We start from the raw sequence: 57397 nt of genomic DNA, 5'->3' as shown, positions 1-57397 counted from the left end.
ATCTTGTCGCGGCCCTCGTAACTGGTCACCTTGATCGGCCCGCACAGGCGGCAGCGCGCCTCCACCATCTTGCCCTTCGACACGACCAGCCCGACGTGCCCCGGCCGATCCGGTCCCGTGCCCGGCCCCGAGTCGAAGAACACCAGGTCGCCCGGCTGCTCGTCGCCCTGCTGGATCTTCACCCCGAACGGCCACTGCCCGAACGTGGTGCGCGGGATCGACAGCCCCGCGTGCCGGTACGCGGCGTAGATGATGCCCGAGCAGTCGAACGCGTCCGGCCCGGTGCCGCCCCAGAGGTACGGCTTGCCGCGCTGGTCCAGCGCGAAGCCGAGAATCTTGGCCACCACGTCGCTGGGCGCGGCCTCGACCAGCGGCTCGTCACACGCGTCGTCAGCCTCCGGCGGCACCTCGACCTCCCCGGACTCGGCGTACTTGCGGGCGATCTCCTCGACCTGGTCGACGTACCACCAGGCGCGGTTGTAGACGAACAGCGCCCGCCGCACGTTCTCCGGGGCGCCGTTGCGCTTGAGCATCTTGGCCGCCCCGAGGATCGCGTCGGCCGGGTTGTAGACGTCGCCGACGCCGTCACCGTCGCCGTCGGAGGCGTAGCCGTTGAACCGCGACGACACCGGGATCCTGGCCTTGCCGCCCCACGTGCTGATCAGGAACTGCATCGGCCCGGCCGCCCCGGCGTAGTTGGTGCCGCTCTTCACCCCCGGCAGGGTGGACCGGCCATGATCGGTCTCACGCTTGCCCACGGCGGCCAGGATCGTCCACTGGACCCCTAACTTCTCCCCGTGCTCCTTGTACAGCTTCAGGTATTCGGACGGGATGTCCGCGGCGGCCGAGTCGGACGCCTCCTGCACGCCGGCGCCGTCGTCGGTGCAGTCGGGCAGTTCGCCGCCGGAGCCGATGATCGAGGGGATCGAGGTCATCAGCATCGGCGAGATGATGGCCAGGAGCAGCACGAGCACCCCGGCGACGACGGCCGCGACGACGGCCCGGGTCCGGTTCACCCCTGGGTGTCCCCCTCCTGGCCCTCGCTCGCCGGCTGGAGGTCGAACACACGCCAGTCGGAGCCGAGCTGGCTGACCGTGACCGCGTAGTCCCCTGACAGTTGCCGGGTGCCGCTCTTCGCGGTGATCTGCTGCGTTCCGGAGACCACGAACACGATGGACGCCTTCTCGATCTGCCTGATTTCCCGGAGTTTCGCCGTGGCCGTGGAGACCACCTGGTCGGCGCGGTTCTGCTCCACGGTGCCGGGCGAGGTGAGGGTACGGGCGAGCACGTTGCCCAGGTCGGCCGTGGTGTAGCGGCGCACCCGGGCCGCGTACGCGGCCGGATCCTCGTCATGGCGGAACGTCGCGTACTCGGCCGTGAACCGCTCGGCCAGATCGGCGGCGGCGGCCAGTTGCTCCTTCGACATGGGCAGGTAGGCGTAGACGTCGAACGGCGCGCCGCTGGCGGTCGCCAGCGGCGTGGCCGGGATGACGGGCGAGGTGGTGATACGGGGCGCGGCCCGCTCCTCGGCGGCGGGCTCGCGGGAGTCCGGCCACATGGTCAGGTAGAGGCCGACGGCGGCGACCACCACCACGATGGCGGCGAAGACCAGCCCTCGCCTGTCACCCGGCTGCGCCACGGTCTAGTCCTTGTCGGGGTTGGTGGGGTTGAGCCAGAAGGGCACCTCGGGCTCGCTCCTGCGCGAGCTGCTGCCCCACAGCGGCGGCGGCTCGGAGCCGCGCCGGTCGGAGTCGGAGCGGTCGAAGAACCCGCCTCCCGAGCCGCCCCCGAAGACGCGGCCGTCGGGGTTGCGGCCGAAGACGCCGCCGGAGGACCCGTTGTCGCTCCACCGGGAGCGCCCGGACCGCGACCCGCCGGACCGCGACCCGCCGCCGAACAACGACCCACCGGAACCGGAACCGCCACCGGACCCGCCGAACCGCGACCGACCCGACCCGGAACCGCCCGATCCGCCCGATCCGCCCGATCCGCCGAACAACGACCCGCCGCCGGACCGCGACCGGCCCGATCCGGAACCCCCGGACCGTGAGCCACCGGACCCGCCAGAGCCACCCGACCCGCCGAAGCGCGAGCGCGAACCGCTCGACGAGGCCCCGCCGCGCGGCGCCCAGCCACCACCGGCACCGCCGAACCAACCGCCCCCGCCGGACGCACCAGAGCCGGCGGACCCACCGGCGCCACCGCCTCCGGACCCGCCGGAAACCCGGGGGCCGCCCGAGCCGGAGCCGCCCGAGCCCCGGGGACCACCGGCCGCCCGGGCTCCGCCCGCACCGGCGCCCGACCGCACGGGACCGCGCCCGGGGGCGCCGCCCCGCCCGTTCGCCCCGTTCAGGTTGAGCGGCGGCGCGTCGCCCTTGCGCGCCTCGGGCACGCCCCTGCCGACGCCCTTGGCGCCCTGCTGCTCCTTGTCCAGCGGCGCGGGCACGCGCACGCCCGAGGCGCCCTCGCCCTCCTCGCCCCTGGCCCGCCCCTGGGCGACCCCGGCGGCGGCCGCGCCGGCCACCCCTCCGGACGCCGCGGCCGTGATGAGCGGCTCGGCCTTGCGCACTCCCCAGCGCCCGATCCGCGCCGACGCCACCGGCGGCAGCACGTTCGCCGAGCGCTCCAAGGTCCGCGAACTGGCCGCCTCGCCGAGCATCCGGGTGGCGAGCGTGTGCCCGTTGATCGAGGCGAACAGGTGCTGGAACGGTCTGCGGTAGAAGAACACCGCGATCGTCAGCAACGCCATGAACAGGATCTGCAGCCCCCACGGCATCGCCGTCGAGATGATCAGCGCGTACCCGTACACGAGCACCCCGAGCACGAGCGCCAGCACGGCCTGCCGGAGCAGCGTGCCGACGAGCATCTCCACCCAGCGCATGGCGATGATCCGCCCGCTGCCCGGATGCACGCCGATGAGCAGGAACACCGGCCCGAGTATCAGCAACAGCAGGAAGCCCACCTTCAGCACCAGCAGCGACACCGCCACCAGGAAGATGAGCACCCCGGCCACCATGGCGGCGATCAGCGCCCCGATGGCCACGCCCAGCCGGCTCGTCCAGTCACGGCCGGAGAAGATGAAGTAGCGCGAGTCGTTTCTCAGCTTGTCGGCGACCTCGGCGTACTTCGCCTGGTGGGCGCCCACGTCGGGAGCCGGGTTCTCGGCCGTCGCGGCCGGGATGGACTGGGTCTCCAGCATGACCCGGCCGAAGTCGCGCACGATCGGCTGGTTGGGGTCGGCGGTGCCGAACATGCCCATCAGCCACGGCTTGCACACCAGCGTGGACCAGAGGGCGTCGGCGTTCTGGTCGACGCCGGGCGTGCCGTTCTGCCCGAAGCCGCCGGCCCGCACCTGGGGGTTGGTCTCGCCGGGCGGCGGGAGGCAGGACGCGCCGCCCGCGCCGGGCAGGCCGGAGAAGGCGGAGTTGACCACTTCGCCGGTCTTGTCCGTGACGACCTTGCCCAGCCCGGTGAAGTCCTGCGGCCGGCTGAGGAACCAGGTCGCGACCGTGACCGCGAGCACCATCCAGATCACGCCCTCGGCGGTGGTGGTGGCCCGCTTGCGGATCAGCCCGTACCAGGCGAGCCAGATCGCGCCGAGGATGACGACCGGCTGGAGATACGGCCAGTACATGGCCTGCGACAGGTTCGTGACGATGTCGTCGACCACGTCCTTGATCGCCTGGAGCGGTCCCTCGGTGGCCGCGGCCTGGTACGTCGTGATGGTCAGCCGGTCGATGGCCTTGGCCCACAGGAAGATCGTGTTGGCCCAGGAGTTGCCGAGTACGGCGGCGATGTCGGAGCAGCCCAGCTCGTGCGTGTGCCAGAACTGCCCGGACATGCCGAACTGGCCGTAGTTGGTGACGGGCTGCGCCGCGCCGCCCTCGGGGACCGGTGGCTGGATCATGCCGTCGACGCCGCTGCCGATCACCTCGGGCGCGAGCTCGCCCGACAGGTCGCAGGGCGCGGCCGCGGCCGGCGACGTGGCGCCGATCACGACGGGCACCACGACGAAGCCGAGCAGCACCGTCACCACGGCGAGCGCCCACCGCCTGGGTAGCCGGATCTTCATGACCGCACCTCCTGCGCCCTGCCGATGCCCCCCTGAAGATCATCATGCCCGTCGCCGTCGGGTTTGTCGTGCGTCGGGTTCGTGTCGAGCCAACGGAGAAGCTCCTCCGAGATGAGGTCCACCCCGATGCGGCCCGCCCTGCCGTCCAGATCGCGGAACACGCACTCCCCGTTGCCCAGCGAGCGGAGCACGGCCTTGTGCTCCTCCAGGGGCTCCACCCCGAGCAGTGACATCACGTGGTCGACCTCCACCCGTTCGGTCGACCGGAAGGCGAACACGGACGACAGGCAGTTCGTCACCTGCTCGTTGAGCAGGTCGCCCGCGTTCTGGCTGACGAGCACCAGCGCGGTGTTGCGGGAGCGGCCCATCCGGCTGACCTCGGGCACCAGCTTCGCGCCCTCCGGCGTGGAGGTGATCGCCCACGCCTCGTCCAGGAAGATGGCCTTGGGCGCGCGCCGGTCGAGCCCGTTCATCAGCCGCCTGGCGAACTGGGACACCAGGTAGAGCAGCGCCACCGAGAGCCGCTGCTCGTAGGAGTAGTCGTCCCTGGTCGTGGCCACGTCCGGCAGGGTCAGCCCGCCGAGCGTGAACACGGTGGTCCAGCCCTCGCTGTCGATCTGGTCACCGCCTGACGGGTCGAAGCAGAGCCTGGCCAGATGCATCTCCGACATCGAGCGCAGCACCGCGCCGAGGTTCTTCGACGCGGCGTCCTCGGCCCGCTCCAGGTGGTCGACGACCTTGCCGAGCGACGGGTCCGGCTGGTTGGACACCGCCGCCACCGCCTGGATCATGGCCGACTCGCGCTCCTCCGACATGCGCGGCAGCAGCAGCCTGAGCGTCTCGGTGGCCATCGTCTTCTTGGCCGCGATGTCGTCACCGAACGAGAACGGGTCGAGCAGGCCGGGCGCGGCCGCCCCGAGCGGGATGATCCGCGCCTTGCGGCCCCGCTTGTCGAGCAGCCGCACCAGCGACTCGGCGTCGCCCTTCGGGTCGATCACCGCCACCGTGACGCCGCGCAGCGCCATCTGGTAGATCATCAGCAGCGCGAGCGTGGTCTTGCCGCCGCCCGGCTCGCCGGTGATCGCGATCGCCGTGGGCCGGTTGCGGCTCGCGGCCAGCAGCGGGTCGAAGTGGACGATGCTGCGGGCCCGGCCGACGGTCTCGCCGATGTAGGGGCCCAGCCAGCCCTCGCCGTCGTGTTCGAGCCGGTCGCCGAGATCGACGGTCGCCGTGGCCATGCCGCCCGCGATCGTCCGCAGCGGCTGCCGCTGGGCATAGGCGTTGATCTTGACCCGCTCGCCCGGCAGCGACTCGCAGAACAGCGAGAACTGGTCGCCCGTCGAGTTCACCACGTCGATGCCCATGTCGCGGTAGTGCTCGACGACCGCCTCCACCCGCTGCACGCAGATGTCCTCGGTCGGGGCCGACACGATCAGCCGGTGCCACCCGTACACGAACGGCAGCCGCTCCTTGGTGATGCCGTGCTCCAGCATCCGGGCCGCGTCGATCTGCTCCGCCAGCGCCAGCGGCGCCTCCGCGCCGGCCTCGCGGATGTGGATGTCCATGTCACGGGCGTGCGCCAGCTTGCGCGCCACGTCGCGGGACGCCTTCACCGGCGGGATCAGCCGCATCCGGGACGAGATCTCCACCGGGAACGGCAACTGGTCGGCGAAGTGCATCCACGGCTCGCCGTCGGGGAACGGCATCAGGTCGGGGAACCGCGCGAACGACAGGTGGGCCACGTACGAGTCGCCCTGCGGCTGCACGACGCGCAGCAGCGACCGGCCGTTGTGGATCTCCCCCTCGACCAGCGCCTCGATCTCGCCCTTGCCCCAGCGCCGCTTCGGGCTGGCCGACGGCGGCCCGTCGGCGAGCCCGCCCGCCGCCGCGTGCTGGAACAACCACGCCACCTCCGTGGAGGTGGCGTGCCTGGCGTAGAGGGCGCTGGAGGCGAGTGCCCGCCCGAGCCGTTCGGCCTGTTCGGTCCAGCGCGTGATCTCGCCGTCCGGCACGTGGTCGTCATCCAGGCCCAGCACCTTCTCCGTACGCTGGTAGAACCCGAGAAGCTGGGCCAGCGCGCCCGCGCCGAGCTGCTTGCCCCGCGCCCCCAGCCGGACCCCGAGATAGACCTCCTTGGTCCAGAAGTCCTTGGCCCAGACGTGGCGGTACATCTCCTCCAGGTAGTCGCGCCACCCAGGCCCCTCGTCGGAGGTGCCGTTGAGCGCCATCGCCCACTCGGCCGCCGGGTAGGCCCGATGCGCCACCCGCAGGTGCACCTCGGCGTCGGGCATCCTGATCGCGGCCAGCGCGATCGTGATGTTGGTGGCCAGCGCCTCGCGCTCCTCCGGCGTGACGAACTCGTAGCTGACCGTCGGAAGGCGGAAGTACGCCCACGCGCACGTGTCCGTGAGCAGGATGCGGTCGTCGAAGAAGCGGACGGCCAGGCGCTGCTGCGCACGGGACGCCCTGCTCATGCCGCCCCCTCAGCGCATGAACGGGCCAGACCTGCTCGGATGTTCACTTAACGCTCACCGATTCTCGTGCCCGGGGGGTCACTCGCCAACTCCTCTTCGCTAGGTCGGATCCTCTGTGCCGCGAAGCCTGCGACCACGACCCCCGCGAGCGCCAGGTACGCCCTCCTGCCGGCCGTGCGCAACCGCCCGGGATCCACGACCTCCACCCCGCCGGGGGCCAGGTCGTCCTCCCAGGGCACCCTGACGATGGCCCGGCACCTGCCGCTGGCCACCGCCTCCGCCTGCTCGACGTCCGGCATCGAACGCCTGCTCACCCCGTTGACCACCATGACCGCGCGCCGCCTCAGGTCGGCGCAGCCATGGCCGTCGAGCCACTCGTACGTCATCCCGACCGCCTCGGGCGCCTCCTCGCTGGCGGGCACCACGAGCACGAGCTGGTCCGCGTACGGGAGCACGCGTGCGGCCAGCGCGGCGGCCGGGTCGATCACGGTCAGCTTGTAGTGCCGGTCGAGCAGGGCCAGGGCGTCGCCCAGCCGGTCGTCCGAGAAGAGACTGCGGTCGGCCAGCCGCTGCTCGGCCTCCGCGTCGCCGTCGGCGCCCACCACCTCCAGGCCCGAGGAGGTGCGGGTGGTGTAGCCGCGCATCCTCAGGTAGCCGCCGACCTGGGGCAGCCCGGCCAGCAGCGACGTCAGCGTCTCGGGCGTCTCCGGCTCGATCCTGCTGCTCAGCGTGCTCGCGCCACTGCTGGCGTCGACGGCCACCACGCGGTCGTCGCGGTAGTGGGCCAGCGTGTGACCCAGCATCAGCGCCGTGGTGCTCTGACCCGCGCCGCCCGTGCAGCCGAGCACCACGATCCGGCGGCTGCCGCTGAACACGCTCCTGGCCCGCGCCTCGTCGATCTCGGACCCGTCGCCGCGCACCCCGTTCCCGCCGACCACGACCCGCGCGACCCGCCGCCACCCGCCGGAGTCCCGCCCCACGACGGACTCGACCCGCCGCACCTTGGCCTCGCCCGCCCGAGGCCCCGGCACGATCACCCCATCAGCACCCTCGACATCCCGCCTACCCCCATCACCCCGTACGTCCCGCACCCCACCATCGCGCAGCTCCCGCCCACCTTCAGCTTCATCAGCGCGCTTCCCAGAAGACGCGTCCCGCTCATCCCCGGTCCCAAGCTGCGCATCCCGCCGGTCGCCAGCCCGCGACCCACGCTCCGCGTCGCGCGAGTCTCCCTCGCGCGTCCCACGCACATCCCGCCCGCCCTCAGCCCGGACCCCGCGCTCCACATCCCGCAAGTCACCGTCACGCATCCCGGAGGGCGCGTCCCGCAAGTCTTCGGCACCCGCCCCCGCGAGTGCATCCCGCCGGTCACCAGCCCGCGTCCCGAGGCGTCCCTCCCGCGCATCCTCACCGCGTGTCCCGCGCTCCGCGTCCCGCGAATCGGGCGCACCCGCCCCCGCGCGTGCATCCCGCCGGTCACCAGCCCGCGTCCCGAGATGTGCCTCCCGCCCATCCCCACCGCGCGTCCCGCGCTCCGCGTCCCCCGAGTCGCCAACACCCGTCCCCGCGCGTGCATCCCGCCGATCGCCAGCCCGCGTCCCGGGAGCTGCCTCCTGTCCGCTCCCAGCACGCGTCCCGCGCTGCGCGTCGTCGGCGTACGTCTTTTGCCCGCGAGCGGTGTCCGTGTCCTGCCCTGCTTCGGACCGCGTCTCCGGGTCAGGGACGGGATGCTCGCCGGCGGCCTGAGCCTCTGGGCGATCGGCAGGCTCGGGGTCGGTGGACACCGCTCGAAGCCCGCGGCGCCGCACCGACGTGTCCACCACGAGGCGTATCTCGCCCGCACCCTCCTGGCTTACGGACAAGTCCTGCTCTTCGACGGCCCCGGTCTCTTCGCGCGCACGCTCGGACCGCGCCGTCGCGCCGTCCCCCTCGTGCTCGGCAGGCCCGGGAGCGCTCTCCGCACCCTCGCCCTCCCCGATCTCGTGGGAGCCCTCAGCATCCGTCCTGCCATGCTCCCCGGACAGTGCCTCCGCACCCGGCGCGCTGTCCCGCACGTCCGACGCACCGGCTCGCTCGGACAGGCCCTCCGCACCCGGAACACCACCGCGCCCGACTGACGAGGCCTCCCCGGACGGGGACTCCGCACCTGGCGCGCCATCCCGCAGGTCCGACGAGGCAACCTCCTCGGGCGGGAACTCCCGTACGACCGGCTGGGAGACTCGCCCACCCGGCGTACCGGCGCCTTCCCCGGAGGGGGCGCTGTCTTCACGAGGGGACGGCCGGTCGGAGGAGGTGTCGGCTGTCTTCGGGGTCTCGTCTCGTCTGGTGGGGAACACCTGGTCGGAGCCGCGCAGAGGCCGGGACAACGTGACCGGCCGGGAGTCGGGGGTCAGCGGCGCCCAGCTCCGCTGTGCTTCGGCGAGCAGGGCGGGGTTGAGCTTCGGCGGCTGCCCCTTGCGGTGCTGGCTCCTGGCGGCCTCGTCCTCCCGGCCCTGCTCGGGCGCGGGGCGCGCGGCGCCGGCCGGGGGCCCGTCGGCGCTGGCGGCCAGCTTGCGGAGCCGCCGCAGCGCTTCGGTGTCGATCGGCTTGGCCCCGGTCTCCTGGCGCGACCTGCGTCCGCCGGTGTCCGCGCGAGAGTCCTCCTCTGGCGAAGCCGCGGGCGGCACGTCGGACGGCGGAACCGCCGGTACGGTCCCGCCCCCGGAAACCGGCTGACGCTCCACTTCTCCGGCCTCGCGCTCCGGCGTCTCGGTGTCGCGAACCAGCCGAAGCTCCCGTACCGGCATGCGGGAAGCGGCAGGTTCACCCGAGTGGGCCCGCTCACGTACGGGAGCGGAATCGTCGGCGGGCGGAGCCGCGGGCTCCTGGGACGGGAGGGCGGGCGGAGCGCCGGGCCGGGTCCGGGAGCCCCAGCCCGTGCGGGCGGGCTCCACCGCGGTGGCGGGGAGCCGGGCCGACTCCGCGACCGTGACCGTGAGCTGGGCGGCCGCCACGGGGGCCTGGGCCGCGGCGGCAGCGGCGGCGGCCACCGCGGGCCGGACCTGCCGCGGACCCGTCGCCGGCGCGCGCTTGCGCGCGGGCTTGCGGGACTTGCGAGCGGCCTTGACCCGTACGGGGTAGGCGCGCCAGACGCGGGCCGAGAAGGTGACGGTGTCGGGCTCCGACAGGGAGGCCAGGCGGTACCACGCCTTCGGCTCGCCCAGGTAGCGCAGCTGGGACTCCAGCAGCTCGGTGAGCCGCTTGCCCTCGATGACCGGCCGGGTGGACAGCCATGTCACGATGCCCGGCGGCACCAGGAAGAGCACGTGCCAGGGCATCGCCACCGGCACGCCGATGACCCAGAGCAGGAGCGACCACGGGACGAAGACGCCGACGAACACGCCGATCCAGACGATCGGGAGCGGCATGGGCAGCCGTAGGTCGTACAGCTTGTAGAGCCGCTTCTCGATACGCCAGATGTTCGTGTACGTGGGCAGGTCCACGCGGTCCTCCTCTCCACCCGCTCGTTCATGACCACAGGAGAGTGGTCTCAACCCTTACTGGATGCCGAGGGCACCCGCGATCGCCTTGGCCGTCACCTCGATGATGTTGGGTACGTAGAAGATCACTCCGATGGCCACGGCCAGGATGAGGAACTGCACGAACCGCGTGATCTCGCGCGTGAAGAGGAAGAACAGCGCGACCACGGACACGACGACGAGGAAGAGCGGGGCGAAGAACGCGCGCAGGAACGCGGCGAGCCCTTCTGTGTTGACGCCGGTGGGTGCGGGTGTCGGCGTCATCTCGATCAGGTTGAGCAATAGGGTTTTCACGATCACTTCTTGTCCTCCCGGGGGGTGCCGATCAGCAGGACGCTGTTATCCGACGACACGACCGGCGCCACGGATGTCGTCGACGTACCATTTGTCGCCCTGTTTCTCGACTGTGAGGCGGTATGCCTGCTGGAGGCGGCCGTCCGTCACGCCGGGTTCGGCGGTGACGTCGGGGTCGGTGGACGCGGGCGCGCTGCCGGGCACGACCCAGACCACGACCGCCTCGATCTCTCTTGTGGCACCCCCCACAGGCACCACGACGCTTTTGAGCTCGGCGAAGCTGAAGGCGCCGGCGAAGCTCGGCAGGCTCGTGCCGGCGGTGACGTAACGCTGAAGTTCGGCGGTGTTGCCAGAGGCGTAGTTGCGGAAGAAGCCCTCCAACTGCGGCTTGAGCTCGGCGGTCGCCGCGTCGTCGGTCTCCGGCCCGGCCACCTGGGGCAGCTGGGCGGGGGCGGGCGCGGGCAGGATCGCGGGCCAGCCCGAGACGACGAACCGCCGGCCGTCGTCGCCACCCGAGTAGTAGACCGGCACCGACAGGTGGAGCCTGCGCGGGCCGGACTGGAAGGCCACCGTGACGACGGCGTTGGCGTCGTCGGCGACCTCGATGTCGTACGGCTGGATGGCGACGGCGCCCAGCTTGCCGTTGCCGTCCCAGCCGAGTTGCTGGTCCATGCCCTCGGCGACGAAGGCGGCCAGCTTGCTGGACCTGCTCACGGCGTCTTCCGGGCTGAAATTCAGGTAGACGCCGGCGAACTGGGCGGCGAACGCCATGGCCTGGTCGTCGGGAAAACCGCTGCCCACTTGCGCAGACTCATTCGGAGCGGCGGCGTTTTGCCCGGTAAACCGCTCGAATGGGGCACGGATCCCATTTACCACGATTACTACGATAAGCGCCCACAGGACTATGCGGCCCGTCCAGACGAGCCACCGCCCGCCGCCACCCGACCAACCGCCGCGCCGCGGCCTGCGCGGCGGCGGCGCGTCGTATCCGGTGTCGGGGTGTGCTGAAAGCTCGGGCCCGCCAGTGGTCCGAGGACCGTGCTGGACGGTTGACCTACGAGCCATCACGCCTCCGCTCGCGCCAATCGCCCCGGCTGGCGCGGTGTCGTCCGTTGCCGATCCCCATCATCCGCGGTGAAGCAGTCACCTTATCCGGTCTCCGCCATTGTTCCAGGAAAGCCACGCCCATGCTGCAAGCATCGCCGTCCAGGGGCAAACCGAGTCCGCATAGGACGCACCCGGCGCGCCGATTTGTGTGTGTTCCCTGCCGAAAGGGCATTCGACCAGGCCAGAGACCTAAGAACGCATAACCCGACCGCCACGAATACCTGTCCTCATGGCGGAGCAATGGCTTTGACCTGCGATTTTCTCAGGCTCCGATACCCGCTCGGTCTGCCATCGGGGCACGGCCGGCGGAGATCCGGCTGTGAGGCGACGCGGGACGCCGGGGCTCCCACCCCCGGACTGCCCGGCCGCGGGGGGCGTCAGGCCGGTTCGCCGGGGCGATGGTCGCGGAGCCCGGCCGGGTGAACGGCGCGCTCCAGCGAGCCGCGCAGCTCCGCCAGCACGCTCGTGGCGGCGTCGCGGCCGCGCAGCCGGGCCACCACCTCTTCTCGCTCGCCCGCCTTCATGCGGAGGTAGTCGTCGCGGTCGACGCGCAGGCCGTACATCAGCTCGACCCGCAGGAGCGCGAGCTCCTCCTCCAGGCTGATGCCGGTGAGTCTGGGCGCCGGACGCCGGTTCCTGATGATGCGACGGAGCATAGGCCCTCCCGAGTCAGCGTGGCCGCCGTGACCGTTCGACGCGCGGGAGGCCCAAGTGGTTGACGCGGAAGAGATCCCGCAATCAGATGTTTAGCTTCCGGGTAATTGTGACAGATCACACATCAGCGGCACGGGCCACGAACACGAACTCGCGACCCGGCCGATCCGGAGCGTCCCTGACGTCCTCGACGCGGAAGCCGGCCTCCCGCAGCGAGCGCCCGACCTCCTCCCTCTCCCGGAAGCGCAGCGTCGAGTCCGAGGTGAGCACCGCGCCGTCGGCCGCGAACACGTACGTCTGGCGGAAGGTCACCAGCGGACCCGAGACGTCCAGGACGTCGCTCCACGACTCGACCGGGCCCACCTCCGGGATCTCGGTGACGGCGTGCGTGCGGGCCGGGTTCCACTCCTCCCAGGCGCGGCGGGCGGGGTCGCGGGTCTCGAAGGCGAGCACGCCGCCCGGCCGCAGCGCCGCGCGCACGCCGCGCAGGGTGGCGAGCCAGTCGTCGTCGGTGAGGAAGACCTGGGCCACGTTGCCCGTCATGGTGGCGAGGTCGGCCCGGATCGGCGGCAGCGGCGGCAGCACGGTGGCGTCGCCGAGGATCCAGCGCACCCGGCCGGCGCCCGGCTTGGCGCGGGCGACCGCCAGCGACGCCTCGGCGGGGTCCACGCCGACCACCTCGACGCCGCGCGCCGCGAGCAGGCAGGCGAACACGCCGGTGCCGCAGCCCACGTCGAGCACCCGCCGCGCGCCGAACTCCGTCACCATCGCGGCGTACGCGACGAGATCGCTCCGGTCGGCGTCGAGCGCGTCGTAGATCCGGGCGAGCCGAGGCTCGGCGTAGTGCGGATCAGGCATGAAATGACGCTATCGACCCGTACAACCGGTTTTCGGAGACCGGCTATACGTTGAAGCGGAACTCCACCACGTCGCCGTCCTGCATGACGTAGTCCTTGCCTTCGACGCGGGCCTTGCCGGCCGCGCGGGCGGCCGCGATCGAGCCGACCTCCACGAGGTCGTCGAACGAGACCACCTCGGCCTTGATGAAGCCGCGCTGGAAGTCGGTGTGGATGACCCCGGCCGCCTCCGGCGCGGTGGCGCCCTTGGGGATGGTCCAGGCGCGCGACTCCTTGGGCCCGGCCGTCAGGTAGGTCTGCAGGCCGAGGGTCTCGAAGCCGACCCGGGCGAGCTTGCTCAGCCCGGACTCGTGCTGGCCGACGGACTCCAGCAGCTCCATGGCCTCCTCCTCGTCGAGCTCGGCCAGCTCGGACTCCAGCTTGGCGTCGAGGAACACCGCCTCGGCGGGCGCGACCAGGGCCGACATCTGGGCCTTCAGCGCGTCGTCGACCAGCTCGTCGGAGTCGACGTTGAACACGTAGAGGAACGGCTTGGCCGTCAGCAGGTGGAGCTCGCGCAGGTCGGGGCCGCCGAGCCCGCTCTCGAAGATGGTCTTGCCGGTCTCCAGGACGGCGAGCGCGGCCTGGGCCGCCTCCAGCGCGGGCTTCTTGTCCTTGTTGTGGCGAGACTCCTTCTCCAGGCGCGGGATGGCCTTCTCGACCGTCTGCAGGTCGGCCATGATCAACTCGGTGTTGATCGTCTCGATGTCGCGCTTGGGGGAGATGTCGCCGTCGACGTGGGTGACGTCGGGGTCGTCGAAGACCCGGATCACCTGGCAGATGGCGTCGGTGTCGCGGATGTTGGCGAGGAACTGGTTGCCCCTCCCCTGCCCCTCCGACGCGCCCTTGACCAGGCCCGCGATGTCGACGAACTCCACCTTGGCGGGCAGGATGCGGGCGGAGCCGAAGATCTCGGCCAGCTTGGGCAGGCGCTCGTCCGGCACGCCCACGATGCCCACGTTGGGCTCGATGGTGGCGAACGGGTAGTTGGCGGCGAGGGCGTTGCCGGTCTTGGTCAGCGCGTTGAACAGCGTGGACTTACCGACGTTGGGCAGGCCGACGATGCCGATGGAGAGGCTCACGCCCAGCGAGTTTACTTGCTCCCCGAAGGCGGCCAGGCGTGTCGGGGGCCGATGCGGACGGGACGGGCTGCAATCATCGATCAGATGGATGTCGTCTCGCTTCTCCTCGGCCTGCTCATCGGCGCCGCCGTCGGGTTCCTCGTGGCCAGGACGAGGGCGGCGGTGCGGGTGGCCGAGGCCGACGCGCGCGCCAAGTCCGCCGGCGAGAAGCTCGTCTACGTCGAGGAGCAGCTCGCCGAGCGCTTCCAGGCCCTGTCCACCCGCGCGCTCGACGTCAACAACGTGCGCTTCCTGGAGCTGGCCGAGACCCGTCTCGCCGCCACCAGGGCGGAGGCGGCGGGCGATCTGGAGCAGCGCAGGCAGGCCGTCGAGCATCTGGTCGAGCCGCTGCGCGACGCGCTGGCGCGGGTCGAGACGCAGTTGCGCGACACCGAGTCCGGCCAGCGCGCGGCCCGGGCGGAGCTGGCCAAGGAGATGGAGTTCGTCCGCCACAGCCACGAGCAGCTCCGCTCCCAGACCATGGCGCTGGTGCGGGCGCTGCAGCGACCGGAGGCGCGCGGCCGATGGGGCGAGATGCAGCTGCGCCGGGTCGCCGAGATCGCCGGCATGCAGCGCCACTGCGACTTCGACGAGCAGGTCGCCGAGGGCCCGGTACGTCCCGACATGGTGGTCCGGCTGGCAGGCGGCAAGAACATCGTGGTAGACGCCAAGGTGTCGCTGGCCGCCTACCTGGAGGCCGCGGAGGCGGGCGACGAGTCGCTGGCCACGGTCCGGCTCGACGCGCACGCCCGGCACGTGCGCGAGCACGTCGACCGGCTGGCCGCCAAGTCCTACTGGCAGGCGTTCGCTCCCACGCCGGAGTTCGTGGTGCTGTTCATCCCCGGCGAGGCGTTCCTGGCGCCCGCGCTGGAGCGCGACCCCGCCCTGCTGGATTACGCGATGGCCCGCCGGGTGCACATCGCCACCCCGACCACGCTGATCACGATGCTCCGCACCGCTCACTACGCCTGGCAGCAGGCCGCGCTGAGCGAGAACGCGCGCGCGGTGTTCGAGCTGGGCAAGGAGCTGTACGAAAGACTGTCCTCGATGGGCCGGAACGTGGAGTCGCTCGGCAGGTCGCTGGCCCGTACCGTGGAGATGTACAACAAGACCGTCGGGTCGCTGGAGAGCCGGGTCCTGGTCACGGCACGCAAACTGCACGATCTGGGCGTCGTCGACGGCGAGCTCGACTCCCCCGAGATGGTCGAGGGCGTGCCGCGACCCCTGGCATCCCCCGAACTGCTCGAAACCACGTCTCTCATCACACACACGAACGGTAAGTTGGCCAACGGGTCGCAATAAGGGGGGTGGGGCCGGTGACCGGCACAGGCAAGCGTTCCGCCGTCAGGCTGACCGCCCGCGGCGCCATCGCGCTCACGCTCGTCTCCACGCTCGGCGGTTACGTGCTGGCCGCCCTGCTCGACATGCAGCTGCTGGTCGGCCTGGCGTTCGTGGCCGCGTGCGTGCTCGGCGTGGTGCTGGTCAACCCGCGCGAGCTGCTGTCGCTGGTGGTGACGCCGCCGCTGGTGTTCTTCGTCGCGACCCTCTTCGTCGAGCTGGGACGGGCGCTCGTCTCCGTGGGCATCCTGCAGTCGCTCGCGCTCGGCCTCTACGGCTCGCTGTCGCGCGGCGCGCCCTGGCTGTTCGCCGGCTCGGCGATCGTGCTCGGCGTGGCGTGGGCGCGCGGGCTGCGCGACAACGTGCGGGAGCTCCGCGACGAGCTCCGGGCGGGCGCGGAGGTGCCGCGCCCGCGCCAGCCGCAGCCGTACGTGCCGGAGCCCGAAGGTTACTTCGAGCCCCGGGTCTACGGCACGCCCAGGGGCGAGGACTAGGAGACGCGCAGATCCTTGCGCAGCTCGTGGGGCAGCGCGAAGCGCACCTTCTCCTGCACCGACTCGACCTCGGTCACGTCGTCGAAGCCGTGGCCCGCCAGCCGCGCCAGCACCTCCTCCACCAGCTCCTCGGGCACCGACGCCCCACTGGTGACGCCGACCGTGGTGACGCCGTCGAGCCACTCGTCATGGATGAACGTGGCGTTGTCGACGAGGTAGGCGGCCGCGGCGCCGTGTTCCTTGGCCACCTCGACCAGGCGCTTGGAGTTGGAGGAGTTGTCGGAGCCGACCACGATCACCAGCTCGGACTCCGCGGCGATCTCCTTGACCGCGACCTGCCGGTTCTGGGTGGCGTAGCAGATGTCGTCGCTGGGCGGGTCGATCAGGGCCGGGAAGCGCTGCTTGAGCCGGGCGACGGTCTCGTTGGTCTCGTCGACCGACAGCGTGGTCTGCGACAGCCACACCAGCTTGCCGGGGTCGCGCACCTCGACCTGGTCGACCGCGTCGAGGCCGTCGACGAGCTTGATGTGGTCGGGCGCCTCGCCGCTGGTGCCCTCGACCTCCTCGTGCCCTTCGTGACCGATGAGCAGGATGTCATAGTCCTGACCGGCGAATCTCTTGGCTTCGTTGTGGACCTTCGTGACCAGCGGGCAGGTGGCGTCGATGGTGCGCAACGCGCGCTGCTCGGCCTCGGCGTGCACGGCGGGAGAGACGCCGTGGGCGGAGAACACCACGATCTCCCCCTCGGGCACTTCCTCGGTCTCCTCGACGAAGATCGCGCCCTTGGCTTCGAGCGTCTTGACCACGTGGGTGTTGTGGACGATCTGCTTACGCACGTAGATGGGCGCGCCGTACTGCTCCAGCGCCTTCTCGACCGCCACGACGGCACGATCGACTCCGGCGCAGTAACCGCGCGGCCTGGCCACGAGCACGCGGCGGGAAGTAGGGGTGTGGAGCTCCATAGTCCATATGCTACGTGGAGCGGCCGACCGGCCCGCGCGTGCGCGTGTGCCCGCGTTTTGCCAGACTGGCCGTTCCACACTGACCTCCCAGGGAGACGTACATGTCCCTCAGCGACGTGATACGCAACATCGCCAAGACCGTAACCGACAAGGACAGGCTCAAGGAGAAGGCCCGCGAGCTGCCGCTCTTCGTCGTCCAGACCACGCTCAGCGCCGCCGGTCAGACGCTCATGCTGGTCGACCGGGTGAAGAACTCGCTCAGGGGCGGCAAGGACGAGGAGAAGAAGGACGACCTCGAATCCCGTCCCGCGACGGCCGAGAAGCCGGCCGCCGCCGAGGAGGAGGCGAAGCCGGCCCGCAAGGAGCCGGTCATCTTCGCCCCCAGGCCGGAGGCGGCCGAGCCCAACGGCACTGCCAAGACCAAGCCGGACCCTGTCATCTTCAGCCCGGCCGCCAAGACGGACACCAAGCCGGAGGCCGAGACCAAGCCCGAGCCGGAGACCAAGCCGAAGCCCGAGCCCGAGGCCAAGCTCAAGACCGAGACCAAGCCCGAAGCCAAGACCGAGGCGAAGACCGAGGCGCGGCCCAAGCCGGAGGACAAGCCCGCCGCCGCGCCGGAGCCCGCTTCCGAGCCGACGCTCGCCCATGAGCCGGCCGTCGCCCAGCCGGTGACCGTCACCGAGCCGGAGCCCGAGCAGGCCGAGGAGAAGCCGAAGGCCAAGAAGGCCAAGGCCGCGCCCGCCAAGGCGCCGGAGACCGCGAAGCTGGCCGAGGCCGCCGAGACCGTCCCCGCCGCCGTCGCCGAGCACGAGCCGGCCCTGGGCGCGGGCGAGCTGACCGAGCCGCTGCCCGGCTTCGCCTCGCTGTCGGTGGCGTCGCTGCGCGCCCGCATGCGCGGCAAGACCGGCGAGCAGATCGCCGAGTACCTCGCGTACGAGCAGGCCACCTCGGGTCGGCCCGAGGTGATCCGCATGTACGAGAACCGCCTGGCCAAGCTGCGCGCGGGCGAATGACGTCCAAGACCACGCCCGAGGCGCCGTTGCCGGTCCGCACGGTCCTGCAGATGGTGGGCGGCTGGATCGGCAAGCTGGGCACGGTCTGGGTCGAGGGTCAGATCACCGATCTGAGCGCGCGCGGCGGCACGGTCTTCCTGACGCTGCGCGACCCGGTGGCCAACGTGTCCGCCCGGGTCACGGCCCCGCGAGGGGTGTACGAGGCCGCCATGCCCAGGCCCGCCGACGGCGCCAGGGTCGTGGTCCACGTCAAGCCGGACTTCTGGGTCAACCGCGGCTCGTTCGCCTTCACCGCGCTGGAGATCCGCCCGGTCGGCGTGGGCGAGCTGCTGGCCCGCCTGGAGCGGCTGCGCCAGTTGCTGGCGGCCGAGGGGCTGTTCGGCGCGGAGCGCAAGCGGCGGCTGCCCTTCCTGCCCGGCACGGTCGGGCTGATCTGCGGCCGGGACTCGGCGGCCGAGCGCGACGTGCTGGAGAACGCGCGGCGCCGCTGGCCCGCCGTGCGGTTCAAGGTGGAGGAGGTCGCGGTCCAGGGCCCGTACGCGGTGGGCGAGGTGACCGAGGCGCTGGGCCGGCTCGACGCCGACTCCGGCGTAGACGTGATCGTCATCGCCAGGGGCGGCGGGTCGCTGGAGGACCTGCTGCCGTTCTCCGACGAGACGCTGGTGCGCGCGGTGGCCGCGTGCCGCACCCCGGTCGTCAGCGCGATCGGCCACGAGCAGGACAGCCCGCTGCTCGACCTGGTGGCCGACGTACGCGCCTCCACCCCCACCGACGCCGCCAAGAAGGTCGTCCCCGACGTGGGCGAGCAGCTCTCGCTGGTGCGCCAGCTGCGCGACCGCGGCCGCAGGGTGGTGAGCGGCTGGCTCGACCGGGAGATGTCCTGGCTGGCGGCCGTGCGCTCGCGTCCCTCGCTCGCCGACCCGGTGCGCGAGCTGGAGCGGCACGCCGAGCAGGCCGACGCGCTGCGCGATCGCGCCAGGCGCGCGCTGTCGGGCTCGCTGGACCGGGCCGGAGACGACCTCGGCCACGTGCGTGCCCGTCTGGTGGCGCTGTCGCCGGCGGCCACGCTGGAGCGCGGCTATGCGATCGTGCAGCGCCCGACGGGCGAGGTCGTGCGCCGGGCCGGGGAGGTCGCGCCGGGCGACGAGCTCACCGTACGGCTGCCCGACGACCGCCTCACGGTGCGGGCCGAGCCGTGACCGCTGCGGCGATGGAGGCGACCCCCGCCTTGATCTCCTCGACCGTCAGGCCGCGCTCGTCGCGCTGGTAGGAGATCAGGTGGGCGTTGAGCGGGGCCAGCAGGGCGTCGGCCAGGAAGTGCGGGTCGGCGTCGGGCCTGGCCTCGGCCAGCAGCGTGGCCAGGTGGGTATGGTGGACCCGATAGGGCCCGCCGAACCTGGACTTGGGTGAGCCCAACTCCACCAGCAGAAACAGATCGAGCTGCGACACGACGCGGTCCACGAGACCGGCGAGGAAGGCCCCGACCCGCTCGGCCGGCGCCGCTCCCGGCCCCAGCGGCGGCGGGCCGCTCATGAACGCCTCCTGGAAGCGGCGCTCCCGCTCGTCGATGAGCGCCCACACCAGCCCGGCCCGGTCGCCGAAGCGCCGGTAGACCGTGCCGACGCCGACGCAGGCCTCTTTGGCGACCTCGTCCAGGGAGAGCTGGTCGGCGCCCCGGCTCTCGATCATGCGGGCCGCGACATCGATGATCTTCTGCCGGTTGCGCGCCGCGTCGGCGCGCTCCGGCTGGGGCTGCCCCACCACCGGCAGCTGGCGACGTCCGCACACGGATCCGAGCATACGCGCGTTGCAACCGGAGGAATCTCCGGTTAGGCTCCGCGGTTGACACAATACGGAGAGCTCTCCGCTTGACAGGAGGAACCATGAGCGACTTCAACCAGCAGGTCATCGAGGAGTTCCGGGCGAACGGCGGAAAGGTGGGCGGCTACTTCGAGGGCGCCGACCTGCTCCTGCTGACCACCACGGGTGCCAGGTCGGGCAGGCAGGTGACCAGCCCGGTGATGTACCTGGAGGACGGCGGCCGGCTCGTCGTGATCGCCTCCAAGGCCGGGGCCGACGACAACCCGGCGTGGTTCCACAACCTCCGCGCCAACCCCGAGGTGAAGGTCGAGATCGGCACCGAGGAGTTCCAGGCCGAGGCCTCCGTCGTGGACCGCCCGGAGCGCGACCGGCTCTACGCCCGCATGGTGGAGAAGGCGCCCGGCTTCGCCGACTACGAGACCAAGACCACCCGCGTCATCCCCGTCATCACCCTCAACCGGCTCAGCTGACCACAGGCCGAACAAAGAAGGGTGCGGGGAGCGAACCACCCCCGTCAGACCGGCTCAGCTGACCGCGGGCCGGTCTGGAAGGTGCGGGGAGCGGGCCAGCCCTGTCAGACCGGCTCGGCTGGGCGGGTCATCCTGCGCGCCCGGCTCAGCTGACCGCGGGCCGGGAAGGGGAGTGCGGCGGGCCGGTCATCCCCGACGGGGCCCGCGTTCAGAAGGGGGTGTCGTCCTGGGTGCCCGGCTCGGCCCGGCGGGCCATGGCGGCGGCCAGCTTGACCCGGGCGCCCTGCAGCCACTCCTCGCAGACGGCGGCCAGCTTCTCGCCGCGCTCCCAGAGCTCGATCGACTGCTCCAGCGTGAGCCCGCCGGCCTCCAGGCGGCGCACCACGTCGGTCAGCTCCTCGCGCGCCTGCTCGTACGAGGGCGTCTTCTCGTCAGCCACGCTCCCCACCCTAATGCCGCGCCAAAGGGAAGGCCCCCGCCTCGGGCGGGGGCCTTCGCACGTGGTTGACAGCAGAACCGGCACCCGTCAAGGCGCGTCCTTCCACGCGGACGCTGATGCTAGCAGCGTCCGGGGCGGGTCAGGTGGCCGATTTGGGACGTTCTCGCAGCGCGGACGCGAGCTGGCCGAGCTCCGGCCAGTCGGCGGTGCCGGTCACGACCAGCGTCACGTCGGGCAGCACGCGGATCAGGGAGCGCTGTTTCTTGTCCTCGCGGAAGCGCCGCTCCCACGTCTCGCCGCCGACCTGCTGGGTGCCGACGGCCTTGTCGGAGTTGGCCATGCGGTTGGCGAACTCCGCCGCGGGCTTCTCGTCGCTCTGGATGAACATCGCGTGCTCGCGCGCGGCCGTGGCGTAGCCGATGTGGAGGACCTGGGCGCCGTTCTCGCCCTCGGCGATCCGGTTGCTGTTGGAGATCCACCCCGCGGGATCCGAGGCGGGCTCCCACACCGTGTACGGGACCGTACGGGAGAAGTTGGCGACCGTGATGGAGTAGTCGCGCTTGGGGATGTGCTCCGCCTGGCCTCTCGGTGTGACCAGCAGGAACAGCCCGACCGCCGCCAGGCAGACGAGCACGGCCACGACGTAGCCGTGGAGACCTTCGGTGAACCGTCGCACAGTTAGCGAGGTTACCCGCGGGCGGGGCCGGTCGCGGACCCGGCGGGTCGGAGCCGGCCGATGATCTCCAGGACGTTCTCTGCCAGCTTCCTGTCGCCCGACTGGACGATCTCGCTGACGGCGCCGGCCAGCGCGCCGGTCAGGACCACCACCAGCGCGTTCTCGTCGTCGTCGAAGAGCGCGGCGTTGCGGCGGGCCCACGTGCGGAGCCGGTCGCGCATGACGACCTCGAAGCCGGGCGGCCCGTCGCCGCGCAGGAACAGCGCGGCCAGCTCGCGCTCGGCCAGGCAGCCGTCGAGATAGGCGCGGGCGGCGCTGACGAAGACCCGCATCGGGTCGGTCTCGCCGGCCTCGCGGGCGGCGCGCGCGGCCTGCTTGGTGCGCTGCGCCTGCCGGGTCTGGAACTCCTCGAACAGCGTGAGGTAGAGGTCGGCCTTGCCGGCGAAGTGGTGGTAGAGGCTGCCGACGCTGGCCTCGGCCTTGGCCACCACGTCGGTCACGCCCGCCTCGGCGAAGCCCTTGGAGACGAAGACGTCTCTGGCGGCGCGCAGCAGCGCGGAGCGCGTGGCCGCACCACGCTCGGATGTGCGGCCTGTCACAGGCGGTTGCGCTTCGCTGCTCATGGTTGGCACATTATCCTCCGCTGACCGGGGATACAGGGACAACTACCATCGGGATAGTCGTCACGAGGAGGCCTCACACATCATGTCGGATCAGACCTCGGTGCCCGAGCCGTTGGCCACGGGCGAGCATGCCCCCGATCGTAACCTCGCTCTGGAGCTCGTCCGCGTTACAGAGGCGGCGGCGATGGCCGCGGCCCGCTGGGTGGGCAGGGGTGACAAGAACGGCGCCGACGGCGCCGCGGTGAACGCCATGCGCCAGTTGATCAACACGGTGTCGATGAACGGTGTGGTGGTCATCGGCGAGGGCGAGAAGGATCATGCCCCGATGCTGTTCAACGGCGAACAGGTGGGTGACGGCAGCGGTCCAGAGTGCGACGTGGCCGTCGACCCGATCGACGGCACCCGGCTGACCGCCCTGGGCATGCCGGACGCGGTCTCGGTGATCGCGGTGAGCGAGCGCGGCTCGATGTACGACCCGTCGGCCGTGTTCTACATGGAGAAGCTGGTGACCGGCCCGGAGGCGGCCGACGTGGTCGACATCGAACGGCCGGTGGGCGACAACATCAGGGCGGTGGCCAGGGCCAAGCACTGCTCGCCCGCCGACGTCACCGTGGTGGTGCTCGACCGGCCCCGGCACGAGCAGCTCGTCAAGGAGATCAGGGAGACCGGGGCGCGGATCAAGTTCATCACCGACGGCGACGTGGCGGGCGCGATCATGGCGGCCCGCGGCGGCTCCGCCATCGACCTGATGCTGGGCATCGGCGGCACGCCGGAGGGCATCGTGGCCGCGTGCGCGCTCAAGTGCCTGGGCGGCGTCATCCAGGGCAAGCTGTGGCCGCGCGACGAGGCGGAGCGCCGCAAGGCGCTGGACGCCGGGCTCGACCTCGGCCAGGTGCTGACCACGAACGACCTGGTCAAGTCCGACGACGTGTTCTTCGCGGCGTCGGGCATCACCCAGGGCGAGCTGATGGACGGCGTACGCTACCGCGGCGGCGTGGCGATGACCCAGTCGCTGGTGATGCGCGGGCGTTCCGGCACGATCCGCAAGATCGAGAGCGAGCACCAGCTGTGGAAGCTGCGCGCCTACAGCGCGATCAACTTCGACACCGCGGGCTGATCAGCGGCGGCGCCTGCGCTTGGGCTGCTTGACCGAGACGTCACCCACGAAGTTGGTGGTGCGCACCTCGACGACGGGCGCGCCCGGCTCCTCGGGCCCCTTGGTGAGCCGTGCGGTCTTGTCCTTGGTGACCCGGATGACCTCGAGCCCTTCCGGCACCTGGATCTCCAGCCCGCCGAAGACCAGGGTGGCGTTGATGACGACGCGGCTGTTCTGCAGGATCGCGTCGCGGAAGTCGAGCTTGGTGGTGCCGAACATGGCGGTGACGTCCAGCTCCGCCGGCACCACCCAGCGCCCGCCCCGCTGCTGCTGGCGGAAGAACGCGGAGACCGGCCTGCCGTCGAGGTTGAGCGGCTGCTCGTCGGCGGGCAGCAGGTCCTCGGTCAGCTTGGCCAGCTCGCCGAGCGTGCGGGCCGAGTAGAGGACGCCGAGCCGCTCCTCCAGCTCCTCCAGCGTGATCCGCCCGTCGGCGTGCGCGTCCTGCAGCACCTGGGCGATGCGCTCGCGGTCGGCGTCGGACGCGCGCAGCTCGGCGGGCTGCGGGAGCTTGTCCTTGGGTGGGCGGCGGGCCGACACCCACTCCTCGGCCAGCCGTTCACCGGCCTCCTGCAGGCGGGGGAGCCAGGATCCGGGGCGTTCGTTCACGCCTAACACGATATCCGGCGAACACGAGCTTTGCCCGATCGGAATCCCCGGCGTCCGCGAGCCGTTGGACCCGGAGAGATCGACATGGGAGGGCGCCGTGCGACGGCCGGCACGCTGGGGACTGGGCGCGGTGGGCGCCGGGGTCGTGGTCGTCCTCGGGCTCGACGTGGCCGCCCTCGGCGAGATCGACCCGCTGCGGCGCACGATCAGCGAGCACGGCCTGACCGAGCTGGGCTGGCTGTTCGGGCTCGGCGTGACGCTGCTGGCCGTGGGGTCGGCGGCCATCGGGGTGTCACTGGCGCGGGCCAGGCTGGCGGGGGCGGTCGGCACCCTCGCGCTGCTGGCGTGGAGCGCCGGGCTGCTGGTGGCGGCCTACTTCCCCAAGCACGACTGGTCGGTGGGGCCGAGCCTGAGCGGCAGCATCCACCGGGCGGGCAGCCTGGTGGCCTTCCTGTGCCTGCCCCTGGCCGCGCTGATCATCGCCAGGCCGTGGCGGCGCGGCGTGCGGCGCCCCGCGTCGCTGGTGGCGTTCGGGCTCGGGGTGTGCTCGCTGCTGTACGTGGCGGGGCTGGGCGTGCTGGTGCTGCTCGGTGCGCAGGACGGGCTGCGGTGGTGGCAGGTCGTGCCGCTCGGCCTGGTGGAGCGCGGGCTGGCGGCCGTGGAGGTGGCTGCGGTGGCGGCGCTCGGCTTCTGGGCGGCGGGGAAGAAGCTGTCGGCGGAGCACGCCGTGGCGGGCGCGGTGGAAAGCCGGCCGAAGAACCTCGCCTGAGTGCTGGTGGAGCGGCGTTCCCAGCGATTAACCTGACCCAGCCTCACGTTTGATTTCCCCCCACTCAGGAGGCCGCCGTGCCGTCTCCGCGTGATCGCCAGGCCCGCTTCGCCACCTTCGCCGTGTACGCGGTGCAGGGCCTGTCCTTCGCCACCCTGCTCACCCAGGTCGCGCACCTCCAGGACAAACACGGGCTGAGCACCGGGGGGCTGACCGCGCTGCTGCTCATCGTGCCGGTGTTCGCGGGGGTGGGCAGCGTGGCGGCGGGCGCGTTCGCCGCCCGTCTGGGCAGCCGGCTCCTGCTGCGCCTGGCCCAGCCCGCGGTCGCGGTGGCCGTCGTGCTCGCCGGCCTGGCTCCCGGCGTGACGCTGCTCGTGCCGGTGCTGCTGCTGTTCGGCGTGGCGGTCGGCGCGGTGGACGCGGGCATGAACATGCAGGGCGTCGCGGTCGAGCGCAGGTACGGCCGGGCGGTGCTGAACGGCTTCCACTGCCTGTGGAGCGTGTTCAGCCTGGCGGGCGCGCTGTGGGTGTCGGCGGTGGGCGACGGGCTGCCCCTGGAGGCGGTCATGGCGATCCCCATGGTGCTCGCCGTCGCGGGGTCGCTCTACGCCGGTCCCCGGCTGTACGCGCCGGACGAGGAGCGGGCCGGCACCGTGGAGCGCGCCGCCGGGACCCGGTTCCCGTGGGGGCCGATCATCCCGCTCTGCCTGGCCATGGGATTCCTGTACGTGGGCGACGCGGCGGTGTCGAACTTCAGCACGGTCTTCATGCAGGACGAGTTGTCCGCCGACGCCCGGGTGATCCCGCTGGCCTACGCCGCCTACCAGGCGACCACGCTGCTGGTGCGGCTGGCCGGGGACGTGGTGGTCAGGAGGTACGGTCCCGCCGCGGTCGTCAGGCTGGGCGGGGCGATCGCCACGCTGGGCTTCCTGGGGATCGTGCTCGCGCCCGGCCAGCCGCTGGCCATCGTGGCGTTCGGGCTGACCGGGGTGGGGCTCTCGGTGGTGGCGCCGCAGTCGTTCTCGGCCGCCGGGCGGCTGGACCCGTCGGGCACCGGGGTGGCGATCGCCCGGGTCAACCTGTTCAACTACGTCGGCTTCATCGTGGGCTCGGCCCTGGTGGGCGGGCTCGCGGACGCGGCCGGCATGCGCGTGGGCTTCGCCGCGCCGCTGGTGCTGGCCGCCGCGATCGTGGTCCTGGCCAGGGGGTTCGAGCCGAAGGCGGTCACCTCACCGCGGTGAGCTCGGCCTGACCTCGGCCACCTCGACCGGCCTGCGCTCGCGCCGGGACAGCTCGGCCGCCTCCGCCACGAAGAGCGCCGCCAGCGCGTCCTCGACCGTGCACAGGCCGTCCGCGCCGCGCAGGAACCCGTCGAGCTCGGCCCGGTAGGCGTCGGCGAACCGGGCGACGAAGTCGGGCCACGGCTCACCCTCCGGCGTCAGCCCCTCGGTCGAGGTGAGCGGGGCGCGCGGGCTCAGGCCGACGGCCCTCGTGCCCCTGGTGCCGGCCAGTTCCATGCGGACGTCGTACCCCGCGCCGTTGTAACGCGAGCCCTGGACGGTGGCGAGCGTGCCGTCGTCCAGGGTGAGGAGCGCGGCGCTGGTGTCGACGTCACCCGCCTCGGCGAAGAAGGCGGCCCCCCGGTTCGCCCCCGTCGCGTACACCGAGACGACCTCGCGGCCGGTCACCCAGCGCAGGATGTCGAAGTCGTGGATGTGGCAGTCGCGGTAGATGCCGCCGGACAGCGGGATGTACCCGGCGGGCGGCGGCGCGGGGTCCGCGGTGATCAGGTGCACCCGGTGCAGGTCGCCGAGCTCGCCCCGGCGCAGCGCGGCCGCCGCGGCCGCGTACCCGGCGTCGAACCGGCGCTGGAACCCGATCACCACCCGGTTGCCCCCGGCTGCCTCCAGCACCTCCAGCGTGCCCTTGACGTCGCCGGCCACCGGCTTCTCGCAGAAGGCCGGGACGCCCCGGCGGCACGCCTCCAGCAGCAGCTCGGCGTGGGTGCTCGTGGGGGTGGCGATGACCACCGCGTCGGCCTCGAAGGGGTCTCCGGGCCTGCCGTGCGGCGACGTCCGTACGGGGTCGGCCACGATCAGGTCGTCGACCAGCGGGTGCGCGGCCAGCGTCGCGGCGTGGAACGCGCCGATCCGTCCCAGCCCCAGCAAACCCACGCGCATGGCACCTCCCGTTGGGATCGGCCTTCTTTGTAACCCTCAGATCTCTATTTGTCCAGACATAAGGACTTTAAGCCCTTGTATCGTCTCCGCAGCGCGGCGCGCGGGCAACCGGGCGAACCCGGCCACCACCGCCGGCGGGCCGGCGCCGAAGCGCATCCCACCGACCGGCTCGGCGACCAGGCCCAGCTTCCGGGCCGCGGCGGCCATCCGGTCCTCGTCCCAGCCCTGCGGCAGCTCCAGGTAGACGTGCAGGCCCGCCTCGATGCCCAGGACCCGGACCTCGGGCAGCTCGCGGGCCAGCGACTCGACCAGGGCGTCCCGGCGGCGGCGGTACTCCCTGCGCATCCGCCGCAGGTGCCTGTCGTAGCCGCCGGTGCGCAGGAAGTGGGCCAGCGCGTACTGCTCGATCACCGGGGAGCCCAGGTCCAGCTCGCCCCGGGCGCGGCGGACCGCCTCGGCCAGGCGGGCCGGGGCGACGACCCAGCCCAGCCGCAGGCCGGGCGCCAGCGCCTTGCTCACGCTGCCGGACAGGATCACCCGGTCGGGCGCGAGCCCTTGGAGGCAGCCGACCGGATCGCGGTCGAAGCGGAACTCGGCGTCGTAGTCGTCCTCCAGGATGACCCGGTCGCCGTCGCGGGCCCACTCCATGAGCGCGGCCCGGCGCGCGGGCGAGAGCACCACGCCCGTGGGGAACTGGTGCGCCGGCGTGACCAGCGCCGCGTCCGCGCGGTCCCGCAGCGCCGTCACATCCAGCCCCTCACTGTCGACCGGGACCGGCACCGGGTCCGCGCCCGCGCGGCGCAGCAGCGGGAGCTGGCGGTGGCTGCCCGGGTCCTCCACCGCGAGCCGGAGCCGGCCGGCCCCCGCGAGGACGCGCAGGATCAGGCTCAGCCCCTGGGCCACGCCGCCGACCACGACCAGGTTGTCCGGGCGCACGTCGGCGGCCCGCACCCGCCTCAGATAGCCGGCCAGCTCCTCGCGCAGCTCGGGGACGCCGCCGGGGTCGCCGTAGTCGAGCGCGTCGCCGGGCATGGTGGCGAGGACGTGGCGGATCGCGGCCAGCCAGCGTTCCCTCGGGAAGAAGCCGAGGTCAGGCGAGGTCGGGCGGTGCCCGTAGTAGGGGGCGCCCTCCTGGACCGGCGAGGGCTCGGCGCGGTGCGCGGCGGTCGCGGCGACCTGGGTGCCGGCGCCGACGCGGGAGACGAGGAACCCCTCGGCGACGAGCTGCTCGTACGCCTCGACCACGACGCCGCGGGAGACGCTCAGGTCGGCGGCGAGGTCGCGGGTGGCGGGCAGGCGGGTGCCGGGGGCGAGGCGGCCGTGACGGACGGAGTCGCGCAGATGGGAGGCGATCTGCCCGGCGATCCCCCCTTTTTCCCGATTTATCGGCACATGGAGGTCGGCCACATTGGCCCTCTGTCGCAGCACTGGATTGGACTGTTTACGCGGACCATTGTGTCCCTAGCCTGGCAGCCATGAGAAGCGGAGTCGCCGGGGCCACCGCGGCCATGTTCTGTGTGGGCACCCTGGCCGGAGTGTCCGACCTGGTCGGGGACTATCCCGTGTACGGCGGGCAGGCCGTGCGCTACCTGGTCGCGGCCGTCATCCTGGTGGCGATCACCCGGGTGATGGGGCTGCGGTTCATCCGCCTGACGCCCCGGGAGTGGCTGCTGCTCGGCGCGCTGGCCCTGACCGGGCTCGCGCTGTTCAACGTGTTCGTGGTCGAGTCCGCCCGCGCCGCCGGGCCCGCGCTCGTCGGCACCGTCCTCGGCACCGTGCCGCTCTGGCTGGCGTTCGCCGGCGGCCGACCGGCGCCGCGCCTGCTCGCCGGGGCCACCGTGGTCGTGGCGGGCGCGACGCTCGCCACCGGGCTCGGCAGCGGCAACCTGCCCGGCCTGCTGTGGGCGCTGGGCGCGCTGGCGGGCGAGGTCTGCTTCTCCGTGCTGGCGCTGCCGCTGCTGCCGAAGCTCGGCGCGATCCGGGTGTCGACGTACTCCACGGTGCTGGCCGTGCCGATGCTGGCGGCGATCGGGGTGGTGCGCGAGGGGCCGGGCATGCTCCGGGTGCCGACCACGGCCGAGGCGCTGGGCTTCGGCTATCTGGCCGTGGTGGTGACCGTGGTGGCGTTCCTGCTCTGGTACAGCTCGCTGCCCAGGCTGGGGCCGGGCAGGGCGGGGCTGTTCGCCGGGCTCATCCCGGTCGGCGCGATCGTCACCGGGCTGGTGCTCGGCGTCGCCACGCCGTCCGCCTACGACCTGGCCGGGGCGGGGCTGGTGATCGCGGGCATCCTGGTCGGGCTGAGCGGGGCGCGCTCCCGTACCTCCGAGGCGACCCCCGCGCCACCCAAGGGACGGACGGTGACCGGCAAAGGCGTACCCTTCTAGCGGATCGAAAGGATGGACATGGCCGACTTCGACTACACCGACCTTCTCCCGCTGGGTGCCGACGACACCGAATACCGGCTGATCACATCGGAAGGGGTGCGGACGGTCGAGGCGGCGGGGCGCACGTTCCTCGAAGTGGACCCCGAGGCGCTGCGGCAGCTCACCGAGGCCGCCATCCACGACATCTCCCACTTCCTGCGCCCGTCCCACCTGGCCCAGCTCCGCAAGATCGTCGATGACCCCGAGTCCAGCGGCAACGACCGGTTCGTGGCGCTCGACCTGCTGAAGAACGCCTCCATCTCGGCCGGCGGCGTGCTCCCCATGTGCCAGGACACCGGCACCGCGATCGTCATGGGCAAGCGCGGCCGCCACGTCCTCACCGACGGCCGCGACGCCGAGGCCATCTCCCGCGGCGTGTACGACGCGTACACCAAGCTCAACCTGCGCTACTCCCAGATGACCCCGCTGACCATGTGGGACGAGAAGAACACCGGCAGCAACCTGCCCGCCCAGATCGAGCTCTACGCCGAGGACCCGCACGGCCACCCCGACGAGTACAAACTGCTGTTCATGGCCAAGGGCGGCGGATCGGCCAACAAGTCGTTCCTCTACCAGGAGACCAAGGCCGTGCTCAACGAGAAGCGGATGATGGCCTTCCTGGAGGAGAAGATCCGCTCCCTCGGCACCGCCGCCTGCCCGCCCTACCACCTGGCCGTGGTGGTGGGCGGCACGTCCGCCGAGTACGCGCTCAAGACCGCCAAGTACGCCAGCGCCCGCTACCTCGACTCGATCCCCACCGAGGGCTCCGAGTCCGGCCACGGCTTCCGCGACCTGGAGATGGAGGCCAAGGTCTTCGAGCTGACGCAGAAGCTCGGCATCGGCGCGCAGTTCGGCGGCAAGTACTTCTGCCACGACGTGCGGGTGATCCGGCTGCCGCGCCACGGCGCCTCCTGCCCGGTGGCCATCGCCGTCTCCTGCTCGGCCGACCGGCAGGCGCTCGCCAAGATCACTCCCGAGGGCGTGTTCCTGGAGCGGCTGGAGACGGACCCGGCGCGGTTCCTGCCCGACACCACCGACGAGCACCTGTCCGGCGACGTCGTCTCGATCGACCTCAACCGGCCGATGCCGGAGATCCTGGCCGAGCTGTCGAAGTATCCGGTCAAGACCCGGCTGTCGCTCACCGGGCCGCTCGTCGTGGCCCGCGACATCGCGCACGCCAAGATCGCGGAACTGCTCGACGGGGGCGGCGAGATGCCGCAGTACCTGAAGGACCACGCGGTCTACTACGCGGGCCCGGCCAAGACCCCGGAAGGGTACGCGTCCGGCTCGTTCGGGCCGACCACCGCGGGCCGGATGGACTCGTACGTGGAGCGCTTCCAGGCCGCCGGCGGCTCGATGGTGATGCTGGCCAAGGGCAACAGGTCACGGCAGGTGACCGAGGCCTGCGGGCAGTACGGCGGCTTCTACCTGGGCTCCATCGGCGGCCCGGCCGCCCGGCTGGCGCAGGACTGCATCAAGAAGGTCGAGGTGCTGGAGTATCCGGAGCTGGGGATGGAGGCGATCTGGAAGATCGAGGTCGTCGACTTCCCGGCCTTCGTCGTGGTCGACGACAAGGGCAACGACTTCTTCACCGACACCACCGGGCCGGTGCTGTCGATCGGCCGGCGGCGCTGACCCGTGGCCGGTGCCGGGTGACGCCCGGCACCGGCCGCTCAGGCGGCGAGCAGCGTGCGGTGGGGGGCGACGACCGAGCCGTCGGGGAGCAGCAGGCCGGTGTCCTCGAACAGCACCACACCGTTGCAGAGCAGGCTCCAGCCCTGGTCGGGGTGGGCCTTGAGCACGTGAGCGGCCTCACGGTTCAATGAGCCGGCGCTGGGACATTCGGGGAAGTGACTGCACATCTCGCACCTCTCAGGTGGCGCTCCTGGTTGTCCTGGTCTCAGTAGGGCAGCTTGCGCCCCGACGGCGTGCGAAGGTCCAGCGAGGTCGCGCTCGGCCTGCGGGGCCGGCGCCGAACCCGGATCTGGCGCATCTTCCTCACGTCCTCTGGTCTTCGTCGGTCGACCTTCGGGCGGATGCCTTCATTCTGACGACCGGCACCGACAGTTTCCGGCCTCCTCTGAGGATCCCTGCCCGTTGCGCCCACGATGCCCCCGCGCCCTTACCACAGCCTTACAACCTGCTGACGGTGTCGTGTGCGCGCCTTTCAGAAGGGCTGCGGACCACTCGCGGGGAAAGCGCCATGACATGTCACTGACCCGACCAGTCAGGCGAGTTGACTTGGATTCGCAACAAATAATCGGCCCGGCCTCTACTGGTCGGTTTACACGAATAGGTAAGCTGCCAGGCATGCGTGCGCCCTCCGGTTACCTCCTCGCCGCGCGCTACCGGCTCGTGGAGCCGGTCGGACGCGGCGGCATGGGCACCGTGTGGCGGGCACATGACGAGCTGCTCAATCGTGAAGTGGCGGTCAAGGAGGTCCGCCTGCCCAAAGTCCTCGACGAGGAGTTGCGTGCCGAGTTGTGCGCGCGCACCGAGCGCGAGGGCCGGGCGACCGCTATGGTGGCGCACCCGTCCGTGATCACGGTCTTCGACGTGGTCACCGAGGACGACCGGCCGTGGATCGTCATGGAGCTGCTCCGCGCCAGGTCCCTTGAGCAGCTCATCCAGGAGCGGGGGCCGCTGGAGCCGCGCAGGGTGGCCGAGATCGGCCGCCAGATCCTCGGCGCGCTCCGCGCCGTCCACGCCAAGGGCATCCTCCACCGCGACGTGAAGCCCAGCAACGTGCTGGTGACCGAGGACCGCGCGGTGCTCACCGACTTCGGCCTGGCCGCGCTCGAAGGCGACGTCTCCATCACCCAGGCGGGCATCGTCCTCGGCTCGGCCGGCTACATCGCGCCGGAGCGCGTGCTCGGCTCCAAGGCCAGCCCCGCCGCCGACCTGTGGTCGCTCGGCGCGACCCTCTACACCGCCGTCGAGGGCCGCGGCCTCCACGGACGGCGTACGGCGGCCGCCGCGCTCGCGGCGCTGACCAGTGGCGAGCCGATCCCGATGAGCAAGGCGGGGCCGCTCGCGCCGGTCCTGGACGCGCTGCTCCGCATCGACCCCCACACCCGCCTCGACTCCGTGCGCGCCTCGCTGATGCTGACCCGCGTCGCGGGGGGCGGCTCGGCCGAGGAGCCGCTGACCCCGCGCAGGCTCCCGCGTCCCGCGATGGTGCCGAGCGCGCCCGCTTTCGCACGCCGGCCCACCCACCGCGGCCTCCACCGGGCCGACGTCACCACACCCCCGTTGAGTGTTCCCCCCCAGCGTCAGGAACGCCGGCCGGGTGAGGGTGTCCACCGCAGGCGGGTCGAATCCCGTCCAATGCCATCCACTTATGCCCGTTTCATGGCTACGGTGATAAAGTTGCTCCTTCCTCGGCGGTTCTGGCCTAGAGAACTTCGCAAGCGAGGGTAAAGCACTTCCCAAGCGAGAATCGATATCTTCTTCTCATGCCGGAACAGCAGACGCACCTGCTCGCGGAGCGCTACGAGCTCCTCGCGCCGCTCGGCCGCGGCACCATGGGCACCGTGTGGCGGGCCCGTGACCGCGCGCTCGGCCGCGAGGTCGCGGTCAAGGAGATCCGCCAGGACTCGGGGCTGACCGAGGAGCAGCGCGCCGAGCTGCGCGAACGCATGGTCCGCGAAGGGCGCCTCGCCGCCCGCATCAGCCATCCGGCGGTCGCGGCCATCCACGACGTCATCGTGCACGCCAACCGGCCGTGGATCATCATGGAGCTCGTCGAGGGCCGCTCCATGGAACAGGTGATCGACGAGGAGGGGCCGCTGCCGCCCCGGCTGGTGGCGGAGATCGGCGTCGACCTGCTGGGCGCGCTGCGCGCCGCGCACGCCCAGGGCATCACCCACCGCGACGTCAAGCCCGGCAACGTGCTGATCACCGAGACCGGGCGCGTGGTGCTCACCGACTTCGGCATCGCCAAGGCCGAGGGCGACTCCAAGCTGACCAGGACCGGCATGGTCATCGGCTCGCCCGGCTACACCGCGCCGGAACGTGCCAGAGGCGACTACACCGGCCCCGAGTCCGACCTCTGGTCGCTCGGGGCGACGCTCTACTTCGCCGTCGAGGGCCGTCCCGCGTACGAGCGGGCGACGATCGCCGAGACGCTGGCGGCGCTGCTCAGTGAGAGCGCCGACCCGCCCACCCAGGCGGGCCCGCTGCGGCCCGTGCTCGACGGTCTGCTCAACAAGGACCACCAGCGCCGGCTGAACGCCGCCCAGGCGGAGACCATGCTGCGGATGGTCGCAGACACGCCGACCAGCGAGATGCCGGTGATCACGGCCGAGTCACTCGCCGACCAGGAGCCCTCCTTGCCCCAAGCCCCCCGTCCCGGCGCCTCGCCGCAGGTCGGCCCGGTCCCTACGGGCGCCGGCCCCGTTCCCGCCGGTTTCCCCGGCTCGTCGGGCGGGCCCAGTCACTTCGGCCCCGGTCCCGCTCCTGGCGACCGCCCGTACCCGCAGGCCCCGGCCGCGCAGACGCCCCCCTCCCCCGGTGCGGGCGCCCCCCGCCCCGCCGGAGCCAACCCCTACGCCGGCACCGACCCGCACGGCCGCCCAGGACCGAGCAGGTCCGACCCCCACAGCACAGGACCGAGCGGTTCCGACCCGTACGGCACGGGACCGAGCGGTTCCGACCCGTACGGCACGGGACCGAGCGGTTCCGACCCGTACGGCGCGGGACCGGGTGGGGGGAACCCGTACGGCGCCGGACGTGACGCGTTCAGCCGCCCGCCCGCGCAGGAGCGTCCGCAGGACTCGGAGCGCACCGTCAGCATGATGCGCCCGAAGACCCCGCTCCCCCAGACGCCGAGCCCGCAGGGCCCGCCCCCGCAGCGCGGGCCGCACTCCGACGAGGGCGCCTTCACCACGACCCGTCTCCCCCGCCCCCAGCCGAACTCCCCGGGCCTCCAGGTCTACCCGCCCGCCCCGCCGCAGCAGCAGCCCGGCCAGGGCCCGCAGCAGATGCCGCACCCGTCGGGCCCTCAGCAGATGCCGCCGCGTCGGCAGCAGCAGCAGCAGTTCCCGCCGGCCCTGCCGCCGGAGCCGGACGACGCGCCCGGTCTCGGCACCGACCTGTTCTCGATCGTCGGCCCCGAGCAACGCCCCAGCAACCGCACCGGCATGCTGGTGCTCATGGGGGTGGCCGCCGCGGCCGCCGTGGTGATCGCCATCCTCGTCGTGGCACTGCTGACGAACTGATCCGCCCGCTGTGGGTAAGACTGGGAGGCATGACCGAGTATCGCGTTGAACACGACTCGATGGGCGAGGTGCACGTCCCCGTCAGCGCCAAGTGGCGCGCGCAGACCCAGCGGGCGGTGGAGAACTTCCCCGTTTCCGGTCGTGCCCTGGAGCCGTCCCACATCGCCGCCCTCGGCCTGATCAAGGCGGTGGCCGCCGAGGTCAACGGCGAGCTCGGGGTGATCGACAAGGACCTGGCCGAGGCGATCGCCCAGGCGGCCGCCGACGTGGCGGAGAACGAGCATGACGCCCACTTCCCCGTCGACGTCTTCCAGACCGGCTCCGGCACCTCCTCCAACATGAACGTCAACGAGGTCGTCGCGACGCTGGCCGAGGAGCGGCTGGGCCGTCCGGTCCACCCGAACGACCACGTCAACGCCTCGCAGTCGTCCAACGACGTGTTCCCGACGTCGATCCACGTGGCGGCGGCGACGGAGGTCTCGTTCCACCTGCTGCCCTCGCTGGAGCATCTGGCGGTCGCGCTGCGGACCAAGGAGCTGCAGTTCGGCGACGTGGTGAAGGCCGGGCGGACCCACCTGATGGACGCCACGCCGGTGACGCTGGGCCAGGAGTTCGGCGGCTACGCCACCCAGATCGAGCACGGCGTGGTCCGGGTGCGGCGGGCTCTCGGCCACGTGCTGGAGCTGCCGCTGGGCGGCACCGCGGTCGGCACCGGCATCAACACCCCGCCGGGCTTCGCCGAGAAGGCGATCGCCAAGCTCCGCGAGGCCACGGGCATCGACTTCCGCGAGGCGGCCGACCGCTTCGAGGCCCAGAGCACGCAGGACTCCATCGTGGAGCTGTCGGGCCAGCTCAAGGTCGTCGCCGTCTCGCTCAACAAGATCGCCAACGACCTGCGGTGGATGGGCTCCGGCCCCCGCGCGGGCCTCGGCGAGATCAACCTGCCCGACCTGCAGCCGGGCTCGTCCATCATGCCGGGCAAGGTCAACCCCGTCATCCCCGAGGCCACGGCCATGGTCGCCGCCCAGGTCATCGGCAACGACGCCGCCATCACCTTCGCGGGCGCCTCCGGCTCCTTCGAGCTGAACGTCCAGCTCCCGGTCATCGCCCGCAACATCCTGGAGTCCGTGCGCCTACTGGCCGGCATCTCCCGCCTGCTGGCCGACCGCTGCGTGGCCGGCATCACGGCCAACGTCGACCGCATGCGCGAGTACGCCGAGTCCTCCCCGTCGATCGTCACCCCGCTCAACCGGTACGTCGGTTACGAGGAAGCCGCCAAGATCGCCAAGCAGGCCCTCGCGGAGCGCAGGACGATCCGCGAGGTGGTCATCGAGCGCGGTCACGTCGCTGACGGCACCCTGACGGAAGCCCAGCTGGACGCCGCACTCGACGTGCTGTCGATGACCCGCCCGTCCTAACGGGCGGTCTGCCGCTGGGTGGCGGCGGCCCACCGTTCGAGGAGGTCGGTGGCGGCTCCGCTGTCGACCGCCGTCCTGGCTCGCTCGTACGCCTTCTCCAGCGCGGGCGTGAGGTCGTCGGCCCCCGGCGCGCCCTCGGCGGCGACCAGGGCGGCGGCGGCGTTCAGCAGCACGATGTCGCGGACGGGCCCGCGCACGCCCGACAGCGTGTCGCGGGCCACCTCGGCGTTGCGGGCCGGCGGGCCGCCACGCAGGTCGCCGGGATCGCAGCGCGGGATGCCGAGGTCGGCGGGGTCGAAGCGGGTGCGGCTGACGGTGCCCTTGCGTACCACGTAGATGGTGGACGGGCCTGACGTGGTGAGCTCGTCCAGGCCGTCGTCGCCGCGGAAGACCAGGCTGGAGGCGCCGCGCTCGGCCAGCACCCCGGCGATGGTCTCGGCCATCGTCGGGTGGTAGACGCCGATGGCGGAGGCGGTGGGCAGGGCCGGGTTGGTGAGCGGGGCGAGGAAGTTGAAGACCGTGGGGACCCCCAGCTCGCGGCGCGGGCGTGAGGCGTGCTTGAGCGCGGGGTGGAAGACGGGGGCGAAGCAGAACGTGATGCCCACCTCCTCGGCCACCTCCACGACGGCGGCAGGCGGCAGGTCGACGACGACGCCCAGCTCCTCCAGGACGTCGGCGGCGCCGGTGCTGGAGGAGGCGGCCCGGCCGCCGTGCTTGACCACCTTGGCCCCCGCGGCGGCGGCGACGACGGCGGCCATGGTGGAGACGTTGACCGTGTCGGCCCGGTCGCCGCCCGTGCCGACCAGGTCGACGGTCTCACCGGGGATCCTGATCGCGGACGTCCCGGCGAGCAGGCCGTCGGCCAGGCCGGAGAGCTCCGCGACGGTCTCGCCCTTGGCGCGCAGGGCGACGGCGAAGGCGGCGATCTGGGCGTCCGTGGCCCCGCCCGACATGATCTCCGACATGGCCCAGGAGGTCTGGGCCGAGCTGAGCGGCTCACCGTCGAGGAGCGTGGTGAGCAGTGCGGGCCAGGTGGTGGTGCCGGTCATGGATGACGCCCTTTCTCGTCTCGAATGCTCGACGGGGGGCGCCCCTTGCCGGGTGGCCGCCTCGTCGAGGCGGCCGGGGTGCGTACGCGCGCTGCAGGACCGCCTAGAAGGCGGGCCACCACAGCATCGGGTACGCGGTCATGAGCGCAAGAGTATCAGGAGAGCGCCCACACATAGGGCTGCACCGATCTATGTCGTGAGCACCCATGCCGTGGCCCGAGGGGCGACGCTTAGGGTCGGACCCATGGCGAAGGAGCTGACTGGGCGGACTGCGCTGGTGACGGGAGCCGGGAGCGGGATCGGCGCGGCGTGCGCCAGGCGGCTGGCCATCGACGGGGCGCGGGTGCTGGTCGTGGACCGGCTGGCCGAGCCGGCCGCCGAGGTCGCCGCGGAGGTCGGCGGCGTGGCGGTGGTGGCCGACCTGACGGACCCCGGGTTCGTCGGCGCGCTGCCGGACGAGCCGGTCGACATCGTGGTGAACAACGCCGGGTTCCAGCACGTGGCCGCGATCGAGGAGTTCCCGCCCGAGGTGTTCTCGGCGATACTCAAGGTGATGGTCGAGGCGCCGTTCCTGATCGCGCGCCGGGTGCTGCCGGGCATGTACGAGAGAGGGTGGGGACGTTTCGTCAACATCTCCTCGGTGCACGGACTGCGCGCTTCACCGTACAAGTCGGCTTACACGACGGCGAAGCACGCGCTGGAGGGGTTCTCCAAGACGCTGGCCCTCGAAGGGGCGCCGCACGGCGTGACCTCCACCTGCGTCTGCCCCGCGTACGTGCGCACCCCGCTGGTCGAGGGCCAGATCGCCGGCCAGGCCAGGGTCCACGGCGTCGGCCCGGACCAGGTGGTGGAGGAGATCATGCTGCGGCCGGCCGCGATCAAGCGGCTGATCGAGCCCGAGGAGGTGGCCGAGCTGGCCGCCTACCTGTGCGGGCCGGCCGGTTCGTTCATCACCGGCGTGTCCCTGCCGGTCGACGGCGGCTGGACGGCGCGGTAGTGCCCTCACGACGGCCGGGGCGGCGGCGATGACCAAACGTTTCCTGGAGCTCCTGGCCAGGGAGGCCTCGGCGGTCGAGTTCGAAGGGCCGGTGATCGAGGCCAGGGCCGCCGGCGCCGATCCGGCCGCCGTCGAGGAGCTGGAGCGGGCCAAGGTCGAGGCGCTCAAGGTGCGGGCGCTGCTGCGGCGCAGGGCCAGGCGCGAGGCCGAGCTGTCGGCGCTGTACGACACGGCGGGCGACCTGTCGGCGCTGCGCGACCTGGACGCGGTGCTGGAGGCGATCGTGCACCGCGCCAGGCAGCTCCTGGCGACCGACACCGCCTACCTGACGCTGCACGACCCGGCCCGCGGCGACACTTACATGCGGGTCACCGACGGCTCGATCTCGGCCAAGTTCCGATCGCTGCGGCTGGCCATGGGGTCGGGGCTGGGCGGGCTGGTGGCGCAGACCGCGGTCCCGTACGCGACCGCAGACTACTTCGCCGACGCCCGATTCCGCCACAAGCACGACATCGACGAGGCCGTCACCGAGGAGGGCCTGGTCGCGATCCTGGGGGTGCCGCTGCGGCTGGGCCAGCGGGTGATCGGCGTGCTGTTCGCGGCCAACCGCAGCGCCCGGCCGTTCCACCAGGAGGAGGTCTCGCTGCTGGGCAGCCTCGCGGCGCACGCCGCGGTGGCGATCGACAACGCCCGGCTGCTGCAGGAGACCAGGAACGCGCTGGAGGAGCTGTCGCAGGCGCACCGCGTCGCCAGGGAGCACGCCGAGGCGGTGGAGCGGGCGGCGACGGCGCACGACCGGATGACCTCGCTGGTGCTGCGCGGCGGCGGCATCGAGGACGTGGCCGCCGTGGTGACGGACGTGCTCGGCGGCGAGCTGGCCGTCCTGAACGACCTGGGCAGGCCGCTCGCGGGCGACGCGGCCGGGCTCGACGCCGGCGTGTTCGAGGCGGCCCAGGCCTCGCGCGCGCTCGGCCGTACCGTGCGCAGGGGCGACCTGCGCATCGCGTCGGTGGACGTCGGCGGCGCGCCGCTCTGCACGCTGGTGCTGCGCAGCGACGACGCCGACGAGCGCATCCTGGAGCGGGCCGCGCTGGTGTGCGCGCTGCTGCTGCTGTTCCGCAGGAGCGTGGCGGAGGCCGAGGGACGCGTACGGGGCGAGCTGCTGGACGACCTGATCTCCCGGCCCGGCTCGCCCGGCCTGCGCGACCGCGCCCTGCGGCTGGGCGTCGACCTGTCGGCGCCGCACGTCGTGGTCGTGGCCCGGCACGACGGGCAGCGTGAGCGGGCCGCGTTCTGGGCGTCGGCGGAGGCGGCGCTCCGGCACGGCCTGGCCGCGGGGCGCGGCGACGAGGTGGTGCTGCTGCTGCCCGGCACGGACGCGGGCCCGCTCGCCCGGCGCGTGGCCGCGGAGCTGAGCGTCTCGCTGCACGCCCCCGCGACGGCCGGCGCCGCCCGGGCCGGAGACGTCGCGGGCGCCTACCGCGAGGCGCGGCGCTGCGCGGACGCGCTGGTCGCGCTCGGCCGGGCGGGCGACGGCGCGAGCACCGCCGAGCTGGGGTTCGTCGGGCTGCTCATCGGCGAAGGCCGCGACGTGCCCGGCTTCGTCATGTCCGCGCTCGGCCCGGTGATCGAGTACGACACGCGCCGCGGCACCGCGCTGGCCGCCACGCTCGCGGCATACTTCGCCGCCGGAGGCTCCCCCTCGCGCACGGCCGAGACCATGCACATCCACGTGAACACCGTCACCCAGCGGCTGGACCGCATCGGCAAGCTGCTCGGCGACGGCTGGCAGGAGCCGGACCGGGCGCTGGAGATCCAGCTCGCCCTCCGCCTGCACCGGCTCGGCCACACAGGCACCGGCGACAGTGTGGGTTCTCAGCCCATATGAGTGACGCCGGTCACTCCCTAGCGTGACGGCATGGCCACCACATCCATCAAGAAGATCGTCGGCGCGAGTCTGATCGGCACCACCATCGAGTGGTACGACTTCTTCCTGTACGGCTCGGCAGCCGCACTCGTGTTCAACAAGCTGTTCTTCCCCGAGTCCGATCCGCTCACCGGGACGCTGCTGGCGTTCCTCACCTACGCCGTCGGCTTCGTCGCCCGCCCGCTCGGCGGCCTGGTGTTCGGCCACTACGGCGACCGGTTCGGCCGCAAGACGCTGCTCGTCGTCAGCCTGCTGATGATGGGCGGCGCGACGTTCCTCATGGGCCTCCTGCCCACGCACGCCGCGATCGGCGCGGCGGCGCCGCTGCTGCTCACGACGCTCCGCCTGGTGCAGGGCTTCGCGCTGGGCGGCGAGTGGGGCGGCGCGGTGCTGATCGTCTCCGAGCACGGGGACGCCAAGCGCCGCGGCTTCTGGGCGTCCTGGCCCCAGGCGGGCGCGCCCGGCGGAAACCTGCTGGCGACCGGCGTGCTGGCCGCGCTCGCCGCCTGGCAGCCGGAGGAGCAGTTCCTCGCCTGGGGCTGGCGGATCCCGTTCCTGCTGTCGGGCGTGCTGGTGCTGGTCGGGCTCTGGATCCGGCTGACGATCACCGAGTCGCCGGTCTTCCAGCAGGCCGAGCCGGAGAAGGCGCCGCCGATCGTCGGCGTGCTGCGGCACCACTCCAAGGACGTCGTCATCGCGATCGGCGCGCGGATGGCGGAGAACATCTCCTTCTACCTGCTCACCGTCTTCGTCATCACCTACGCGAAGAGCACCGGGGTGTCGAACTCGACCGTGCTCAACGCGGTGCTGCTCGCCTCGGCCATCCACTTCGTCACGATCCCGATGTGGGGCGCGCTGTCGGACCGGATCGGCCGCCGCCCGACCTACCTCGCCGGGGCGGCCGGCGTCGGGGTGTGGATCTTCGCGTTCTTCCCGCTGATCGACACCGGCAACTTCCTGGCGATCACGCTCGCGGTCACGGTGGGTCTGCTGTTCCACGGCATGATGTACGGCCCGCAGGCGGCCTTCTTCTCCGAGCTGTTCGGGACCAGGATGAGGTACACAGGAGTCTCGATCGGCGCCCAGCTGTCGGCGATCGTGGCCGGTGCGCTGGCGCCGGTGATCGCGGTGGCGCTGCTCCGCGACTTCGGCAGCAGCCTGCCGATCTCCATCTACCTGGCGGCCGCGGCGGTCATCACGCTGGTCGCGGTCTACGCCGCCAAGGAGACGCAGGGACGCGACCTGGCCGAGAGGATACGCGCGTGAAGGTCACCACGCCGAGGCTCACCCAGCACGTCAGGACCGTCGACGGCAGGACCGGCGAGCCGGTGCTGTTCGTGCACGGCAACGTCTCCTCCAGCGCGTTCTGGCGCGACACCATGGCCGCGCTGCCCGGCGGCTTCCGGCCGCTCGCGGTAGATCTGCGCGGGTTCGGCGAGACCGACTCCCTCCCGGTCGACGCCACCCGCGGCGCGCGCGACTTCTCCGACGACCTGGCCGAGCTGGTCGAGGCGCTGGACCTGGCCCCCGTGCACCTGGTGGGCTGGAGCATGGGCGGCGGCGTGGTGCTCAGCCTGCTGCGCGAGCGCCCGGCCGCCGTCCGGAGCGTCACCCTGGTCAACCCGGTCTCGCCGTACGGGTTCGGCGGCACCGAGGGCGCCGGCGGCCGGCTCACCCACCCCGACGGCGCCGGCTCGGGGGCGGGCGGCGTGAACCCCGACTTCGTGGCCAGGCTGGCGGCGGGTGACCTGTCGGACGAGGCGATGACCTCGCCGCGCTCGGTCTTCCGCGCCACGTACGTCAAGAACCCGGTCCCCGATGAGGACTTCTACGTCCGCGCCATGCTCACCACCCGCACCGGCGAGGGCAACTACCCGGGCGACGCGGCCACCTCGGAAGCCTGGCCGCACGTCGCGCCCGGCAAGACGGGCGTGCTCAACGCGATGGCCCCGACCCGCTTCCGGCTGGACGACCTGCACGAGATCGACCCGAAGCCGCCGATCCTGTGGATCAGGGGCGCCGACGACCAGATCGTCTCCGACACCTCGATGTACGACCTCGCCCACCTGGGCGCGCTGGGCCTGGTGCCCGGCTCGCCCGGCACCCCGGCCCAGCCGATGGTCACGCAGACCAGGGCCGTCCTGGACCGCTACGGCCGTTACCGGGAGGCGGTGCTGGCCGACTGCGGCCACAGCCCGCAGCTGGAGCACCCGGAGGCGTTCGTCCGCCTGCTGGCCGGACACCTGAGGGAGGCCCGATCCTGACCCCTCTCAGTCCCTGAGGTAGCGGTGCTTGCCCGCGCGCGCCAGCCGGATGAGCCGGCGCGCGCCGGGCAGGCGGCGGGCCAGCCGCAGCCAGGCGGTGTCGCGGGCCAGCGGGAAACGCCGTTCCGGGGTGACGGCCGTGGCCGGCCGCACCACCGCCCTGCCGTGCCGCAGCTCCACCGCGAACCGCAGCCCGAGCTCCTCCTCGGCGCCGCGCAGCGACGCCAGCCAGACGCCGGGCCCCAGGTTGTCCCTGCCGGGCATCCGCCGTTTGATCGGCACCTTGGCCACGAGCTGGCCGGCCAGCCTGCCGGGCACGCCCGCCTCCACCAGCGCGGGAGCCGACAGCTCGCGCTCGCGCCGCCCGCCCGTGCGCAGCACCAGCTCCAGCGGCGGCCCGCCGCTCGGCGGCACGTACGGCACGGGCAGCACCACCCACAGATGCTCGCCGAGCAGCTTGACGTTCACGCCGGGCGAGACCAGCGCGATCGACTCGGTGAACGAGCGCGGCTCTACGGCCAGCCCCAGCTCCCCCGTGTCCGTCCAGCACGGCACCACCAGCCGCGTCCTGGGCCGCTGGGCGAGCACGCCGAGGCAGTTGAGCGGCCCGTCCGGCCGCCGCACCCGGCTCCTGGCCTGGTGGGCGCCGCCGAACATGCGCACGTGCACCTCCCACTGGCCGGGCCTGAGCGGCTCGCCGTGCGCGGCCGTCGTCACGTCCACCCTGGCCTCGCCGAGGATGCGCACGCGGGCGTGCCGGCGCCCGTCCTGGACCTTGTCCACCTGGTACGCGACGGGCAGGAAGTGCACGTCACCGGTCTCGGCGTGGCGCACGTACACCTCGATGCGGGCGCGCTCGACGGCGCCGGTGACGTCGGTGACACTCTCCGGCAGCAGCCTGGCGTCGACGGCGCGCGGCGGCTTCCAGAACAGCCGGTCGCCGTCCGTCAGGAACCGCTCGGGCCTGCCCTCGCCGCTCAGCACCTCCACGCTCAGCCCGAGCGCCAGCACGTGCGCGTCCCAGCGGACCTCGGTCAGGTCGGCGCGCAGCCCGGCCCGCCGCCCGGAGTTGGCCAGCAGGACGAGCTGGTCCAGCCGTCCGGCCCTGATGAGCGCGGCCACGGCCCTGAGCTGGACGGGCAGGTAGCGGTCGAGCCGCTCGGGGAAGCGCTCTTCGACGAGCTCCTGGACCATGCGGAAGTAGGCGCCCCGGTCGATCGAGGAACCGGCGAACGCGGTCGTCAGGAACGGCCGCAGCACCGCCGAGCGGAACCAGTACGCGTACATCCGGTCACGCTGGCGGCCCTCGCCCACGTACCCGTCGATGTCGCCGAGCAGGGACCGGAGCTCGCGCACGGCGGTGCGCGGCTCCTCGGCGGCGACCTCGCGCGCGCCCAGGTGGCAGCAGACCTGGTCGGCGAGCACCGCGATGATCTTGGCGCGCAGGTAGGCGCGGACCACGAACGCCTGCTCGGCGATGACCCCGCCGGGCACGGCGAAGCCGAGCTCGTGCTCCTCCAGGAAGGCGCGGCGGTAGAGCTTGTGCGGGGTGAGCAGGGTGAGCAGGCGGTCGCGGAGGATGTCGGCGCGGGGCTTGTTGCGGTCGAAGGCGGTCATGGGCGGCCCGCCGTCGCGCACCAGACGTCCCACGAGCACGTCGGCGTCGGCCTCCACGGCCCGCTCGTGCATGCGTTCCAGGCCGTCGCGCGCCAGCCGGTCCTGCTGGCCGAGCATGAAGACGTAGTCGCCCTTGGCGGCGGCCACGCCGACGTTCCGGCCGCGCATGGGGGAGCCCGTGTGCGGCAGGTGCAGCACGCGCACGTTCCTGCGGACCGCGGCGATGGTGTCGAGCCGCTCGGCTATCCCGTCCGTGGACCCGTCGTCCACGAAGATCACTTCGTACGCGTCCGCTGGGAGGGTCTGTTCCAGCGTCGACCGGATGCACGGATCGGCTGAGTCACCCGGATTGTGGACATTGACGATCACACTGACCTTCACACCCATGCGGCCAGCGTGCGGGGTCCTTCCCGGACGGGCGTGACGGCTTGCCGATTACAGGGGGAAAGATGCCTTGTTAATACCATCCCCTGGCCTGGGAGTGCCCCCAGGCTCCACAGGGAGTGCCGTAGCGGCCCTTGATGTAACCGAGACCCCACTTGATCTGGGTGGCGGGGTTGGTCTGCCAGTCGGCGCCGGCGCTGGCCATCTTGGTGCCGGGCAGCGACTGCGGGATGCCGTAGGCGCCGGAGTAGCGGTTCATCGCCCGCTCGTTCCAGCCGCTCTCCTTCTGCCAGAGGCTCTCCAGGCAGCCCCACTGGTCGGTGCCGAAGCCGAACGAGCCGAGCATCTCCTTGGCGACGGCCTTGTTGGAGCCGGGCGAGGGGGTGCTGCCGGGCGGGAAGTTGGCGGGCGGGAAGCCGTCGCCGCCGGGCGCCTTCTTCTTGATGATGATGGTGTCGAGCGGGTCGTTGCCCTGGCGCGACTGCTTCAGCCTGTCGGCCTTGTGCGCCTGCACGGCGGCGGCCTTGAGCTGGTCGGTCTTGGGGTCGGCGCCCGACAGGTCGCCGCTGGCGATGCGGGCGAACTCCTCCAGCGTGGGCCCCTCGACCGGTGGCCTGTTGGCGTTCTCGATGGCGCGGTGGACGACGAAACCGCCGCCGCCGAACACGACCACGGCGGACAGGCCGATGATCATCACCCGCTTGGGGCTCAGCCGCGAACGCTTGCGCGCCGCCCGGGCGGCCTGGCGCGTGGGACGTTCGCTCAAAGTCGGACCTGGACTCACGGTCCATGAGCTTGCCCTGACTTGGGGGGTGCTCCGCAACCGAATCGGTCAATTCGCTTGGCACTCCCTTGGCCAACCAGCAGGTAGGCCCGACTTTCTCCCCTGTGTGATTTTGGTCACACAGGGCGGCCTGCCCTCCGGGCACCCGATTCCGGAGGGAAGGCCGGTATTCAGGGTCGGTCAGCCAGTTGTTCATGGCATGCGCGGCACGTCACAGTTTAGTTACAGAACGCGGGCATACCCGACATAGCACAATAATGTGGCCGTGGCTGGCATTCTCCTCGTCGAAGACGATCCCTCGGTGCGCACGGCGCTCGAACTCGCGCTGTCCCGCCAAGGGCACTCCGTCACCTCGTACACCACAGGCGAGGAGGCCCTCGACCACATCAGGGCGCGCCGTCCCGAGATCGCCATCCTGGACGTCATGCTGCCCGGGATCGACGGCGTCGAGGTGTGCCGGCGCATCCGCAAACTCGACCAGCTCCCCGTGATCCTGCTCACCGCGCGCGGCGACGACCTGGACATCGTGGTCGGCCTGGAGGCGGGCGCCGACGACTACGTGGTCAAGCCGGTCGAGCCGCGCGTCCTGGACGCCCGCATCAGGGCCATCCTGCGCAGGGCCGAGTCCGCCGCCTCCGACCGCATCACCTTCGGCGACCTGGTCATCGACCGGGGCGCGCTCAAGGTGACGCTGGCCGGCAAGGAGATCCACCTGACGCCCACCGAGCTGCGCCTGCTGCTGGAGCTGGTGCGCCACCCCGGGCAGGTGCTCAACCGGCGCTACCTGCTGCGCTCGGTCTGGGACCACACGCACGTCGCCGACTCCCGGCTGGTCGACGCGTGCGTGCAGCGGGTCCGGGCCAAGATCGAGCCGAGGCCCGCCGAGCCGGTGTTCATCCACACCGTGCGCGGCTTCGGCTACCGGTTCAGCCCTCCGTGACCGGCTCGTGATCAGGTTCCCCACCGGGTTCCGCGCCCGGCTCGTCTTCACCTTCACCCTGGTCGCCATCACCGCCTCCGTCCTGGTGGCCACCATCGGGTTCGAGCTGGCCAAGTCCGCGCTGGTGAAGCGCGCCGAGGACACCGCCATCGACCTCGTGACCAGGGAGCTCAACCGGATAACGTTCCCCATCGGCAGGCTCAGGCAGGGCGAGGCCGCGCCCGGCATGAGCGAGCTGGCCGACCTCGCGGACGCCCTCGACGGGCCGGGGCGCAGCGTCGTCATCGAGTACGGCGACCTGCTCCACTCCGACGGCCCGATGACGCTGAACGACGTGCCCAACGAGCTGCACGGCCGGGCCAAGCGGTTCGTCGTCACCCAGCGCAAGGTGGTGCGCAACGAGCTGTGGCTCATCGTCGGCTCCGCCGTCTACCGCGACAACGGCCAGGAGCCCGAGGCCACCGGCCTGCGCGCGTTCGTCTTCTTCCCGATGCGCGACGAGCAGAGCCAGCTCGTCACCCTGCGCACCACGATGGCCCAGGGCGGCGGCGCCATCGTGCTCATCGCCCTGGTGGTGGCGCTGGCGTCGGCGCGGCAGGTGCTGCGGCCCGTCGGGCGGCTCAGCGCGGCCGCGCAGGCGCTCGGCCAGGGCCGCCTGGACACCCGCCTGCCCGTGCACGGCCAGGACGAGCTGGCCGAGCTGACCGCCCGGTTCAACGACGCCGCGGCCGCGCTGGAGCTCAGCGTGTCGGAGCTGCGCTCGCTGGAGGCCATGTCGCGCCGGTTCGTCGCCGACGTCTCGCACGAGCTGCGCACCCCGCTCACCGCGATGACCGCCGTGGCCGACATGCTGTACGAGGAGGCGAACCGGCTGCCCGACGCCCCGGCGGAGGCCGTACGGCTGGTGCTGCACGAGATCGAGCGGCTGCGCGAGCTGGTCGAGCACCTCATCGAGGTGAGCCGGTTCGACGCCGGCACCGCGACGCTCAGCCTGGAGCCGGTGAACGTGGCCGACACGATCCAGGACTGCCTGGAGGTGCGCGGCTGGACCGAGCAGGTGCGGGTCAACGCCTCCCGCAGCCTCGTCGTCAACCTGGATCCGAGCAGGTTCGACGTCATCGTGGCCAACCTGGTCGGCAACGCGCTCAAGCACGGCGCCCCGCCGGTGCTGGTCAACGCCAGGGGCACGGAGAACGGCCTGGAGGTGAAGGTGCGCGACCACGGCAAGGGCATCCCTCCCGAGGCGATGCCGCACGTCTTCGACCGCTTCTTCAAGGCGGGCGCGGGCCGCAGCCGCAGCCAGGGCAGCGGCCTGGGCCTGTCCATCGCGCGCGCCAACGTGCACCTGCACGGCGGCACGATCTCCGTACGCGCGCAGAACCCCGGCACCCTGTTCACGGTCTGGCTCCCGCACGCATGAGGGCGGCACGCGAGCTCCTGGGCGCGGCGGCGCTGGTGGTCGGCGTCGCCGCCTGCGGCATCCCGCCCACCGACGTGATCGAGCGGGCCGCGGCGCCCGTCATAGAGGTCCCGCCCCCGTCCAAGACCATCTACCTGCTCAAGGACGGCGAGCTGACCATGGAGCCCGCCGACGTGAGCTCGGCCTCGGTGGAGAGCCTCCTGCGCGCGCTCTTCGCCGCCTCCACCCAGCCGCTGGGCAAGCTGGACACCGCCCTGCACGGGTTCGTCTTCGACGGCATCGAGGACTCCCTCAACCCCATCCAGCGCGACGAGGTCAAGCTGCCCAGGACCTCCACCCTGACCGTGTACGTGAGGGGCGACGGCACGCTGAGCAAGACGGCGATGGCCCAGATCGTCTGCACGGCCCAGCAGGACACGGCCATCGAGGGCGTGAAGATCGTGCAGAAGTTCGGAGACCGCCCTCCGGTGACGGAGAGCGGTCTCACGTGCGGCGAGCTCCGGTGAGCCCGCCGGACGACTAGATGGTGATGTCCTCCAGCATCTCCGTCACCAGCGCCGCGATCGGCGAGCGCTCCGACCTGGTCAGCGTGACGTGCGCGAACAGCGGGTGGCCCTTGAGCTTCTCCACCACCGCCACCACGCCGTCGTGCCGCCCGACGCGCAGGTTGTCGCGCTGGGCGATGTCGTGCGTGAGCACCACGCGGGAGTTGGCGCCGATGCGGCTGAGCACGGTCAGCAGCACCCCGCGCTCCAGCGACTGGGCCTCGTCCACGATCACGAAAGCGTCGTGCAGCGACCGCCCGCGGATGTGCGTGAGCGGCAGCACCTCCAGCATGCCGCGGTCGAGCACCTCCTCGATCACCTCGGGCGAGGTGACGGCGCTCAGCGTGTCGAAGACCGCCTGCGCCCAGGGGCCCATCTTCTCGCCCTCGGTGCCCGGCAGGTAGCCCAGCTCCTGGCCGCCGACCGCGTACAGCGGGCGGAAGACGACCACCTTGCGGTGCTGGCGGCGCTCCAGGACGGCCTCCAGGCCCGCGCAGAGGGCGAGCGCCGACTTGCCGGTGCCGGCCCGGCCGCCGAGCGACACGATGCCGATCTCCGGGTCCATCAGCAGCTCCAGCGCGATGCGCTGCTCGGCGGAGCGGCCGTGCAGGCCGAACACCTCGCGGTCGCCGCGCACCAGCCGCACCGACTTGTCGGGCTGGACCCGGCCGAGCGCCGAGCCGTTGGCCGACAGCAGCCGCAGGCCGGTGTGGGTCGGCAGTTCTCTGGCCTCCTCAAGGTCGGCGGTGCCGGAGTCGAAGAGCGACTCGACGTCCTCCGCCGTCACCTGCATCTCGGCCATCCCCGTCCAGCCGGACTCGATGACCAGCCCGGCGCGGTACTCCTCGGCCGCCAGGCCGATCGAGGCCGCCTTGACCCGCATCGGCAGGTCCTTGGAGACGAGCACGACGTCCTGGCCCTCGGCGGCCAGCGAGCGGGCCACGGTGAGGATGCGGGTGTCGTTGTCGCCCAGGCGGAAGCCGACGGGCAGGATGGACGGATCGCTGTGGTTGAGCTCGACCCTGATCGTGCCTTCCCCTGTGGGCATCGGCTCGTCCAGCCGGCCGTGCTCGACCCGCAGCTCATCCAGGTAACGCAGGGCCTTTCTCGCGAAGTAGCCCAGCTCCGGGTGATGCCGCTTCCCCTCAAGCTCCGTGATGACGACGATCGGCAGGACGACATCGTGCTCCGCGAAGCGGGTCATCGCCGCCGGGTCGGCCAGCAGGACCGAGGTGTCCAGCACGTAGGTGCGCTTGGCGGGACTGGTCGTAGGGTTGCTCGAGGACACTGCCACACGTTCTCCCCCGGGCGCCCGTGCGGACGGGCACCCTGCAGACGAGGCGGGATTCGGACCGGACCCGTGCCCCCGACCGCGACGTGCCGCCGGCGCCGGATTCCGGCCCCCTCGGCTCGAATCGGCGCAAAGGCGGGCCCTTTCCGGAATGTCCGGCCTTTGACCGGACACTTCCAACGTTACGTCCCAAGTGCCGGGATGTCCCGTTATGAACCGTAACGCCGGTGTCTCGCGGCGTAATCCCGCAGGGCTCGCAGGAAGTCCACCCTGCGGAAATCCGGCCAGTAGGCCTCGTGGAAGTAGAACTCAGAGTGAGCGCTCTGCCACAACATGAAGCCCGACAGGCGCTGCTCGCCCGAGGTCCGGATGAGGAGGTCCGGGTCGGGCTGGCCGCGAGTGTAGAGATGCTCAGCGATGTGTTCGACATCGAGACCCTCCACGAGGTCCTCGATGCTCGCGCCCCTGCTCGCTTGCTCCTGCAGGAGTGAGCGCACCGCATCGGCAATCTCACGCCTTCCTCCATACCCAACTGCAACGTTCACAATCAGGCCGGGACGGTGCGATGTCACTTCTTTTGCGTTCTTCAGGACATTGGCCGTGCGGTCCGGCAGCAGGTCCAGCGCCCCCACAGGGCTGATCCGCCAGCCCTGGTCGACCAGCTCCTGGACGACGTCCTCGATGATGCGCAGCAGCGGCTCCAGCTCGTTGGGCGGCCGGTTGAGATTGTCGTTGGACAGCATCCAGACGGTGACGACCTCGACCCCGGTCTCGCGGCACCACGTGAGCAGCTCGGAGATCTTGTCGGCGCCCTTGCGATGCCCTTTGGCGACATCGGTCATGCCCATGGCACGCGCCCAGCGGCGGTTGCCATCGATGATCACCCCGACGTGCCGGGGGATGCTGTCCTTGGACAGCTTGGCCTCCAGCCGGCGCTCGTACAGCCGGTAGACCAGGTCGCGCAGGCTCACGGAGTCCCTCCCCAGCGCTGCCATGTACAGGTCGGAAGACCCGACAGGCCATTATCACCGTGTTTCGCCCGTGCCCGTGCCCTGAACGCGGACCTTGACCGGGTCCGTATTGCCCAGGCAGCCCTCGGCCTCGTCCACCAGAGCACGCACGAACCCCGCCAGCTCACCGGAGGTGAGGATCGCCCGCGTGCCCAGGCCGCCCACGCCCCACGCCTCCACGAAGGCCCTGCGGGTCAGCCGCCACTCGCCGCGCTGCTCCGGCCGGGGTGTCCAGAGGGGGATCGTGCGCAGCTGACAGCGCAGCTCGCCGCCCGCGACGCCGCCCCACCTGCTGCGGTACCGGAACGAGAAGAGTTCGGCCCCGCCCTCTTCCGGCGGGAACCGGTCGTCGGGATCCGGCCACCGACCAGCCTGCCCGTGGTCGCGCCGGGCCGCCTCCACGCCGCGCGCCAGGCGCGCTAGCCGCCACGCGCACCGCTCGCCGACGGTCCCGTACGGGACGCCGTCGTGGCACAGCTCCAGCGTGACCTCGTACGGCATGCCCGCGCTGTCGTTGCAGAGCACCGGTGTCACGGAGAGAAAGGAGCCGTCGGCGCAGCGTAGTCCCACCACGCCGGTTCCCTTCCCTCACGAAGGCGGGTGAATCTCCTGGTCAAGGCCATAGACGCGGGCGGCGGTCGCGCCGAAGACCTGCTCGGCGCCGGCGCCGCCGAGCAGCGCGCGGGCCGCCTCCAGGACCGTCCGGTAGTCGGCCGCCAGCAGGGCGACCGGCCAGTCGCTGCCGAACATCAGCCGCTCAGGCCCGAAACACGCGACCGCGTGCTCCACGTACGGCCGCAGGTCCTCCACCGACCACCGCTCGTGGTCGGCCTCGGTGACCAGGCCCGACACCTTGGCGAAGACATTCGGGTACGCGGCCGCGGCGGCGATCTTCGTGGCCCACGGCTCCCACGCGCGGTCCCTGATCCGCGGCTTCGACAGGTGGTCGACGACCAGCTTCAGCCCCGGATGGCGCCCGGCCACCGTGACCACGTGATCCAGGTGCCTGGGCAGCAGCGACACCACGTCGAACGCGAGCCCGGCCGCGGCCAGCAGCCCCAGCGACTCCAGCACCCCGTCGCGGACCAGCCAGTCGGGGTCGGGCTCGTCGTGGATCAGGTGGCGGACGCCGACGAACTTCGGGTGCGGCCGGTAGCGGTCGAGGGCCTTCGCCGCCTCGCCCGGGTCGGTCAGGTCGATCCATCCGACGACTCCGGCGATGAACGGGTGCGCGTCGGCGTGCGCGAGCATCGCGTCCGTCTCGGCGCGGGAGTCGGCGGCCTGCACCAGCACCGTCCGATCCACCCCGGTGGCGCGCAGCTCAGGGATCAGATCCTCGGGAGCGTAGGTGCGGTAGAGCACGCCGGAGGCGGGGGTCAGCCAGGGGTACTCGACGGTCTCCAGGTTCCAGAAGTGCTGGTGCGCGTCCACGATCACAGGGAAAACCTAGGATCTCTGCACCGCCCCCGGCAAGAGTCACCCGCCGCATCCCCCGCACCCGCCGCCGCAGCCGCCGCCTCCGCAACCGGAGCCTCCGCCGTCGCCTCCCGACCCGAAGTCGCCGCCGCCGAAGGAGGTGTCGCCCCCGATCAGCGCCTCGGCCGACTGGCGGTCGTCCATCTGGCCCAGCCCGTACAGCGCGACCCCGGAGTAGGCCAGATCCGCCGGGCCCCGGTACATCCTCGCCAGCCGCGTCGAACCCGCGTCCGTGCGGTGGTCGGCCAGCTCCGACTCCGCGCGCCGGAGCCGCCGCCGTCCCTTCACGCCGATCACCCCGAGCGCCAGAGCGGCGACGGCCAGGACGCCCGTCACCGCGGCGTACGTGCCGGTCATCGACGCCATCGCGAAGAACGCCATGATCACCGCCGCGACCAGCGCCGTCGTGGACCGGCGCCGCAGCCTCGCGAGCAAGGCACGGAACGACACCACGGCCTCGTCGGGGACCACCAGCCCCATCGCCACGAGCCGGTGCCGGACGGCCTCCACCTCCGGGCCCCGGACCACCTTGAACCGCGCATCGGCCGCGGTGCGCGCGCCCCGCTCGCCGACGGCGTCGAGCAGGGCCCGTTCGACGTCGTCGGCCGGCGGGTCCGCGTCCGTCACCCGGTGCAGCGTCCCGTCCCTGGACACCCGTAACCGCCCGGTGCCGACCAGCGCGGCCAGGCCGGTGTCCACCACCCGCGCCGGCCCGTCGGCCAGGTAGGCGAGCTCGTACGTGCCGAGCCCGTCCTCTCTCCCCACCGCGTCGCGCATCCGCCGGCGGGCCTCCTCGACGACGGCGGCGGCCCTGGACACGGACCAGTACACGGGAACGCAGACGACCAGAGCGATCGACAGCGCCAGGATGACGGGCATGATGACCTCCGGCGGAGAGGTGCCTGCTTATGCCATGGTCTCGCCGGGAAGTCAGCGACGCAGCAGCCGTGACCACCAGAGTCTGCTACCGGCGGGCCGTGTCCTCGCCCGCCGCCGGAGCCAGGCGGCGAAGTCGTCGGCGTCCGCCCGGTAGCCGGACGGCGGCTCGGCCCGCTCCGCCGCGTAGGAGGCGAACAGCGCCGCCAGGTCCTCCCCTGCCGCCGCCGCGGCGTCCGGACGCAGCCTCGCCACCACGCTCCTCCGCTTGGCGACCAGGCTCCGGGCCTGCACCCGCATCCGCTCGGCGTCGAACCCCTCCGGCACCTCGCCCCCGGCCACCAGGGCGGCCACCACCCGCCCCTGCCGCTCCGCCAGCCTCCGCCGCGGCTCCTCGTTCACGAGGGGATCCTCGTCATGGCGGCGGCGACGCGGGACAGCTCGGCCGCGAGCGCGGCGTCGCTCGGGTAGGCGTCGTCCCATTCCAGCAGGACGCCCGGCGGGGCGGCGCGGGCGCAGAGTTCGGCCAGGACGTCCAGGATCGCCTCGGGCACCGTGGCGGTGTGGGTGTCGTGCCAGAGCCCGCCGTGCTCCTCGCCGCCCGCGACGTGGACGTAGGCGAGCCGCGAGAGCGGCAGCCGGTCCAGCGCCTCGACGGCGGACAGGCCGAGGTTGACCTGGTTGGTGTAGAGGTTGGCCACGTCGACGAGCAGCAGCACGCCGGTGCGCTCGACCAGCTCGGCCAGGAACTCGGCGTCGGTCAGCTCGTCGTCGGGCCAGCCGAACAGGGCCGCCACGTTCTCCAGGGCGAGCGGCACCGGCAGGGCGTCCTGGGCGCGGCGCACGTTCTCGGTGACGACGTCGAGCGCCTCCCGGGTGCGCGGCACCGGCAGCAGGTGACCGGCCTCGACACCGCCCGCCCTGACGAACGCCAGATGCTCGCTGACCAGCGGCGAGTCCAGCGCCAGGGCGCACTCCGCCAGGTGGGCCAGCCGGGCGGGGGAAGGAGGTTCGGCGCCTCCGACGCCGAGTCCGACGCCGTGGGGCACCACGGGCACGCCGCGCCCGCGCAGCACCCGCAGCGACTCGGGCAGCCGGGCCGGCCGGATGTGCTCGGCGACCACCTCGACGAACTCCACCCCGGGCAGCCGCTCGACGGTCAGGTCGATCTCGGCCCGCCAGCCGATCCCCAGCCCGAGCCTGGGCAGCTCAGCCGCCGCCACCGCAGCCACCTCCTCCACAGCCCGAGCCCCCGCCGCCGTCCCCGCCGCCGTCCCCGCCGCCGGAGTCGCCGTGGGAGCCGCATGCGGCGCCGCTCGACACCGGCGGCGCCTTGTGATGGCGGAACGACGCGGCCAGCTCAGTGAACCGCGGCTCGTCCCGCCCGTCCAGACCGTGCAGGGCCACCGGGATCGCGGTGCCGAGCCGCTCCTGGGAAGCCGTCAGCGTGTCTCTCCCGTACCACTCCACCACCTGGCGGCCCGCGCACGTGGGCGCGTCGCGCAGCGCGCGGCGCTCGCTGACGTGGCTGTTGAAGCCGATGACGCCGGTCGCGGCCATGGCGAGCGCGCTCAGGCCGATGAACCCGTCGGGCGCGAGCACGGACGCGACGGCCCCCGCCGCCGCCATGCCCCAGGCCAGTACGGGGACGGCCAGCAGGAGAGCGAGCTTGGCGCGTACCGGGCCGGTGCCGGACGGCCGGTGCACCAGCCCAGCGCTCACGAGCCGCCGCCGCAGCCCGGCCACCTCGGGCCCACGCGCGACGGTCCGCAGGGCACGGCCCGCGTCCATGCCGCCGCGGCAGGCCCGTACGGCGGCGAGCAGGGTGCGCTCGACGTCGGCTGCGGGCTCCGCGGCCCCGGCGACGGCGTGCAGGTCGCCTGTCCTGTCGAGGCGCAGCGCCTCGTCCGCGATGAGGACGGCGGCGGCGGTCTCGGCGACCCGCCACGGCCCGCCGGCCAGGAAGGCCAGCTCGTACACGTCCAGGCCGGCGGACGGAGCGGGGCCGGGCCCGGTGCGGTGGGCGTCGCGCCGGATGTCCCCGGATTACCACGTTCACCCGACGTCAGAATCGCTTTCCTGACATGATTCCTGCGTTCGAAACGGGCAGGGCTTGTCCGTCGCCTCTCAGTCCGGGGAGCGAGAAGCCGCTCCCTGAGGGAGCGGAGGAGTCACAAAGAACTCCTCCCGTGTGGAGAGGGTTCCCGCCGAAGCGGAAACGCGATGGCGCCGGCCGTCACGGGGACGACCGGCGCCGCGATGATCGATCAGCCGAGGCGGTCGAGCAGCGCCTGGTGCTCCTCCCACAGCTCCTTGGGCAGCTGGGCGCCGAACTTCTCGAAGTGGGCCGGGATCAGCGCGGCCTCCTCGCGCCAGACCTCGCGGTCGACGCCGAGCAGCGTGCGCAGGTCCTCCTCGGACAGGTCGAGCCCGTCGGTGTCGAGCGTCTCGGGCACCAGCCCGATCGGCGTCGGGACGGCCTTCGCCTCGCCGTTGAGCCGGTCGACGATCCACTTGAGCACGCGGCTGTTCTCGCCGAAGCCGGGCCAGATGAACCTGCCGTCGGCGTCCTTGCGGAACCAGTTGACGTAGTAGATGCGCGGCAGCACGACGTCCTCGCGCCGGCCCAGCTTCAGCCAGTGGCCGAAGTAGTCGCCCATGTTGTAGCCGCAGAACGGCAGCATGGCGAACGGGTCGTGGCGCAGCTCGCCGACCTTGCCTTCGGCGGCGGCGGTCTTCTCGGAGGCGACGTTGGCTCCGAGGAAGACGCCGTGCTGCCAGCTCAGCGATTCGGTGACCAGCGGCACCGCGGTGGCGCGGCGCCCGCCGAACAGGATCGCCGAGATCGGCACGCCCTTGGGGTCCTGCCATTCCGGTGCGATGGTCGGGCACTGGGAGGCCGGGGTGGTGAAGCGGGCGTTCGGATGGGCCGCGGGCTCGCCGCTGTCCGGCGTCCAGGACCGGCCCTTCCAGTCGGTCAGGTGAGCGGGCGGCTCCTCGGTCAGCCCTTCCCACCACACGTCGCCGTCGTCGGTCAGCGCGACGTTGGTGAAGATGCTGTTGCCCCAGAGCGTCCTGATCGCGTTGGCGTTGGTGACCTCGCCGGTGCCGGGCGCGACGCCGAAGAACCCGGCCTCCGGGTTGATGGCGTACAGCCGCCCGTCGTCGCCGAAGCGCATCCAGGCGATGTCGTCGCCGATGGTCTCCACCTTCCAGCCGGGAATGGTGGGCTGCAGCATGGCCAGGTTGGTCTTGCCGCAGGCGCTCGGGAAGGCGGCGGCGATGTAGCGGACCTCGCCCGACGGCGGGGTCAGCTTGAGAATGAGCATGTGCTCGGCCAGCCAGCCCTGGTCACGGGCCATGACGCTGGCGATCCGCAGCGCGTAGCACTTCTTGCCGAGCAGCGCGTTGCCGCCGTAGCCGGACCCGTACGACCAGATCTCGCGGGTCTCCGGGAAGTGGCTGATGTACTTGGTCGTGCTGCACGGCCAGGGCACGTCCTCCTGGCCCGGCTCCAGCGGCGCGCCGACGCTGTGCACGGCCTTGACGAAGCTGCTGTGCTCATGGTCGCGCTTGCTGCGGCCTCCGTTGGCTCGTTCCTCGCTCTCTCCGGCCTTTCGCGCCGCTCCGCGCTCCTCGATGAGCCGCAGCGCCCTGTCGCCCATGCGGGTCATGATCCGCATGGACACCGCGACGTACGGCGAGTCGGTGATCTCGACGCCGACCTGGGAGATCTCTCCGCCGAGCGGCCCCATGCAGAACGGCACCACGTACATGGTGCGGCCGCGCATGCAGCCCTTGAAGAGCTCTCCGAAGGTCTCGCGCATCTCGGCGGGCGCGATCCAGTTGTTCGTCGGGCCGGCGTCCTGCTCGCGCTCCGAGCAGATGAAGGTACGGTCCTCCACCCGGGCGACGTCGCTCGGGTCGGAGGCGGCGTAGAAGCTGTTGGGCCGCTTCGCGAGACGCGTGAACGTGCCCTGGTCGACGAGGAGGTTGGTCAGGCGCGTCCACTCCTCCTCCGAACCGTCACACCATTCGATCCGGTCCGGTTGGGTAAGCGCGGCTATCTGATTGACCCAGGTGACCAATTCGACGTTGCTGGTCGGGGCGGGAACTTCCACGGTTACAGACACGACAGCGGCTCCTCCACTCTCTCAGGGCTCGCTCATCATTAACGACGAGGACACCCGGAAGCCAATTGGCGTAGACCTCTTGGCCTCGGGCGTCGCCGCAGGCAGCGGCCTTGACGACTGGGGGACCCTACCCATCGCGACAGGGTTTAAAAAGAACTCACCAGCCCACTGGTATATACCAATGCGGCTGGTCTAAACCAATTCCGCAAATGGTTTAGTCCATTCTCCGGGAATTCACGTCGGGCCCTTCGGACCGCACCCGGTCGACATGTTGCAGCGCGTCGCGCAGTTCGGCCAGCCAGGTGTCGGCGTTCTGGCCGACGAGCCGGACGCACCAGGCGAGGGCGTCGCTGCGGCTGCGCGCCACGCCGGCGGCCACCAGCGTGTCGAGAACCTGACGCTCCGGCTGCCGCAGCCTGGTCATGACGGGCACGGACAGTGTGGTGAACATCACAGCCTGGCCGCCGCAGGTGACGCCCCAGGAGACCTTCTGGCGGAACCTCCGCTCGGCCTCCTTGGCGATCTCGACGCGCCGCTCCCTGGTCTCCTCGCGGAAGCGCCCGATCAGGCCGTCGATGAGCGCGGCCCGCTCGCCCTCGTCCATCTCGCCGGGCGGGTCGGGCAGCGTGCCGAGAACCGCGATCTCCTCGCGGTCCCTGATGATCTCGGGCGCGCCGGTGAACCAGCCCTCGGGGAGCCGCCCGGCGAACCATCCGCGCACCTGCGCGGTGCCATCGTCGCTTGCCATGTAATCACCATTACACAGTTGCGAGGAAAAAGCACCCCCTCCCCGCGCGGTCCTGGCAGGTGCGGGGGCCGGGGGTGGGGGCGTAGTTTACGGAGCGTGGACCTGGAATTCGTCAGCCGCCACGCGGGCCGCCCGGCCGCCGCGCTGACCCGCAGAGATCTGGCCAGGGCGCTGCTGGCCGTGCCCTCGGGCG

53 protein-coding genes (2 of these 53 running past the window's edge) are annotated in these 57397 nt (G+C 72.0%); 21 read left to right on the top strand and 32 right to left on the bottom strand.

The window, feature by feature from the left end; all coding sequences use genetic code 11:
* From FR742_RS01330 to ychF, 10 genes are all read right to left on the bottom strand, one after another.
* Positions 1-1016, bottom strand: partial view of an NlpC/P60 family protein gene (locus FR742_RS01330; RefSeq protein ID WP_261808300.1) — the 5' portion only. Its footprint begins 76 nt before the window's first position; the window shows 1016 of its 1092 coding nt (coding positions 1-1016); it begins with the start codon at positions 1014-1016; its stop codon lies beyond the left edge, outside the window.
* Positions 1013-1639: a hypothetical protein gene (locus tag FR742_RS01325; protein ID WP_148029208.1), complete on the bottom strand. Its 627-nt coding sequence runs from the start codon at positions 1637-1639 to the stop codon at positions 1013-1015. Before FR742_RS01325 ends, FR742_RS01330 begins: the two co-directional genes overlap by 4 nt.
* 3 nt (positions 1640-1642) lie before the next feature.
* Positions 1643-4072 carry a type IV secretion system protein gene (locus tag FR742_RS01320; protein ID WP_148029207.1) on the bottom strand — a complete coding sequence of 810 codons (2430 nt, stop codon included), beginning with the start codon at positions 4070-4072 and terminating at the stop codon, positions 1643-1645.
* The gene (locus FR742_RS01315; RefSeq protein WP_148029206.1) at positions 4069-6546 is read right to left on the bottom strand and encodes an ATP-binding protein; all 2478 of its coding nucleotides are present in this window, start codon (positions 6544-6546) and stop codon (positions 4069-4071) included. Before FR742_RS01315 ends, FR742_RS01320 begins: the two co-directional genes overlap by 4 nt.
* Before the next feature lie 47 nt (positions 6547-6593).
* Positions 6594-10028 (bottom strand): TcpE family conjugal transfer membrane protein, encoded by a 3435-nt coding sequence (locus tag FR742_RS01310; RefSeq protein WP_187280943.1) that lies wholly within the window; start codon positions 10026-10028, stop codon positions 6594-6596.
* 54 nt (positions 10029-10082) lie between these two features.
* On the bottom strand, positions 10083-10328 hold the full coding sequence (locus tag FR742_RS01305) for a hypothetical protein (protein WP_261808835.1): 246 nt from the start codon (positions 10326-10328) through the stop codon (positions 10083-10085).
* 75 nt (positions 10329-10403) lie between these two features.
* Complete coding sequence (locus FR742_RS01300; RefSeq protein ID WP_261808299.1) at positions 10404-11159, bottom strand: conjugal transfer protein; 756 nt, start codon at positions 11157-11159, stop codon at positions 10404-10406.
* A 683-nt stretch (positions 11160-11842) separates the two neighbouring features.
* Positions 11843-12121, bottom strand: coding sequence for a hypothetical protein (locus FR742_RS01295; RefSeq protein ID WP_148029202.1), 279 nt, complete (start codon positions 12119-12121; stop codon positions 11843-11845).
* Between the two features lie 115 nt (positions 12122-12236).
* Positions 12237-12977 carry a bifunctional 2-polyprenyl-6-hydroxyphenol methylase/3-demethylubiquinol 3-O-methyltransferase UbiG gene (locus FR742_RS01290; RefSeq protein WP_148029201.1) on the bottom strand — a complete coding sequence of 247 codons (741 nt, stop codon included), beginning with the start codon at positions 12975-12977 and terminating at the stop codon, positions 12237-12239.
* 43 nt (positions 12978-13020) lie between these two features.
* The gene (gene ychF / locus FR742_RS01285; protein ID WP_187280942.1) at positions 13021-14097 is read right to left on the bottom strand and encodes a redox-regulated ATPase YchF; all 1077 of its coding nucleotides are present in this window, start codon (positions 14095-14097) and stop codon (positions 13021-13023) included.
* Positions 14098-14181: 84 nt separating this feature from the next.
* On the opposite strand from ychF, the gene FR742_RS01280 reads away from it, so the two are divergent.
* Positions 14182-15438: a DNA recombination protein RmuC gene (locus FR742_RS01280; protein WP_148029200.1), complete on the top strand. Its 1257-nt coding sequence runs from the start codon at positions 14182-14184 to the stop codon at positions 15436-15438.
* A 14-nt stretch (positions 15439-15452) separates the two neighbouring features.
* A complete protein-coding gene (locus tag FR742_RS01275) occupies positions 15453-15968 on the top strand; it encodes a DUF6542 domain-containing protein (protein WP_148029199.1) in 516 nt (171 codons plus the stop codon).
* Here the strand turns inward: FR742_RS01275 and FR742_RS01270 are convergent.
* Positions 15965-16930, bottom strand: coding sequence for a 4-hydroxy-3-methylbut-2-enyl diphosphate reductase (locus FR742_RS01270; RefSeq protein WP_148029198.1), 966 nt, complete (start codon positions 16928-16930; stop codon positions 15965-15967). The two genes, FR742_RS01275 and FR742_RS01270, sit on opposite strands and share 4 nt — an antisense overlap.
* Positions 16931-17031: 101 nt before the next feature.
* On the opposite strand from FR742_RS01270, the gene FR742_RS44230 reads away from it, so the two are divergent.
* Positions 17032-17943 (top strand): hypothetical protein, encoded by a 912-nt coding sequence (locus FR742_RS44230; protein ID WP_187280941.1) that lies wholly within the window; start codon positions 17032-17034, stop codon positions 17941-17943.
* Complete coding sequence (gene xseA / locus FR742_RS01260) at positions 17940-19142, top strand: exodeoxyribonuclease VII large subunit (protein ID WP_148029197.1); 1203 nt, start codon at positions 17940-17942, stop codon at positions 19140-19142. The genes FR742_RS44230 and xseA overlap by 4 nt, the downstream gene beginning before the upstream one ends.
* Here the strand turns inward: xseA and FR742_RS01255 are convergent.
* Entirely contained in the window at positions 19120-19731 is a 612-nt protein-coding gene (locus FR742_RS01255; RefSeq protein ID WP_219544025.1) for a TetR/AcrR family transcriptional regulator, read from the bottom strand. The two genes, xseA and FR742_RS01255, sit on opposite strands and share 23 nt — an antisense overlap.
* Before the next feature lie 95 nt (positions 19732-19826).
* Between FR742_RS01255 and FR742_RS01250 the strand changes: the two genes are divergently transcribed.
* Positions 19827-20234 (top strand): nitroreductase family deazaflavin-dependent oxidoreductase, encoded by a 408-nt coding sequence (locus tag FR742_RS01250; RefSeq protein ID WP_148029195.1) that lies wholly within the window; start codon positions 19827-19829, stop codon positions 20232-20234.
* A gap of 208 nt (positions 20235-20442) precedes the next feature.
* Here the strand turns inward: FR742_RS01250 and FR742_RS01245 are convergent, their stop codons facing one another.
* The 3 genes from FR742_RS01245 to FR742_RS01235 all read right to left on the bottom strand — a co-directional run bounded on the left by FR742_RS01245 (position 20443) and on the right by FR742_RS01235 (position 21972).
* On the bottom strand, positions 20443-20673 hold the full coding sequence (locus FR742_RS01245) for an exodeoxyribonuclease VII small subunit (RefSeq protein WP_148029194.1): 231 nt from the start codon (positions 20671-20673) through the stop codon (positions 20443-20445).
* A gap of 139 nt (positions 20674-20812) precedes the next feature.
* On the bottom strand, positions 20813-21349 hold the full coding sequence (locus FR742_RS01240) for a DUF4245 domain-containing protein (protein ID WP_148029193.1): 537 nt from the start codon (positions 21347-21349) through the stop codon (positions 20813-20815).
* 11 nt (positions 21350-21360) lie between these two features.
* Positions 21361-21972, bottom strand: a complete 612-nt coding sequence (locus FR742_RS01235; protein WP_148029192.1) for a TetR/AcrR family transcriptional regulator — start codon at positions 21970-21972, stop codon at positions 21361-21363.
* 82 nt (positions 21973-22054) lie between these two features.
* Between FR742_RS01235 and glpX the strand changes: the two genes are divergently transcribed.
* Complete coding sequence (gene glpX / locus FR742_RS01230; RefSeq protein ID WP_148029191.1) at positions 22055-23089, top strand: class II fructose-bisphosphatase; 1035 nt, start codon at positions 22055-22057, stop codon at positions 23087-23089.
* Here the strand turns inward: glpX and FR742_RS01225 are convergent, their stop codons facing one another.
* On the bottom strand, positions 23090-23734 hold the full coding sequence (locus FR742_RS01225; protein ID WP_187280940.1) for a DUF1707 domain-containing protein: 645 nt from the start codon (positions 23732-23734) through the stop codon (positions 23090-23092).
* 97 nt (positions 23735-23831) lie between these two features.
* Between FR742_RS01225 and FR742_RS01220 the strand changes: the two genes are divergently transcribed.
* Positions 23832-24503, top strand: a complete 672-nt coding sequence (locus FR742_RS01220; RefSeq protein WP_187280939.1) for a DUF998 domain-containing protein — start codon at positions 23832-23834, stop codon at positions 24501-24503.
* A gap of 77 nt (positions 24504-24580) precedes the next feature.
* Positions 24581-25744, top strand: a complete 1164-nt coding sequence (locus FR742_RS01215; protein ID WP_148029189.1) for an MFS transporter — start codon at positions 24581-24583, stop codon at positions 25742-25744.
* Here the strand turns inward: FR742_RS01215 and FR742_RS01210 are convergent.
* Positions 25733-26683, bottom strand: coding sequence for a Gfo/Idh/MocA family oxidoreductase (locus FR742_RS01210; RefSeq protein ID WP_148029188.1), 951 nt, complete (start codon positions 26681-26683; stop codon positions 25733-25735). The two genes, FR742_RS01215 and FR742_RS01210, sit on opposite strands and share 12 nt — an antisense overlap.
* A 36-nt stretch (positions 26684-26719) precedes the next feature.
* Entirely contained in the window at positions 26720-28090 is a 1371-nt protein-coding gene (locus FR742_RS01205; RefSeq protein WP_148029187.1) for a PLP-dependent aminotransferase family protein, read from the bottom strand.
* Positions 28091-28158: 68 nt separating this feature from the next.
* Here FR742_RS01205 and FR742_RS01200 point away from each other — a divergent pair, with 68 nt between their 5' ends.
* Complete coding sequence (locus tag FR742_RS01200) at positions 28159-29067, top strand: DMT family transporter (protein ID WP_148029186.1); 909 nt, start codon at positions 28159-28161, stop codon at positions 29065-29067.
* A gap of 18 nt (positions 29068-29085) precedes the next feature.
* Entirely contained in the window at positions 29086-30741 is a 1656-nt protein-coding gene (locus FR742_RS01195; protein ID WP_148029185.1) for a fumarate hydratase, read from the top strand.
* A gap of 38 nt (positions 30742-30779) precedes the next feature.
* On the opposite strand, the gene FR742_RS01190 is transcribed toward FR742_RS01195, so the two are convergent.
* The gene (locus FR742_RS01190) at positions 30780-30968 is read right to left on the bottom strand and encodes a DUF5999 family protein (RefSeq protein WP_148029184.1); all 189 of its coding nucleotides are present in this window, start codon (positions 30966-30968) and stop codon (positions 30780-30782) included.
* A gap of 448 nt (positions 30969-31416) precedes the next feature.
* On the opposite strand from FR742_RS01190, the gene FR742_RS01185 reads away from it, so the two are divergent.
* The 3 genes from FR742_RS01185 to FR742_RS01175 are packed head-to-tail and all read left to right on the top strand — an operon-like array spanning position 31417 to position 35743.
* Positions 31417-32526, top strand: coding sequence for a serine/threonine-protein kinase (locus FR742_RS01185; protein ID WP_148029183.1), 1110 nt, complete (start codon positions 31417-31419; stop codon positions 32524-32526).
* 35 nt (positions 32527-32561) lie between these two features.
* Positions 32562-34325 (top strand): serine/threonine-protein kinase, encoded by a 1764-nt coding sequence (locus FR742_RS01180; RefSeq protein WP_148029182.1) that lies wholly within the window; start codon positions 32562-32564, stop codon positions 34323-34325.
* 29 nt (positions 34326-34354) lie between these two features.
* Positions 34355-35743, top strand: coding sequence for an aspartate ammonia-lyase (locus FR742_RS01175; RefSeq protein WP_148029181.1), 1389 nt, complete (start codon positions 34355-34357; stop codon positions 35741-35743).
* On the opposite strand, the gene trpD is transcribed toward FR742_RS01175, so the two are convergent.
* Positions 35740-36792: an anthranilate phosphoribosyltransferase gene (gene trpD, locus FR742_RS01170; RefSeq protein ID WP_148029180.1), complete on the bottom strand. Its 1053-nt coding sequence runs from the start codon at positions 36790-36792 to the stop codon at positions 35740-35742. The genes FR742_RS01175 and trpD overlap by 4 nt on opposite strands.
* A 244-nt stretch (positions 36793-37036) precedes the next feature.
* Between trpD and FR742_RS01165 the strand changes: the two genes are divergently transcribed.
* From FR742_RS01165 to FR742_RS01150, 4 genes are read left to right on the top strand one after another with little or no spacing between them, the layout of a single operon-like run.
* A complete protein-coding gene (locus FR742_RS01165; RefSeq protein ID WP_148029179.1) occupies positions 37037-37789 on the top strand; it encodes an SDR family NAD(P)-dependent oxidoreductase in 753 nt (250 codons plus the stop codon).
* Between the two features lie 28 nt (positions 37790-37817).
* Positions 37818-39677: a helix-turn-helix domain-containing protein gene (locus FR742_RS01160; protein ID WP_148029178.1), complete on the top strand. Its 1860-nt coding sequence runs from the start codon at positions 37818-37820 to the stop codon at positions 39675-39677.
* Positions 39678-39707: 30 nt separating this feature from the next.
* On the top strand, positions 39708-40982 hold the full coding sequence (locus tag FR742_RS01155) for an MFS transporter (protein ID WP_148029177.1): 1275 nt from the start codon (positions 39708-39710) through the stop codon (positions 40980-40982).
* Positions 40979-41980, top strand: a complete 1002-nt coding sequence (locus FR742_RS01150; RefSeq protein ID WP_148029176.1) for an alpha/beta fold hydrolase — start codon at positions 40979-40981, stop codon at positions 41978-41980. The genes FR742_RS01155 and FR742_RS01150 overlap by 4 nt, the downstream gene beginning before the upstream one ends.
* A 6-nt stretch (positions 41981-41986) precedes the next feature.
* Here FR742_RS01150 and FR742_RS01145 read toward each other — a convergent pair whose 3' ends face one another.
* Positions 41987-43984: a glycosyltransferase gene (locus FR742_RS01145; protein ID WP_148029175.1), complete on the bottom strand. Its 1998-nt coding sequence runs from the start codon at positions 43982-43984 to the stop codon at positions 41987-41989.
* A 70-nt stretch (positions 43985-44054) separates the two neighbouring features.
* On the bottom strand, positions 44055-44747 hold the full coding sequence (locus tag FR742_RS01140; RefSeq protein WP_246639506.1) for a transglycosylase SLT domain-containing protein: 693 nt from the start codon (positions 44745-44747) through the stop codon (positions 44055-44057).
* Between the two features lie 283 nt (positions 44748-45030).
* Between FR742_RS01140 and FR742_RS01135 the strand changes: the two genes are divergently transcribed.
* Genes FR742_RS01135 through FR742_RS01125 form a run of 3 tightly spaced genes read left to right on the top strand, consistent with a single transcriptional unit; the run spans position 45031 to position 47631 of the window.
* Complete coding sequence (locus FR742_RS01135; protein ID WP_148029174.1) at positions 45031-45705, top strand: response regulator transcription factor; 675 nt, start codon at positions 45031-45033, stop codon at positions 45703-45705.
* A 7-nt stretch (positions 45706-45712) separates the two neighbouring features.
* On the top strand, positions 45713-47125 hold the full coding sequence (locus tag FR742_RS01130) for a HAMP domain-containing sensor histidine kinase (RefSeq protein WP_148029173.1): 1413 nt from the start codon (positions 45713-45715) through the stop codon (positions 47123-47125).
* Positions 47122-47631, top strand: a complete 510-nt coding sequence (locus FR742_RS01125; protein WP_148029172.1) for a hypothetical protein — start codon at positions 47122-47124, stop codon at positions 47629-47631. Before FR742_RS01130 ends, FR742_RS01125 begins: the two co-directional genes overlap by 4 nt.
* A gap of 13 nt (positions 47632-47644) precedes the next feature.
* Here the strand turns inward: FR742_RS01125 and FR742_RS01120 are convergent, their stop codons facing one another.
* From FR742_RS01120 to FR742_RS01075, 10 genes are all read right to left on the bottom strand, one after another.
* Positions 47645-48964, bottom strand: coding sequence for a PhoH family protein (locus FR742_RS01120; protein WP_261808298.1), 1320 nt, complete (start codon positions 48962-48964; stop codon positions 47645-47647).
* Between the two features lie 206 nt (positions 48965-49170).
* Positions 49171-49932 (bottom strand): isoprenyl transferase, encoded by a 762-nt coding sequence (locus FR742_RS01115; protein ID WP_148029171.1) that lies wholly within the window; start codon positions 49930-49932, stop codon positions 49171-49173.
* Positions 49933-49986: 54 nt separating this feature from the next.
* On the bottom strand, positions 49987-50544 hold the full coding sequence (locus FR742_RS01110) for a hypothetical protein (protein ID WP_187280937.1): 558 nt from the start codon (positions 50542-50544) through the stop codon (positions 49987-49989).
* 15 nt (positions 50545-50559) lie between these two features.
* Positions 50560-51408: an amidohydrolase gene (locus FR742_RS01105; RefSeq protein ID WP_148029170.1), complete on the bottom strand. Its 849-nt coding sequence runs from the start codon at positions 51406-51408 to the stop codon at positions 50560-50562.
* A gap of 39 nt (positions 51409-51447) precedes the next feature.
* Positions 51448-52326 carry a TIGR04222 domain-containing membrane protein gene (locus FR742_RS44225; protein WP_187280936.1) on the bottom strand — a complete coding sequence of 293 codons (879 nt, stop codon included), beginning with the start codon at positions 52324-52326 and terminating at the stop codon, positions 51448-51450.
* 51 nt (positions 52327-52377) lie between these two features.
* Entirely contained in the window at positions 52378-52725 is a 348-nt protein-coding gene (locus FR742_RS01095) for a hypothetical protein (protein WP_148029169.1), read from the bottom strand.
* On the bottom strand, positions 52722-53546 hold the full coding sequence (locus tag FR742_RS01090; protein WP_148029168.1) for a DUF692 family multinuclear iron-containing protein: 825 nt from the start codon (positions 53544-53546) through the stop codon (positions 52722-52724). The genes FR742_RS01095 and FR742_RS01090 overlap by 4 nt, the downstream gene beginning before the upstream one ends.
* Positions 53533-54360, bottom strand: a complete 828-nt coding sequence (locus FR742_RS01085; protein WP_148029167.1) for a TIGR04222 domain-containing membrane protein — start codon at positions 54358-54360, stop codon at positions 53533-53535. The genes FR742_RS01090 and FR742_RS01085 overlap by 14 nt, the downstream gene beginning before the upstream one ends.
* A 230-nt stretch (positions 54361-54590) precedes the next feature.
* Positions 54591-56456: a phosphoenolpyruvate carboxykinase (GTP) gene (locus FR742_RS01080; RefSeq protein WP_148029166.1), complete on the bottom strand. Its 1866-nt coding sequence runs from the start codon at positions 56454-56456 to the stop codon at positions 54591-54593.
* Positions 56457-56670: 214 nt separating this feature from the next.
* On the bottom strand, positions 56671-57204 hold the full coding sequence (locus FR742_RS01075) for a hypothetical protein (RefSeq protein ID WP_148029165.1): 534 nt from the start codon (positions 57202-57204) through the stop codon (positions 56671-56673).
* 96 nt (positions 57205-57300) lie between these two features.
* Here FR742_RS01075 and FR742_RS01070 point away from each other — a divergent pair, with 96 nt between their 5' ends.
* Positions 57301-57397, top strand: the 5' portion of a protein-coding gene (locus tag FR742_RS01070; RefSeq protein WP_187280935.1) for a hypothetical protein. The gene runs 1055 nt beyond the window's last position; 97 of the gene's 1152 nt are visible here — the first part of the coding sequence; the start codon lies at positions 57301-57303; the stop codon falls past the right edge of the window.

The organism is Nonomuraea sp. C10, assembly GCF_008017515.1.
In the GTDB taxonomy this organism is placed as follows: Bacteria; Actinomycetota; Actinomycetes; order Streptosporangiales; family Streptosporangiaceae; genus Nonomuraea; species Nonomuraea ferruginea.
The sequence above is the reverse complement of the archived record's forward strand: the minus strand, read 5'-3'. Positions and strand labels throughout refer to the sequence as shown.

Bases quoted from the DNA above. Each gene is read 5' to 3' on its own strand.
- FR742_RS01320 (WP_148029207.1), bottom strand. From the start codon at position 4,072: ATGAAGATCCGGCTACCCAGGCGGTGGGCGCTCGCCGTGGTGACGGTG.
- FR742_RS01315 (WP_148029206.1), bottom strand. From the start codon at position 6,546: ATGAGCAGGGCGTCCCGTGCGCAGCAGCGCCTGGCCGTCCGCTTCTTC.
- FR742_RS01305 (WP_261808835.1), bottom strand. From the start codon at position 10,328: ATGACGCCGACACCCGCACCCACCGGCGTCAACACAGAAGGGCTCGCC.
- FR742_RS01295 (WP_148029202.1), bottom strand. From the start codon at position 12,121: ATGCTCCGTCGCATCATCAGGAACCGGCGTCCGGCGCCCAGACTCACC.
- FR742_RS01290 (WP_148029201.1), bottom strand. From the start codon at position 12,977: ATGCCTGATCCGCACTACGCCGAGCCTCGGCTCGCCCGGATCTACGAC.
- FR742_RS01280 (WP_148029200.1), top strand. From the start codon at position 14,182: ATGGATGTCGTCTCGCTTCTCCTCGGCCTGCTCATCGGCGCCGCCGTC.
- FR742_RS01270 (WP_148029198.1), bottom strand. From the start codon at position 16,930: ATGGAGCTCCACACCCCTACTTCCCGCCGCGTGCTCGTGGCCAGGCCG.
- FR742_RS44230 (WP_187280941.1), top strand. From the start codon at position 17,032: ATGTCCCTCAGCGACGTGATACGCAACATCGCCAAGACCGTAACCGAC.
- xseA (WP_148029197.1), top strand. From the start codon at position 17,940: ATGACGTCCAAGACCACGCCCGAGGCGCCGTTGCCGGTCCGCACGGTC.
- FR742_RS01250 (WP_148029195.1), top strand. From the start codon at position 19,827: ATGAGCGACTTCAACCAGCAGGTCATCGAGGAGTTCCGGGCGAACGGC.
- FR742_RS01235 (WP_148029192.1), bottom strand. From the start codon at position 21,972: ATGAGCAGCGAAGCGCAACCGCCTGTGACAGGCCGCACATCCGAGCGT.
- glpX (WP_148029191.1), top strand. From the start codon at position 22,055: ATGTCGGATCAGACCTCGGTGCCCGAGCCGTTGGCCACGGGCGAGCAT.
- FR742_RS01210 (WP_148029188.1), bottom strand. From the start codon at position 26,683: ATGCGCGTGGGTTTGCTGGGGCTGGGACGGATCGGCGCGTTCCACGCC.
- FR742_RS01200 (WP_148029186.1), top strand. From the start codon at position 28,159: ATGAGAAGCGGAGTCGCCGGGGCCACCGCGGCCATGTTCTGTGTGGGC.
- FR742_RS01195 (WP_148029185.1), top strand. From the start codon at position 29,086: ATGGCCGACTTCGACTACACCGACCTTCTCCCGCTGGGTGCCGACGAC.
- FR742_RS01190 (WP_148029184.1), bottom strand. From the start codon at position 30,968: ATGTGCAGTCACTTCCCCGAATGTCCCAGCGCCGGCTCATTGAACCGT.
- FR742_RS01185 (WP_148029183.1), top strand. From the start codon at position 31,417: ATGCGTGCGCCCTCCGGTTACCTCCTCGCCGCGCGCTACCGGCTCGTG.
- FR742_RS01180 (WP_148029182.1), top strand. From the start codon at position 32,562: ATGCCGGAACAGCAGACGCACCTGCTCGCGGAGCGCTACGAGCTCCTC.
- FR742_RS01175 (WP_148029181.1), top strand. From the start codon at position 34,355: ATGACCGAGTATCGCGTTGAACACGACTCGATGGGCGAGGTGCACGTC.
- trpD (WP_148029180.1), bottom strand. From the start codon at position 36,792: ATGACCGGCACCACCACCTGGCCCGCACTGCTCACCACGCTCCTCGAC.
- FR742_RS01165 (WP_148029179.1), top strand. From the start codon at position 37,037: ATGGCGAAGGAGCTGACTGGGCGGACTGCGCTGGTGACGGGAGCCGGG.
- FR742_RS01160 (WP_148029178.1), top strand. From the start codon at position 37,818: ATGACCAAACGTTTCCTGGAGCTCCTGGCCAGGGAGGCCTCGGCGGTC.
- FR742_RS01155 (WP_148029177.1), top strand. From the start codon at position 39,708: ATGGCCACCACATCCATCAAGAAGATCGTCGGCGCGAGTCTGATCGGC.
- FR742_RS01145 (WP_148029175.1), bottom strand. From the start codon at position 43,984: ATGGGTGTGAAGGTCAGTGTGATCGTCAATGTCCACAATCCGGGTGAC.
- FR742_RS01125 (WP_148029172.1), top strand. From the start codon at position 47,122: ATGAGGGCGGCACGCGAGCTCCTGGGCGCGGCGGCGCTGGTGGTCGGC.
- FR742_RS44225 (WP_187280936.1), bottom strand. From the start codon at position 52,326: ATGCCCGTCATCCTGGCGCTGTCGATCGCTCTGGTCGTCTGCGTTCCC.
- FR742_RS01075 (WP_148029165.1), bottom strand. From the start codon at position 57,204: ATGGCAAGCGACGATGGCACCGCGCAGGTGCGCGGATGGTTCGCCGGG.